Source organism: Cellulomonas fimi (assembly GCF_028527925.1).
In the GTDB taxonomy this organism is placed as follows: domain Bacteria; phylum Actinomycetota; class Actinomycetes; order Actinomycetales; family Cellulomonadaceae; genus Cellulomonas; species Cellulomonas fimi_C.
On the sequence record NZ_JAPESW010000001.1, the window covers coordinates 115,099 to 171,984 of the forward strand.

Annotated in this window: 53 protein-coding genes and 1 tRNA gene (2 of these 54 cut by a window edge); 19 read left to right on the forward strand and 35 right to left on the reverse strand. The window is 74.5% G+C overall.

The genetic code is table 11. The annotated features are described in order from the left end of the window. The 3 genes from phoH2 to OMK64_RS00505 form a co-directional block, all read right to left on the reverse strand. Positions 1-352 carry the 5' portion of an RNA 5'-3' helicase PhoH2 gene (gene phoH2, locus OMK64_RS00495; RefSeq protein ID WP_374694044.1) on the reverse strand. The gene continues 1,037 nt to the left of window position 1, outside the view, so 352 of the gene's 1,389 nt are visible here — the first part of the coding sequence; the start codon lies at positions 350-352; the stop codon falls past the left edge of the window. A 530-nt stretch (positions 353-882) separates the two neighbouring features. After that, complete coding sequence (locus OMK64_RS00500; RefSeq protein WP_272725996.1) at positions 883-1,845, reverse strand: AraC family transcriptional regulator; 963 nt, start codon at positions 1,843-1,845, stop codon at positions 883-885. Positions 1,846-1,975: 130 nt separating this feature from the next. After that, the gene (locus tag OMK64_RS00505; RefSeq protein ID WP_272725997.1) at positions 1,976-2,737 is read right to left on the reverse strand and encodes an isoprenyl transferase; all 762 of its coding nucleotides are present in this window, start codon (positions 2,735-2,737) and stop codon (positions 1,976-1,978) included. 176 nt (positions 2,738-2,913) lie between these two features. Here OMK64_RS00505 and trhA point away from each other — a divergent pair, with 176 nt between their 5' ends. Beyond that, on the forward strand, positions 2,914-3,609 hold the full coding sequence (trhA, locus tag OMK64_RS00510; protein ID WP_272725998.1) for a PAQR family membrane homeostasis protein TrhA: 696 nt from the start codon (positions 2,914-2,916) through the stop codon (positions 3,607-3,609). A 54-nt stretch (positions 3,610-3,663) separates the two neighbouring features. On the opposite strand, the gene OMK64_RS00515 is transcribed toward trhA, so the two are convergent. Genes OMK64_RS00515 through mca form a run of 3 tightly spaced genes read right to left on the reverse strand, consistent with a single transcriptional unit; the run spans position 3,664 to position 5,686 of the window. Beyond that, a complete protein-coding gene (locus OMK64_RS00515; protein ID WP_272725999.1) occupies positions 3,664-4,491 on the reverse strand; it encodes a nitrilase-related carbon-nitrogen hydrolase in 828 nt (275 codons plus the stop codon). Next, complete coding sequence (locus OMK64_RS00520) at positions 4,488-4,805, reverse strand: hypothetical protein (RefSeq protein WP_272726000.1); 318 nt, start codon at positions 4,803-4,805, stop codon at positions 4,488-4,490. Before OMK64_RS00520 ends, OMK64_RS00515 begins: the two co-directional genes overlap by 4 nt. Beyond that, the gene (gene mca / locus OMK64_RS00525; protein ID WP_272726001.1) at positions 4,802-5,686 is read right to left on the reverse strand and encodes a mycothiol conjugate amidase Mca; all 885 of its coding nucleotides are present in this window, start codon (positions 5,684-5,686) and stop codon (positions 4,802-4,804) included. The genes OMK64_RS00520 and mca overlap by 4 nt, the downstream gene beginning before the upstream one ends. A 95-nt stretch (positions 5,687-5,781) precedes the next feature. Here mca and OMK64_RS00530 point away from each other — a divergent pair, with 95 nt between their 5' ends. Both OMK64_RS00530 and greA read left to right on the forward strand, forming a co-directional pair. Continuing rightward, entirely contained in the window at positions 5,782-6,189 is a 408-nt protein-coding gene (locus tag OMK64_RS00530) for a DUF4307 domain-containing protein (protein WP_272726002.1), read from the forward strand. Between the two features lie 244 nt (positions 6,190-6,433). Then, a complete protein-coding gene (greA, locus tag OMK64_RS00535) occupies positions 6,434-6,919 on the forward strand; it encodes a transcription elongation factor GreA (RefSeq protein WP_272726003.1) in 486 nt (161 codons plus the stop codon). Positions 6,920-7,026: 107 nt separating this feature from the next. On the opposite strand, the gene ilvA is transcribed toward greA, so the two are convergent. The 3 genes from ilvA to OMK64_RS00550 are packed head-to-tail and all read right to left on the reverse strand — an operon-like array spanning position 7,027 to position 10,834. After that, complete coding sequence (gene ilvA / locus OMK64_RS00540; RefSeq protein ID WP_272726004.1) at positions 7,027-8,223, reverse strand: threonine ammonia-lyase; 1,197 nt, start codon at positions 8,221-8,223, stop codon at positions 7,027-7,029. Next, positions 8,220-9,605 carry an AI-2E family transporter gene (locus OMK64_RS00545; RefSeq protein WP_374694045.1) on the reverse strand — a complete coding sequence of 462 codons (1,386 nt, stop codon included), beginning with the start codon at positions 9,603-9,605 and terminating at the stop codon, positions 8,220-8,222. The genes ilvA and OMK64_RS00545 overlap by 4 nt, the downstream gene beginning before the upstream one ends. Continuing rightward, a complete protein-coding gene (locus OMK64_RS00550) occupies positions 9,602-10,834 on the reverse strand; it encodes a cystathionine gamma-synthase (protein WP_272726005.1) in 1,233 nt (410 codons plus the stop codon). Before OMK64_RS00550 ends, OMK64_RS00545 begins: the two co-directional genes overlap by 4 nt. A 182-nt stretch (positions 10,835-11,016) precedes the next feature. Here OMK64_RS00550 and msrA point away from each other — a divergent pair, with 182 nt between their 5' ends. Next, positions 11,017-11,685: a peptide-methionine (S)-S-oxide reductase MsrA gene (gene msrA / locus OMK64_RS00555; RefSeq protein WP_272726006.1), complete on the forward strand. Its 669-nt coding sequence runs from the start codon at positions 11,017-11,019 to the stop codon at positions 11,683-11,685. 306 nt (positions 11,686-11,991) lie between these two features. Here the strand turns inward: msrA and OMK64_RS00560 are convergent, their stop codons facing one another. Then, entirely contained in the window at positions 11,992-12,426 is a 435-nt protein-coding gene (locus tag OMK64_RS00560) for an Rdx family protein (RefSeq protein WP_272726007.1), read from the reverse strand. Positions 12,427-12,489: 63 nt separating this feature from the next. Between OMK64_RS00560 and OMK64_RS00565 the strand changes: the two genes are divergently transcribed. Together OMK64_RS00565 and OMK64_RS00570 are read left to right on the forward strand one after the other, a co-directional pair. Continuing rightward, positions 12,490-13,362, forward strand: a complete 873-nt coding sequence (locus OMK64_RS00565) for a CPBP family glutamic-type intramembrane protease (RefSeq protein WP_374694046.1) — start codon at positions 12,490-12,492, stop codon at positions 13,360-13,362. 41 nt (positions 13,363-13,403) lie between these two features. Then, positions 13,404-14,654, forward strand: coding sequence for a D-arabinono-1,4-lactone oxidase (locus OMK64_RS00570; RefSeq protein ID WP_272726008.1), 1,251 nt, complete (start codon positions 13,404-13,406; stop codon positions 14,652-14,654). Between the two features lie 109 nt (positions 14,655-14,763). Here OMK64_RS00570 and OMK64_RS00575 read toward each other — a convergent pair whose 3' ends face one another. Further along, on the reverse strand, positions 14,764-15,171 hold the full coding sequence (locus tag OMK64_RS00575; RefSeq protein WP_124341877.1) for an FKBP-type peptidyl-prolyl cis-trans isomerase: 408 nt from the start codon (positions 15,169-15,171) through the stop codon (positions 14,764-14,766). A 114-nt stretch (positions 15,172-15,285) separates the two neighbouring features. Between OMK64_RS00575 and OMK64_RS00580 the strand changes: the two genes are divergently transcribed. Together OMK64_RS00580 and OMK64_RS00585 are read left to right on the forward strand one after the other, a co-directional pair. Further along, a complete protein-coding gene (locus OMK64_RS00580; protein WP_272726009.1) occupies positions 15,286-16,128 on the forward strand; it encodes an alpha/beta fold hydrolase in 843 nt (280 codons plus the stop codon). Further along, on the forward strand, positions 16,121-16,717 hold the full coding sequence (locus OMK64_RS00585; RefSeq protein WP_272726010.1) for a TetR-like C-terminal domain-containing protein: 597 nt from the start codon (positions 16,121-16,123) through the stop codon (positions 16,715-16,717). The genes OMK64_RS00580 and OMK64_RS00585 overlap by 8 nt, the downstream gene beginning before the upstream one ends. An 89-nt stretch (positions 16,718-16,806) precedes the next feature. Here OMK64_RS00585 and OMK64_RS00590 read toward each other — a convergent pair whose 3' ends face one another. The 4 genes from OMK64_RS00590 to OMK64_RS00605 form a co-directional block, all read right to left on the reverse strand. After that, positions 16,807-18,498: an AMP-binding protein gene (locus OMK64_RS00590; RefSeq protein WP_272726011.1), complete on the reverse strand. Its 1,692-nt coding sequence runs from the start codon at positions 18,496-18,498 to the stop codon at positions 16,807-16,809. A 72-nt stretch (positions 18,499-18,570) separates the two neighbouring features. Further along, positions 18,571-19,602 (reverse strand): acetylxylan esterase, encoded by a 1,032-nt coding sequence (locus OMK64_RS00595; RefSeq protein ID WP_272726012.1) that lies wholly within the window; start codon positions 19,600-19,602, stop codon positions 18,571-18,573. 135 nt (positions 19,603-19,737) lie between these two features. Continuing rightward, on the reverse strand, positions 19,738-21,144 hold the full coding sequence (locus OMK64_RS00600; protein ID WP_272726013.1) for a cystathionine beta-synthase: 1,407 nt from the start codon (positions 21,142-21,144) through the stop codon (positions 19,738-19,740). Between the two features lie 88 nt (positions 21,145-21,232). Further along, on the reverse strand, positions 21,233-22,057 hold the full coding sequence (locus OMK64_RS00605) for a Bax inhibitor-1/YccA family protein (RefSeq protein ID WP_272726014.1): 825 nt from the start codon (positions 22,055-22,057) through the stop codon (positions 21,233-21,235). Between the two features lie 252 nt (positions 22,058-22,309). Here OMK64_RS00605 and OMK64_RS00610 point away from each other — a divergent pair, with 252 nt between their 5' ends. The 3 genes from OMK64_RS00610 to OMK64_RS00620 all read left to right on the forward strand — a co-directional run bounded on the left by OMK64_RS00610 (position 22,310) and on the right by OMK64_RS00620 (position 25,369). Further along, positions 22,310-23,254: an ABC transporter ATP-binding protein gene (locus OMK64_RS00610; RefSeq protein WP_272726015.1), complete on the forward strand. Its 945-nt coding sequence runs from the start codon at positions 22,310-22,312 to the stop codon at positions 23,252-23,254. Next, positions 23,251-24,117, forward strand: a complete 867-nt coding sequence (locus OMK64_RS00615; RefSeq protein ID WP_272726016.1) for an ABC transporter permease subunit — start codon at positions 23,251-23,253, stop codon at positions 24,115-24,117. The genes OMK64_RS00610 and OMK64_RS00615 overlap by 4 nt, the downstream gene beginning before the upstream one ends. A 154-nt stretch (positions 24,118-24,271) precedes the next feature. Then, complete coding sequence (locus OMK64_RS00620; protein WP_272726090.1) at positions 24,272-25,369, forward strand: serine hydrolase domain-containing protein; 1,098 nt, start codon at positions 24,272-24,274, stop codon at positions 25,367-25,369. Between the two features lie 2 nt (positions 25,370-25,371). Here the strand turns inward: OMK64_RS00620 and OMK64_RS00625 are convergent, their stop codons facing one another. Next, on the reverse strand, positions 25,372-26,610 hold the full coding sequence (locus tag OMK64_RS00625; protein ID WP_272726017.1) for an MFS transporter: 1,239 nt from the start codon (positions 26,608-26,610) through the stop codon (positions 25,372-25,374). A 73-nt stretch (positions 26,611-26,683) separates the two neighbouring features. On the opposite strand from OMK64_RS00625, the gene OMK64_RS00630 reads away from it, so the two are divergent. From OMK64_RS00630 to OMK64_RS00645, 4 genes are all read left to right on the forward strand, one after another. Beyond that, entirely contained in the window at positions 26,684-27,139 is a 456-nt protein-coding gene (locus OMK64_RS00630) for a MarR family winged helix-turn-helix transcriptional regulator (protein ID WP_272726018.1), read from the forward strand. Between the two features lie 155 nt (positions 27,140-27,294). Beyond that, entirely contained in the window at positions 27,295-28,161 is an 867-nt protein-coding gene (locus tag OMK64_RS00635; protein WP_272726019.1) for a siderophore-interacting protein, read from the forward strand. Positions 28,162-28,327: 166 nt separating this feature from the next. Beyond that, positions 28,328-28,687 (forward strand): HNH endonuclease, encoded by a 360-nt coding sequence (locus OMK64_RS00640; protein WP_272726020.1) that lies wholly within the window; start codon positions 28,328-28,330, stop codon positions 28,685-28,687. Then, positions 28,684-29,907, forward strand: coding sequence for a saccharopine dehydrogenase family protein (locus tag OMK64_RS00645; RefSeq protein ID WP_272726021.1), 1,224 nt, complete (start codon positions 28,684-28,686; stop codon positions 29,905-29,907). Before OMK64_RS00640 ends, OMK64_RS00645 begins: the two co-directional genes overlap by 4 nt. Before the next feature lie 21 nt (positions 29,908-29,928). Here OMK64_RS00645 and OMK64_RS00650 read toward each other — a convergent pair whose 3' ends face one another. The 4 genes from OMK64_RS00650 to OMK64_RS00665 form a co-directional block, all read right to left on the reverse strand. Beyond that, positions 29,929-30,444 (reverse strand): flavodoxin family protein, encoded by a 516-nt coding sequence (locus OMK64_RS00650; RefSeq protein WP_272726022.1) that lies wholly within the window; start codon positions 30,442-30,444, stop codon positions 29,929-29,931. A gap of 131 nt (positions 30,445-30,575) precedes the next feature. Continuing rightward, positions 30,576-31,133 (reverse strand): GNAT family N-acetyltransferase, encoded by a 558-nt coding sequence (locus tag OMK64_RS00655; protein WP_272726023.1) that lies wholly within the window; start codon positions 31,131-31,133, stop codon positions 30,576-30,578. Positions 31,134-31,188: 55 nt separating this feature from the next. Continuing rightward, on the reverse strand, positions 31,189-31,755 hold the full coding sequence (locus OMK64_RS00660; protein WP_272726024.1) for a hypothetical protein: 567 nt from the start codon (positions 31,753-31,755) through the stop codon (positions 31,189-31,191). A 198-nt stretch (positions 31,756-31,953) separates the two neighbouring features. Further along, positions 31,954-32,027: transfer RNA gene (locus OMK64_RS00665), tRNA-Leu, on the reverse strand. Positions 32,028-32,125: 98 nt separating this feature from the next. Here OMK64_RS00665 and OMK64_RS00670 point away from each other — a divergent pair. Next, a complete protein-coding gene (locus tag OMK64_RS00670; protein ID WP_272726025.1) occupies positions 32,126-32,953 on the forward strand; it encodes an alpha/beta fold hydrolase in 828 nt (275 codons plus the stop codon). 60 nt (positions 32,954-33,013) lie between these two features. Here OMK64_RS00670 and OMK64_RS00675 read toward each other — a convergent pair whose 3' ends face one another. The 13 genes from OMK64_RS00675 to OMK64_RS00735 form a co-directional block, all read right to left on the reverse strand. Then, positions 33,014-34,516, reverse strand: coding sequence for an NAD(P)/FAD-dependent oxidoreductase (locus OMK64_RS00675; protein WP_272726026.1), 1,503 nt, complete (start codon positions 34,514-34,516; stop codon positions 33,014-33,016). A gap of 132 nt (positions 34,517-34,648) precedes the next feature. Beyond that, positions 34,649-36,157 (reverse strand): GH1 family beta-glucosidase, encoded by a 1,509-nt coding sequence (locus OMK64_RS00680; RefSeq protein WP_272726027.1) that lies wholly within the window; start codon positions 36,155-36,157, stop codon positions 34,649-34,651. Between the two features lie 104 nt (positions 36,158-36,261). Beyond that, complete coding sequence (locus tag OMK64_RS00685) at positions 36,262-37,443, reverse strand: hypothetical protein (protein ID WP_272726028.1); 1,182 nt, start codon at positions 37,441-37,443, stop codon at positions 36,262-36,264. Next, positions 37,440-37,796, reverse strand: coding sequence for a PadR family transcriptional regulator (locus tag OMK64_RS00690; RefSeq protein WP_168679737.1), 357 nt, complete (start codon positions 37,794-37,796; stop codon positions 37,440-37,442). The genes OMK64_RS00685 and OMK64_RS00690 overlap by 4 nt, the downstream gene beginning before the upstream one ends. Positions 37,797-37,955: 159 nt before the next feature. Beyond that, complete coding sequence (locus tag OMK64_RS00695; RefSeq protein ID WP_272726029.1) at positions 37,956-38,909, reverse strand: Ppx/GppA phosphatase family protein; 954 nt, start codon at positions 38,907-38,909, stop codon at positions 37,956-37,958. A 58-nt stretch (positions 38,910-38,967) separates the two neighbouring features. After that, positions 38,968-39,471 (reverse strand): DUF501 domain-containing protein, encoded by a 504-nt coding sequence (locus OMK64_RS00700; protein ID WP_272726030.1) that lies wholly within the window; start codon positions 39,469-39,471, stop codon positions 38,968-38,970. Between the two features lie 110 nt (positions 39,472-39,581). Further along, positions 39,582-40,340, reverse strand: a complete 759-nt coding sequence (locus tag OMK64_RS00705) for an FtsB family cell division protein (protein WP_272726031.1) — start codon at positions 40,338-40,340, stop codon at positions 39,582-39,584. Positions 40,341-40,470: 130 nt separating this feature from the next. After that, the gene (gene eno / locus OMK64_RS00710; protein WP_272726032.1) at positions 40,471-41,754 is read right to left on the reverse strand and encodes a phosphopyruvate hydratase; all 1,284 of its coding nucleotides are present in this window, start codon (positions 41,752-41,754) and stop codon (positions 40,471-40,473) included. A gap of 156 nt (positions 41,755-41,910) precedes the next feature. Then, the gene (locus tag OMK64_RS00715; RefSeq protein ID WP_272726033.1) at positions 41,911-43,923 is read right to left on the reverse strand and encodes an endo-1,4-beta-xylanase; all 2,013 of its coding nucleotides are present in this window, start codon (positions 43,921-43,923) and stop codon (positions 41,911-41,913) included. Between the two features lie 133 nt (positions 43,924-44,056). Next, positions 44,057-45,442, reverse strand: a complete 1,386-nt coding sequence (gene pntB / locus OMK64_RS00720; protein WP_272726034.1) for a Re/Si-specific NAD(P)(+) transhydrogenase subunit beta — start codon at positions 45,440-45,442, stop codon at positions 44,057-44,059. Next, positions 45,442-47,004: a Re/Si-specific NAD(P)(+) transhydrogenase subunit alpha gene (locus tag OMK64_RS00725; RefSeq protein WP_272726035.1), complete on the reverse strand. Its 1,563-nt coding sequence runs from the start codon at positions 47,002-47,004 to the stop codon at positions 45,442-45,444. The genes pntB and OMK64_RS00725 overlap by 1 nt, the downstream gene beginning before the upstream one ends. Positions 47,005-47,219: 215 nt before the next feature. Then, a complete protein-coding gene (locus tag OMK64_RS00730; RefSeq protein ID WP_272726036.1) occupies positions 47,220-47,891 on the reverse strand; it encodes a nucleoside triphosphate pyrophosphohydrolase in 672 nt (223 codons plus the stop codon). A gap of 60 nt (positions 47,892-47,951) precedes the next feature. Beyond that, a complete protein-coding gene (locus tag OMK64_RS00735) occupies positions 47,952-48,557 on the reverse strand; it encodes a SurA N-terminal domain-containing protein (protein WP_272726037.1) in 606 nt (201 codons plus the stop codon). Positions 48,558-48,761: 204 nt separating this feature from the next. Here OMK64_RS00735 and OMK64_RS00740 point away from each other — a divergent pair, with 204 nt between their 5' ends. Then, entirely contained in the window at positions 48,762-49,163 is a 402-nt protein-coding gene (locus OMK64_RS00740; protein ID WP_272726038.1) for a hypothetical protein, read from the forward strand. A 51-nt stretch (positions 49,164-49,214) separates the two neighbouring features. On the opposite strand, the gene mfd is transcribed toward OMK64_RS00740, so the two are convergent. Together mfd and OMK64_RS00750 are read right to left on the reverse strand one after the other, a co-directional pair. Beyond that, complete coding sequence (gene mfd, locus OMK64_RS00745; protein ID WP_272726039.1) at positions 49,215-52,892, reverse strand: transcription-repair coupling factor; 3,678 nt, start codon at positions 52,890-52,892, stop codon at positions 49,215-49,217. Positions 52,893-53,091: 199 nt separating this feature from the next. After that, entirely contained in the window at positions 53,092-53,544 is a 453-nt protein-coding gene (locus OMK64_RS00750) for an FAD synthase family protein (protein ID WP_272726040.1), read from the reverse strand. A 413-nt stretch (positions 53,545-53,957) separates the two neighbouring features. On the opposite strand from OMK64_RS00750, the gene OMK64_RS00755 reads away from it, so the two are divergent. Beyond that, positions 53,958-55,754 (forward strand): tyrosine-protein kinase domain-containing protein, encoded by a 1,797-nt coding sequence (locus OMK64_RS00755; RefSeq protein ID WP_272726041.1) that lies wholly within the window; start codon positions 53,958-53,960, stop codon positions 55,752-55,754. A 39-nt stretch (positions 55,755-55,793) separates the two neighbouring features. Continuing rightward, a protein-coding gene (locus OMK64_RS00760; RefSeq protein ID WP_272726042.1) for an O-antigen ligase family protein crosses the window boundary here: on the forward strand, positions 55,794-56,886 show its 5' portion. The gene runs 272 nt beyond the window's last position; the window shows 1,093 of its 1,365 coding nt (coding positions 1-1,093); the start codon lies at positions 55,794-55,796; the stop codon falls past the right edge of the window.

The window sequence follows — 56,886 nt, forward strand, 5'->3', positions numbered from 1 at the left end:
GGAAGCCCGCGGGCAGCGCGCTCGGGTCGGTGTGGTTGAGCTCGACGCAGAGCGTGCCGCCCTGGTCGGTCATGGGCAGCGGGTGGTCGAGCCGGCCGTGCTTGATGCGCAGGTCGTCGAGCATGCGCAGCGCGCTGCGGGCGAAGTAGCCGAGCTCGGCGTGGTGCCGCTTGGCCTCGAGCTCGGTGATGACGACGACGGGGAGGACGACGTCGTGCTCGGCGAAGCGCAGGATCGCCCGCGGGTCGGACAGGAGCACCGAGGTGTCGAGCACGTAGGTGATGCGCCCGGACGTGTCCGGGGCCTCGGTTCCGTGCGACGTGCCCGGGGTGTGCTGTGCGTTGCTGACCACGGCAGGCTCCCTCCGGCGCTCGGTGCGCCGAGACGGACGCTTCACGACGGCAGCCCGCTCGCGCGGGCGGAGGGGGCCGACGATCGGCGGCGGGACGGGGGCGGCCGGCCCGGTGCGTGAGGGCCGGGACCGACCCTCCTCCCGGAGCGGATGCTCCATGGGCTGGCCTCCCGGGGACGGCGGTCGCCGTCCTCTACGCGGAAAGTAACCCGCGCCGCCGACATGTGAGGCACGACACGCGCCCGTGTCACACATCGTTCACCGGGGCGCCACCGCGCGGTCCCGCCCGCGCGGTCGTCGTACCACCCCGACGGGCGCGTCGCGAGGTCCCGTGCGGCCGTGCCACGACCGCGGAACACCCCGCGCACGCACGCGGGCACCCCGCCCACGCGCGGCGGGCACCCCCGTAACGAAGCCGCGCCCCCACGGACGGCACGCGGGGCTGCGTCCGGAGGGGGTTCGCGCGGCGCCGGGCCACGCCGGCGTCCGGCCGGTCGGGACGTCGGCGCACACGGGGTGACGTGGCGGGCTCAGCCGCGCAGCGTGCGGCTGGGCGGGACGCCGTAGACCTGCCGGTACGCGGCCGCGAACCGGTCCGGCTTGACGAACCCCCACCGCAGCGCGACGTCGGCGACCGTGTCGCCCGCCGTGGGGTCGGCTGCCTGGAGGTCGCGGTGCGCACCCTCGAGCCGGGCGCGCCGGAGGTACGCCATGGGCGTGACGCCGAGGTGCCGCTGGAACGCGCTCTGCAGCGCGCGTGCGCTGACGCCGGCGGCGCGCGCGATGTCCGTCACGGTGATCGGCAGCGAGGCGTGGTCGTCGATGAACGCGACGGCACGGCGCACCGTGGACGGCGCGGCGTACCCGGGTCCGCGCACGAGCGCACGGTCGAGGGTCGTGTTCGGGAAGGTGGCCAGGGCGCCGGCGGCGACCAGGTCCGCGAGCGCGGCGGCCGCGATCGGGTGCGCGGCACCCGGTGCCTCGTCGGCGAGCTGCGCGGAGACGAAGTGCGCGAGCCGTGCCCACGCCCGTCCCGCGGCCGGGGACACGGGTTCGAGCCCGGCGAAGCGCACGCGGTGCCCGTCGAGCGGCAGCTTCTCGGACGCCACCCGTTCCACGACCGACCGCCGCAGCCGCATCACCTGCAGCTCGATGCCGTCCCACGTGGCGGTCAGCGGGACGTCGTCGGGGAACCGGAACACGGAGCCGGCCCCGATGCGGACCTCGTCGCCGCGCACGTCGTAGCGCCCGGCACCGACGACGCCGGTCGTGACGAGCAGGTAGTCGACGGGTGCGACCGTGCACTGCACCCCGGTCGAGAGCCGCACGGTGTCCGCGCCCAGGTCACCGGCGTCGGTCGCCCGCAGGTCGCACAGGAAGGTGGGCGCGGCCGTCGCGAGCGTCAGGCGCTGGTGCGGGCAGTACACGTCCTTGAGGACGGAGTACGCGACGTCCGGCTGACGTGTGGAGACGGACAGGACATGGACCGGCATCGACGGCACCCCCCGCGCTGCGCGCCAACGGCCCGCAGCCCCCTGCTCCGGACCTCTCTCCATCGTCGGCGAGATGCCGGGGTCCCGCACCCGGACAGTTGTCCGGGGCACCGGCCTGCGCGGACCCGGCTCAGCGGCCGAGCCGGCGCTCCCGGGCCGCGTAGGACCGCACCGCGCGCAGGAAGTCGACGCGACGGAAGTCAGGCCAGTAGGCCTCGCAGAAGTAGAACTCCGAGTGCACCGACTGCCACAGCAGGAACCCGCCGAGCCGCTGCTCGCCCGACGTGCGGATGACCAGGTCGGGGTCGGGCTGACCCTTGGTGTAGAGGCGCTCGGCGATGTGCTCGACGTCGAACTGCTCGGCGAGCTCGTCGACGCTCGTGCCGGCCTCGGCGTGCTCGCGCAGGAACGAGCGGACGGCGTCGGCGATCTCGTGCCGCCCGCCGTAGCCGACCGCGACGTTGACGTGCAGGCCGTCGACGTGCGCGGTCGCGGTCTCGGCCTCGCGCAGCGCGGCGGCGGTGCTCGCGGGCAGCAGGTCGAGCGACCCGACGGCCTGCAGGCGCCAGCGACCGGCGGCGGCGAGGTCGCGGACGGCGTGCTCGATGATGTCGAGCAGCGGGTCGAGCTCCTCGGCCGGGCGGTTGAGGTTGTCGGTCGACAGCATCCAGAGCGTGACGACCTCGACGCCGACGTCCTCGCTCCAGCCCAGCAGGTCGGCGATCTTGGCGGCGCCCGCCTGGTGCCCGTGCCGCGTGGACTCGCCCATGCTGCGCGCCCAGCGACGGTTGCCGTCGAGGATGACGCCGACGTGGCGGGGCGCCCGGTCGCGCGGCAGCGAGGCGGCGAGTCGCTTCTCGTAGAGCGAGTACACCGGGTGGGGCAGGCGCACGCGGACCTCTCCTTGACGGGCGACGGCGGGAACCCGCTCACGGTACCCGTCCGTCGTGTGCGCGGGAGGCGGATCGGACAGGATGGACGTGACGCCGGGCGCGTCGACAGCGCTACCTACGGTGACGTAACCTACGGGCTCGTAGGTTACGTCGGACGACGGAAGCGAGACCGCCGATGAGCTCCACCTCCGCGCAGCCCTCCGGGCTCCCCGGTGCGGTCGGCCAGGTGGCCGACGCGATCAAGCCCCGGCTCCGCGGGTGGATCCACGCCGGCGTCGCGCCGCTCGTCCTCGCCGCGTCGATCGTGCTGGTCGTCCTGTCCCCCACGCCCGCCGCGAAGTGGTCCACGGCCGTCTTCGGGCTCACCGCGGTCATGCTCTTCGGCACGAGCGCCGTCTACCACCGCGGACGCTGGTCGCCGCGCGTGCAGGGCGTCCTGCGCCGCCTCGACCACACGAACATCTTCCTCATCATCGCGGGCACCTACACGCCCCTCGCGGTGCTCCTGCTGCCCGAGCAGACCGCGCGCGTCCTGCTGATCATCGTGTGGTCCGGCGCGCTCCTCGGCCTGCTCGCCCGCGTCCTGTGGCTCGGCGCACCCCGCTGGGTCTACGTGCCCGTCTACGTCGCGCTCGGGTGGGTCGCCGTCGCGTTCCTGCCGCAGTTCTGGCGGTCCGGCGGGCCCGCGATCGTGTGGCTCGTGGCCGCCGGCGGGCTCGCGTACACCGCGGGCGCCGTCGTCTACGGCCTCAAGCGGCCCAACCCGAGCCCGCGGTGGTTCGGGTTCCACGAGGTGTTCCACACGCTCACCGTCGTCGGGTACACGTGCCACTACATCGCGGTGTCGATGGCGTCGTACGGGTCCGCCTGACCGCGCCCGACCGGTCCGCCCGGGACCCGGGCACCGACCGTCCGCAGCGAGCGGTCAGTCGCGCGGCACCACCGTGTAGCGACGGTTCGCCAGCGAGGGGTTCGTCTCCCGCACCTGCGCGAGCAGCGCACCGTCGACGTCGACCGTGCGCACGCCCGGCGTCTCGTCCAGCTCGAGCCCGACGACGCCGTCGGGACCCACGACGAGGGATCGCCCGGTGACGCCCTTGCCCGCCTGCCCGACCGCCACCACCGCCGCGGTGTTCTCGATCGCCCGCGCGACCGCGAGCGACCGCCAGTGCCACGCCTTGAGCTCGCCCGCCGCCCACGCGGCCGGGTACACGAGCACCTGCGCACCCGCGTCGACCAGCCGCCGCGACGACTCCGGGAACCGCAGGTCGTAGCAGGTGAGCACGCCGAACCGCAGGCCCGCGACGTCGAGCACGAGCGGCGGCGCGTCGGCCGGACCCGGCTCGAGGCGCTCGGACTCGCGCTGGCCGAACGCGTCGTACAGGTGCACCTTGCGGTAGACGCCCGCCAGCTCGCCCGTGCCGTCGACGGCCACGACCGCGTTGACCGCGCGCGCGCCCGTCCCCGGCAGCGTGGTGCCCGCGACCACCGCGACGCCCGTCGCCGCGGCCCGCTCGCGCAGCAGCCGCACGAAGGGTCCGTCGAGCGGCTCGGCGTGCTCCTGCCCGACGCCGTGCGGCTGGAAGCCCGACGCGTACTCGGGCAGGACGAGCAGGTCGGCGCGCGCCCGCTCGGCGGTCGCGAACGCGTCGCGCACCATCTCCCGGTTCGCCGCGTGGTCCTCGCTGACGGCGACCTGCGCGAGCGTGACCCGCACCGCCGGGCGCACCGGCGCCTCGGGGCGCGTGCTCACCGGCCGCCGCCGGCCGTCCCGGGGCCGCGCGGCCCGTCGGACGGGTCGGTCGTGCCGTCCGGGCCGCCCTCGGCGCCCGCGGCCGTCCCGCCCTGGTCGCCGTCGTCGTCCAGCCCGAGCTGCTTCGCGCGCCGGTCGACGATGCGCAGCTGCTTGGTCAGCGACAGGAACAGCCCGATCGCCGCGACGGCGAGCAGGAACGTCACGACGAACCCGATGAACCCCGGCGACCCGCCGCCGGGGGCGGTGAGCTCGACGTCGCTCGGCGACGGGCTCGGCGTCGCCGCGAGGACGCGCGCCACGACCGCGCTCACGCGCCCACCACCCGCTGGATGCCGGCGAAGAGGTCGTCCTCGGGGGTCGTCGTCGGCACGTGCGAGTGCGCGAGCTCGTACTCCTCGGTCGGCCACTGCGCGAGCTCGATCTCGCGCGGGATGGCGAAGAAGAAGCCGTCGGGGTCGATCTGCGTCGCGTGCGCCCGCAGCGCGGCGTCCCGCTGCGGGAAGTACTCGGACACCGGCACGAACGTCGTCGCGGTGCGCTCGGGGATCTCGCGCGCCTGCCGCGAGTCGATCCAGTCGCCGAACGGCGACTCCCGGCCCGCGGCGACGAGCGCGTCGTGCATCGCGCGCATGCGCCTCAGCGAGAACCCGTGGTTGTAGTAGAGCTTGAGCGGCGTCCAGGGCTCGCCGCGGTCGCGGTAGCGCTCCGGGTCGCCCGCCGCGTGGTACGCCTCGTACGCGACGCGGTGGCACATGATGTGGTCGGGGTGCGGGTAGCCGCCCGACGGGTCGTAGGTCGTCATCACGTGCGGCCGGAACTCGCGGACCAGCTCGACGAGCGGCGCGGACGCCACCTCGAGCGGCTGCAGCGCGAAGCACCCGTCGGGCAGCGGCGGCAGCGGGTCACCCTCGGGCAGGCCCGAGTCGACGAAGCCCAGCCAGTGCTGCCGGACGCCGAGCGCCTGCGCGGCCGCGGCCATCTCCGCGGTCCGCACCGCCCGCATGCCCTCGATGCCACCCTCGACCTCGCCGTACGACGGGTTGAGCACGTCGCCGCGCTCACCGCCCGTGCACGTCACGACGAGCACGTCGACGCCGTGCGCCGCGTACATCGCGGTCGTGGCCGCGCCCTTGCTCGACTCGTCGTCGGGGTGGGCGTGCACCGCCATCAGGCGCAGCCGCTCTCCGGTCACGCGAGGCCTCCGTTCGGGACGTGCGGGGGGACGAGGGACAATGATCGCGCACACGACGCGCGCTGCCCCCGCCCGTCCCGTCGCCGAGGAGCCCTGTGAGCCAGTCCCCCGCCGTGCGCCCGCCCGCCGGGCGCTACGGACCCGAGCCTACGTCCCGGTCGACCACGCTCCGGCGCGTCGGGCTCGGCGCGCTCGTGCTGGTCGCGGTCGTGGTGCTCGCGTGGGTCGGCATCGGCGTGGTGCGCGAGCCGGTGCAGTGGAAGGACGTCGGGTTCCGCGTCGACGGGCCGACGTCCACGCAGGTGACGTTCGACGTCACCAAGGCCCCCGACGCGGCGGTCACGTGCCAGGTGCAGGCGCTGTCCGAGTCGTACGCGCAGGTGGGCGTCCGGTCGGTCGAGGTCGGGCCGGCCGACACCGCGACGCAGCGGGTCACCGTCACCGTGCAGACCGCCGAGCTCGCCGTGTCGGGCGTCGTGGCGGGCTGCACGCCCGTCGACTGAGGGGGCCTTCGGACGCGCCCGCGGACCGGGCTGAACAGGGGCGAGCAGAGGCCGGACGGGGCCGTGCGCTATCCTGGTCGTTTCACACGCCGCCCCGGTCCGGCGTGACCGCTGGTCGACGCGACCGAGTGGGAACGGCGTGCACCTCATCACCGTGCCCCACCACGCGCGTCCTGACCTCGGCGCGGTACCCCGGGACGAACCGCCGGTCACCCACCGGCACGCATGCATGGAAGGAGCGATCGTGACCGACACGACTGCGGCCACGTGGCTGACGCAGGAGGCCTACGACCGGCTCTCGGCCGAGCTCGACCGCCTCAAGGGCGAGGGTCGGAGCGAGATCGCGGCGCGGATCGCCGCGGCCCGTGACGAGGGCGACCTCAAGGAGAACGGCGGCTACCACGCCGCGCGCGAGGAGCAGGCGAAGCAGGAGGCCCGCATCCGCGAGCTCGAGGCCAAGCTCCGCAACGTCCAGATCGGCACGCCGCCCGACGACGGCGTCGTCGAGCCCGGCATGGTCGTGACCGCCGAGGTCGCGGGCGACGAGATGGTGTTCCTGCTCGGCTCGCGCGAGATCGCCGGGACCGCGGACATCGACGTGTTCTCGCCGACCTCGCCCCTGGGCGCCGCGATCAACGGCACGAAGGTGGGCGACAAGACGTCGTACACCGCGCCGAACGGGAACGAGATCCCGGTCAAGATCCTCGCCGCGAAGCCCTTCGACGCCTGACCTCACGGTCCTCGACGCGGCGCTCCCCGGTCCTGGGGGGCGCCGCGTCGGCGTTCCCGGGCGGTGTGCACGCAACACGCCGGCCGGGACCCACGGCGCCGGACCCGTCAGTCGCCGTGCACCTGGTAGCCCGTCGCCCGCAGGTGCGCCATGACCTGCGCGCAGTGCTCGGGCCCCTTGGTCTCGACCTGCGCCGACACCGTCACCTGGTCGAACGCGAGGTCCGACCCGGTCCGGGCGTGCGTGAGGTGCATGACGTTGCCGCCCGCACCCGCGATGTCCTGCAGCAGCGACGCCAGCGCACCCGGACGGTCGTCGATGCGCACGCGCAGCGCGAGGAACCGGCCGGCCGACGCGAGTCCGTGCCGCACGACGTGCAGCAGCACCTGAGGGTCGATGTTGCCGCCCGAGAGGATCGCGACGACGGGACCCTCGAACGCTCCCGGGTCGGCCATGAGCGCCGCGACGGCGACGGCCCCGGACGGCTCGACGAGCAGCTTGGCCCGCTCGGCGACGAGCAGCACGGCGCGGGAGATGTCCTCCTCCGAGACGGTCCGCACCTCGAGGTGGTGCCGGTCGAGGACCTCGAACGGCACGGTGCCGGGCAGCCCGACGGCGATGCCGTCGGCCATGGTCCGCAGCTCCGGCGCGGGGACCGGGTGGTGCACGGCGAGCGACGCGGGGTAGGCGGCGGCCCGGGCAGCCTGCACGCCGACCACGCGCACGCCGGGACGCACCTGCGCGAGCGCCTCGACGACGCCCGCGGCGAGCCCGCCCCCGCCGACCGGCACGACGACGGTCGCGACGTCGGGCACCTGCTCGACGATCTCGAGCGCGATCGTGCCCTGCCCGGCGACGACGTCGGGGTGGTCGAACGGGTGGACCAGCACGGCTCCCGTGCGCTCGGCGTGCTCGCGCGCGTGCACGAGCGCCTCGTCGACGGAGGTCCCGACGAGCTCGACGTGCGCGCCGTAGTCGCGCGTCGCGGCGATCTTGGGCAGCGCCGCGTCGACGGGCATGTAGACGTACGCCTCGATGCCGAGGATGCGGGCCGCGAGCGCGACCCCCTGCGCGTGGTTGCCCGCCGACGCCGCGACGACCCCGCGGGCGCGCTCGTCGTCGGTCAGCCGGGCCATGCGCGTGTAGGCGCCGCGGATCTTGAACGAGCCGGCGCGCTGCAGGTTCTCGCACTTGAGCCACACCTCCGCGCCGGCGATCTCGCTCACGGCACGGCTGCGCTGGACGGGCGTCAGCTCGGCGACCCCGTCGAGCAGGCGCGCGGCCGCGGCGACGTCGAGGCTCACCGCTCCCCGCCGTCGCGCGTGCTCCCGCGACCGGGCCGGTCGTCGGCTCCCTGGACGGTCGCGCCCTCGTCCTCACCCGTCGCCTCGCCCGCACCGAGCTGCTCGTCGGTCCGCTGGGTCGCGTCGCGCTCCGACTCGCGCTCGGCGACCTGCGCGACGGCCCGGTCGAGCACGGGATGCCCTCGCCCGCGCACGGGGACGTGGTCCCCCGTCCCGAGCTGCGGGAACTTGTCGTGCCCGTGCAGGTACAGCACCACGGTGTTGAGCACGGCCGCGATCGGCACCGCGAACAACGCACCGATGATGCCCGCGACGAACGAGCCCGCGGCCACCGAGAGCAGCACCGCGACCGGGTGCAACGACACCGCGTGGCCCATGAGGAACGGCTGCAGCACGTGCCCCTCGAGCTGCTGGACGCCCAGGACGATCGCGAGCATGACGAGGGCCGCGCCGGGCCCCTGGGCCACGAGCGCGACCAGCACGGCGATGGACCCGGTGACGACGGCGCCGACGATCGGCACGAACGACCCGAGGAACACGAGGATCGCGAGCGGCAGCGCCAGGGGCACGCCGAGGATCGCCGCACCGACGCCGATGCCGACGGCGTCGACCGCGGCGACCAGGATCTGGGTGCGCGTGTAGGCGCCGAGCGTCACGACGCCGCGCCGGGCGGCCTGGTGCACGTGCTCGCGCGAGCCGCGCGGCAGGAGCCCGACCACCCAGGCCCAGATGGTGCGGCCGTCGAGCAGGAAGAAGAACGTGCAGAACAGCGCGATGAGCGCACCCGCCACGACGTGCCCGACGGTCGTGGCGCCGGACACCACGCCGGACAGCACGCTCGACGACGCGCCCGACGCGGACTCCTGGATGCGGTCGACCCACGTCTGCATGTCCTCGGTGGACAGCTGCAGCGGGCCGGTCGCGAGCCAGTCGAGGATCTTGTCGACGCCCTGCGACGCCTGCGACCACAGGTCGCCGATGCCGCGCACGACGGATCGCCCGGCGAGCCCGAGGAGCGTCCCGACGACCGCGACGAGCGCGACGACGGCGAGCCCCGCGGCCGCCCCGCGCGGCAGCCGCAGCCGGCGGTGCAGCCACCCGACGAGCGGCGTCAGCAGGACGGTGAGCAGCAGCGCGATCGCGACGGGGACCACCACGACCTTGAGCTGCGTGATGAGCCACAGCAGGACCGCGAGCGCCGCACCGATGAGCAGGAGGCGCCACGACCACGACGCGGCGGCGCGCACCGACGGCGGCACGGACTCCGCACCGGCGCGGGCGCGCCGCTCGGCGGCGGGACGCGTCGCGGAGGTGGCCGCGATCGCGGCCGGCGCGGCGCCCACGACCGAGGGCTCCTGCGCGGTCGACTTGTCGAGGGTCACGCGCCACGCCCCGCGGCGAGCGCGCGGTCGAGGTCGGCGACCAGGTCGTCGGCGTCCTCGATACCCACGGACAGCCGGACGAGGTCGTCGGGGACCTCGAGCGCCGTTCCGGCGACCGACCCGTGCGTCATGCGGCCGGGGTGCTCGACGAGCGACTCGACGCCGCCGAGGGACTCGGCGAGCGTGAACACCTCGGTCGCCGCGCACACCGCGAGCGCCGACTCCGCGCTCCCGGTGCGGAACGACACCATGCCGCCCGCGCCGCGCATCTGGCGCGCGGCCAGCTCGTACCCCGGGTGCGACTCGAGGCCCGGGTAGATGACCGACGTGACGGCGTCGTGCCCCGCGAGGAACTCGGCGACGCGCTGCGCGTTGGCGACGTGCCGGTCCATCCGGACGGCGAGCGTGCGCAGGCCGCGGAGCGTGAGCCACGCGTCGAACGGGCCGGCGATCGCGCCCGACGCGTTCTGGTGGAACCGCAGCGCGTCGGCGAGGTGGGTCGTGCCGGTCGGGCCGTCGAGGCCGACGGGGAGCTGCGCGCCGTCCGCGACGACCAGCGCGCCGCCCACGACGTCGGAGTGCCCGCCGATGTACTTGGTCGTCGAGTGCACGACGACGTCGGCGCCGAGCGCGAGCGGCTGCTGCAGGTACGGGGTCGCGAAGGTGTTGTCCACGGCGAGCAGCGCCCCGACGCCGCGCGCGAGCGCCGAGATCGCCGCGATGTCGGCGACGTTGAGCAGCGGGTTCGTCGGCGTCTCGACCCAGACGAGCTTGGTGCGCCCGGGCTGGATCGCCGCCGAGACGGCCCCGGCGTCGGTGAGGTCGACGGGCGTGTGCTCGATCCCCCACGGACCGAACACCCGCGCGATGAGCCGGTACGTGCCGCCGTACGCGTCGTCGGGGACGACGACGTGGTCGCCGGGGCGCAGCGCGGCGCGCAGCAGGGTGTCCTCGGCGGCCAGGCCGGACGCGAACGCGAACCCGGCGGCGCCGAGCTCGAGGTCCGCGAGCGCCGCCTCGAGCGCCGCGCGCGTCGGGTTCGCCGAGCGTGAGTACTCGTAGCCGCCGCGCAGGCCGCCGACGCCGTCCTGCTTGTAGGTGGACACCTGGTAGATCGGCGGGACGACGGCACCCGTCGTCGGATCGGGGTCCTGACCTGCGTGGATGGCGCGGGTCGCGAAGCCGGCGGTGGGTCGGTCGTCGCCGTCGGTGCTGTGTGGGGTGGTCACCGCCCCAGGCTAGGCCGTGGTGACCCGGGACTGCCGCCGGACGCGCGCCCCGTGGGTCGCCGCGGCGGCTCGGTGTCCTCGCCGGCCGGGGCGCGGCCCGGGAACACCGGACGTGCGCGCGCGGTTGTGCTGGCCGGGATGGACCAGGCGAACCGCCGGTCTCCCGGAGAGGACCAGCGACCATGAACTGGCTTTTCGGCTCAGCGCTCCGCTCGACGATGGTGGCCCCGGACCGGGCCCTCGCCGGCCGCGACGGCTACGCGTACACGGTCCCGGAGACGCACACGGTGCTCGGCACCCCGCTCGCGGGCCCGTGGCCCGCGGGCACGCGCGTGCTGTACGTCGCGATGGGCTGTTTCTGGGGCGCCGAGCGCGCCTTCTGGCAGCTGCCCGGCGTCGTCACGACCGCCGTCGGCTACCAGGGCGGCTACACGCCCTTCCCGACCTACGAGGAGACGTGCACCGGCCTGACCGGGCACACCGAGATGGTGCTCGTGGCGTACGACCCGACCGTGCTGTCCGACGACGACGTGCTGCGCACCTTCTGGGAGTCGCACGACCCGACCCAGGGCTACCGCCAGGGCAACGACGTCGGCACCCAGTACCGCTCCGCGATCTACACGACGACGCCCGAGCAGGCGGAGGCGGCGATCCGCACGCGCGACGAGTACCAGCCGCGCCTGACGCGGTCGGGCTTCGGTGACATCACGACGGAGATCCGCACGGCCGACGAGGCCGGGCCGTTCTTCTACGCCGAGGGCTACCACCAGCAGTACCTGGACAAGAACCCCAACGGCTACTGCGGCCTGGGCGGCACCGGCGTCTCCTGCCCCCGCCCGACCGGGGCCTGACCGTCCGACCCTGACGTCCCGCCGCCGTGGGGGCGGGACGTCAGGGCGACGTCTCGGGTGGGCGGACGGCGAGGAGCGCCCCTCTCCCGTGCCGTCCGCCCACCCTGCGGCAGGTCGCGGGCCCCCGTGACCGCCTGACCCGCCGCCTCCGGTGAAGGCCTGCGTCCGCCGCGAACGTAGCCCGCACGGGTGAGCCCGGTCCACGCCTGTCCACGTGGGACCGGACCGCGGTCCAGGACGTCTGCGCAGGTGGGACGGGCTGACAGGGCGGTCAGCGACCCCCTTGCGGCGCCCGTCCGGCGGCCGTCAGAGACCGTCGGAGTGCCCCAGCGGCTTGTCCGGCGCGACGACGTCCCGGACCCGTCGCTTGAGCACGGTGATCTCCGGGAAGCCGCCCTCGACCTTGCGGTCCCACACGACCTGCCCGTCGGCCTCGACCGTGAAGACGCCGCCGTTGCCGGGGCGCAGCGCGACCTCGCCGAGCTCGCGGTGGAACGTCGTGAGCAGCTCCTGGGTGTACCAGGCGGCGCGCAGCAGCCAGCGGCACTGCGTGCAGTAGGTGATGACGACGCGCGGTGACGGTCCGGGCACGGGCGCGGCTGGGGCGTCCGTTGCGGCGGGCTCGGCGGTCGCTACCTCGGACTCGCCGGTCGAGCGGTCGGCGGGTGCGGCCGCGGGCCGGTCGGCAGCGCGGTCGAGGGGCTGGTCGGCGGGTGCGCCGGAGGGCTGGTCGTCGGGCATGCGCACAGCGTTCCACCGGACGAGCGGTCGCGGGGACCACGTCCCGCCCCGCAGACTGCACGGGTGGACGCCGCCCCGATCGACGCCCCTGCCGCCCCGACGACACCGACCGCCCCGCGCCTGTCCTGGGCGCGGCGCGACGTGCTGCGCGTCCTCGCCGCCGCGCTGGTCTGCGGGTCGGCGGTGCTGCTGTTTGCGGTGCACGTGCGGCCGCTGGGCTACGTGCCGCTGGTCGCGGGGATCCTCCTCGCGCTCGTCGTGGACCGGGCGCTGGGCCGCGACCTCGCCGTCGTCGGGCTCGGCATGGCGATCATCACGACGATCTCGCTCGAGGCCGACCTGTCCGACGCGGGGATCGCGCGGTTCGCGGTCGTGCTGTCGGCGGCGGTGCTCGTGCCGTACGTCGTGCACCGGTACGTCTTCCGGCAGGACGCGATCCGCTTCCCCGTCCGGACCGGCCGACGCTGGACGCGCACGCAGGTGGTCTACCTGCTGGTCGTCGTGCTGCTCGCGTACCTGATCCTGCCCTGGTACTTCCTCGGGTCGGGCGCCTACCTCAACTGGCCCGTGGTCGACACGGGGCAGGAGGTCGCGCGGCTGTTCGTCGGGGTCAACGCCGTCGGGATCTGGGACGAGCTGTTCTTCATCTGCACGGTCCTCGCGCTGCTGCGCGTGCACTTCCCGTTCCCCGTCGCGAACGTGCTGCAGGCGGCGGTGTTCGTGTCGTTCCTGTGGGAGCTCGGCTACCGCGAGTGGGGTCCGCTGCTGACGGTCCCGTTCGCGCTGGTGCAGGGCTGGATCTTCCGGAAGACCGCGTCGCTCACCTACGTGGTGTCCGTGCACTTGCTGTTCGACCTCGTCGTGTTCATGGTCCTCGTGCACGCGCACGAGCCGTCGCTGTTCGACGTCTTCGTCACGGCGCCGTCGTCCTGGTGACCGTAGGTTGGGTGGGTTCGACGACGAGAGGACCGCAGCCCGTGACGCTGACGAACTGGGCCGGCAACTACACGTACCGCGCACCGCGGGTGCTCACGCCCCGCACCGTCGCCGAGCTCCAGGAGGTGGTCGCCGGCGAGGACCGGGTGCGCGCCCTGGGCACCCGGCACTGCTTCAACGACCTCGCCGACCGGCCGGCCGCGCTCGTCTCGCTCGAGGGGCTCGAGCCGGAGATCACGCTCGACGAGGACGCGCGCACGGTCACCGTGACGGGCGGGACCCGCTACGGGGCGCTCGCCCGGTTCCTGCACGACGCGGGCTGGGCGGTGCACAACCTCGCGTCGCTCCCGCACATCTCCGTGGCCGGGGCCGTCGCGACGGCGACGCACGGGTCGGGCGACCGCTCGCGCAACCTCGCGACGGCGGTCGCGGCGCTCGACCTCGTCGGGCCGGACGGGTCGCTGCGGCACGTCGCGCGCGGTGACGACGACTTCGCCGGGTCCGTCGTCGCGCTCGGTGCCCTCGGGGTGGCGGCACGCGTGACCCTCGACGTCGAGCCGACGTTCCTCGTCGCGCAGGAGGTGCACGTCGACCTCCCGTGGGACGCCGTGCTGACCGACCTCGTCGCGATCACCTCGAGCGCCGACTCCGTGAGCCTCTTCACCGACTGGACGGGCGACGCGGTGCAGCAGGTGTGGCGCAAGACGCGCGTCGGCGACGACGGGTACGAGCGCCGGACGGAGCTGTTCGGCGCGACGCCTGCCGACGGGCCGCGTCATCCGCTGCCCGGCATCGACCCCGTCAACTGCACGCAGCAGCTCGGTGTCCCCGGCCCGTGGCACGAGCGGCTGCCGCACTTTCGCCTCGAGTTCACGCCGAGCAACGGCGACGAGCTGCAGTCCGAGTACCTCGTGCCGCGCGGGCACGCGGTCGACGCGCTGCAGGCGGTGCGCGGCCTGGCCGACGTCGTGTCGCCGTTGCTGCAGGTCAGCGAGGTCCGCACGATCGCCGCCGACGACCTGTGGCTGTCCACCGCGTACGGCGACGACCGCGTCGGGCTGCACTTCACGTGGAAGCCGCTGCAGCCGCAGGTCGAGGCGGTCCTGCCGACGCTCGAGGAGGCGCTCCTGCCGTTCGACGCCCGCCCGCACTGGGGGAAGCTGTTCGCCGACCCCGGGCGCGACCTCGCGCGGCTGTACCCGCGGTGGGACGACTTCGCGGCCCTGGTCGCGCGGACCGATCCCGACGGCAAGTTCCGCAACGACTTCGTCGCGCGGCACGTGCTGCGCTGACGCTCCCCGGGCAGCACACGGCCCCCGTCGCTCACGGGCGACGGGGGCCGGTGCGTGCAGAGCGGCCGGTGCGCGTCGGCGGCCGGCGCGCGTCAGCCGCGCGTGGTCGTCAGCGGCTGGTGCCGACGATGTCGACGACGAAGACGAGCGTGTCGCCGCCCTTGATGCCGGCCTGCGGCACGCCGCGGTCGCCGTAGCCGAGGTGCGACGGGATCGACAGGAGCACGCGCGAGCCGACCTGCTGGCCGACGAGCCCCTCGTCCCAGCCGGCGATGACCTGGCCGACGCCGATCCCGAACGAGATCGTCGAGCGGCGGTCGTACGAGTTGTCGAAGACGCCTCCCTGCCACGACTGGCCGAGGTAGTGGACCTCGATGTCGTCGCCGGCCTCGACCAGCTCGCCGTCGCCGCGCGACAGCACGACCACCTCGAGCTCGCCGGACGGCTGCGCGTCGGGGAACGTCAGCGTGGGCTTGTCGCCGAACGACCCCGAGACCTCGGGCAGCGCTGCGGACATGACGGAACTCCTTCGGTGGGTGACAGTGCCGGTCCATCGTGCCGCACGTCGCGCGCTCACGCCGTGCGCGAACGCCCTTGCGGCGCGTTGGCTAATGGCATTAGCTTTGCTGCCATGACGACCACACAGCACCTCCAGCGCCCGTTCGGCCGGCTCGCCTTCACCGTCGACGGCCCCACCGACGGCCCTCTCGTCGTGCTCGTCCCGGGCATGGGCGACCTGCGCACGACGTGGGCGCCCGTGCTCCCGGCGCTGCACGCGCACGGCTTCCGGACCGCGTCGCTCGACCTGCGCGGCCACGGCGACACCGACCCGGTCGGCGCCGACGGGCACGGTGTCGAGGGCATCGCCGCCGACGCGCTCGCGCTCGCCGAGCACCTCGGCGCGACGCCGCAGCGTCCGGCGGTCCTCGTCGGCAGCTCGGTCGGCGCCGGGGGCGTCGCGCGCGCCGCCGCCGACCGCCCCGACCTCGTCGCGGGCGTCACGCTCCTCGCCTACGCCGCGAACGACGGCCCCGCGTCGGGCGCCGTCCGCGCTCAGGTCAACCTGCTCCTGCGCCGGCCCTGGGGCCCGCGCGCGTGGGCGTGGTTCTACGGGACGCTCGTCAAGGCGCCGGTCGACGTGCGCGCCCACCTCGCGGACCTGCGCCGCGACCTCGCGCGGCCCGGCCACGTCGAGCAGCTGCGCGCGCTCGCGCTCCGGCTCACCGAGGGCGCCGAGGACACGCGCCTCGCGGACGTCACCGTCCCGGTGCTCGCGATCACCGGGAGCGCGGACCCCGAGTCGACCGATCCCGCCGCTACGCTGCGCGGCGTGGCCGAGACCGCACCCCACGTGACGCCCGTCCTGCTCGACGGCGTCGGGCACTACCCGCAGCACGAGGCCCCCGCGGCCGTGGCCGAGCACCTCGTCGCGCTCGTCGACCGCGTCGCGGGCGGGGCGGACCGGCGTGCCTAGGGCCGGCCTCGACCGATCGGCCGTCGTCGCGCTGGCGCTCGCCGTCCTCGACGAGTCCCCCGGCGGGCTCGGCGACCTGACGCTCGCCGCGGTCGCCGCGCGCGCGGGCGTCGCCGTGCCGAGCCTCTACAAGCACGTCGACGGCCTGCCGGGCCTGCGGCGGGACGTCGCGCGCGCGTGCGTCGAGGACTTCACCGAGACGCTCGACGACGCCTCCCCCGCCGACGCCGAGCCGGAGCAGCGCCTGCGCGCGATGGCCGACGCGCTGCGGGACTACGCGCGCCGGCACCCCGGCCGGTACCGGGCCGTGCAGGTGGGCGGCTGGCCGCAGGACGCCGACGCGACCGCGGTGCAGGTCGCCGCGGCCCGGACGGTGACGCTCATGGCGGAGACGGTCGCCGGGCTCGGCGTCCCCGCCGCGCGGCACGTCGACGCGGTCCGCGCGGTCCGCGCCGCGCTGCACGGGTTCGTCGTGCTCGAGCTCGACGGCGGGTTCGGGATGCCCGACGACGTCGACGTCAGCTACCGCTTCCTCGTCGACGGTCTCGTCCGCGGCCTCCTCGCGACGTCGGACGCGCCCGTCGCCTGAGCGGCCGACCAGCCGAGCGTCGCGCTCACGCCCGGGAGCGCGGCGTCATGCCGGCGCGACACCCTGCCTGCGACTCCTGCACGCCCGGGTCAGGCCGCGCCGCCCGCGAGCACCTGCTCGCGCACGACCCGGCGCAGGACCTTGCCGACCTGCGAGCGCGGCAGCTCCGAGAGCACCACGAGACGCCGCGGCAGCGCGTACCGCGCGAGCCGCTGCTCGCACCACGCCCGGACCGCCGCGAGGTCGACCCCGGACGCGTCGTCGGCCAGCACCACCGCGGCGACGACGGACTCGCCCATCGCACCCCCGGGCACCCCGACGACCGCCACGTCGGCGATGCCCGGCATGCCGCGCAGGTGGTCCTCGACCTGCGACGGGTACACCTTGAAGCCGCCGGTGACGATCATCTCCTTCATGCGGTCCACGAGGACGACGCGGCCGTCGACGACCTGCACGACGTCCCCGGTGCGCAGCCACCCGCCGGGCAGCAGCTGCGCGGCGGTCTCGTCGGGCCGCTGCCAGTACCCCTGGAACACCTGCGGTCCGCGGATCAGGAGCTCGCCGCCGGTCGCCGGGTCGACGTCGCGCGTCGGGTCCTCCTGGTCGACCACGCGCACCTCGGTGCTCGGGAACGGCAGGCCGAGCGTGCCCGGTCGACGCTCGGGCGTCAGCGGGTTGCCGAGCGCGACGGGTGACGTCTCCGTCATGCCGTAGCCCTCGACGACGAGCCCTCCCGTCGCTGCTTCCCACCGGCGCGCGGTCTCGGCGGGCAGGGCCATCGCGCCGGAGATGGCGTGCGTGAACGACGAGAGGTCGGCTCCCGCGGCCTCGGCGGCCGTGACGAGGCGGTCGAGCATGGGCGGCACCGCGGGCAGGAACGTGCCGGGCCGGCGGCGCTGCGCGGCGACGACCGTCGCCGGGTCGAACGACGGGAAGACGACGAGCGTCGCACCGACGCGCACCGCGTACGTGAGGCACAGCGTGAGGCCGAACGCGTGAAAGAACGGCAGCACGCCGTAGACGACCTCGGTGCCGGGCACGACGCCCGTCCAGGCATGACCTTGGACGGCGTTGGCGACGAGGTTGCGGTGGCTGAGCACCGCCGCCTTCGGGGTGCCCGTCGTGCCGCCGGTGTACTGCAGGAGCGCGACGTCGTGCGGCTCGGGCTGCGGCGTCGCGGGGTCGACCGGCCGCGCGTCGGCGACGAGCCGGTGCCACGTCGGGACGTCGGCGGGGACCGGCCCCTGCATGGCCGCGCGCGTGCGGCGCGCCTTGGCGACAGGCAGCCGCAGCGCGAGCCGCTGGCGCCACGGCAGGTCGGCGGCGAGGTCGACGGCGACGACGGTGCGCAGGTCGGTCCCGTCGCGTGCCGCGAGCACGGCCGGGACGGTCTTCTGCCAGACGAGCGCGACGACCGCGCCCGAGTCGGCGAGCTGGTGCGCGAGCTCGTCGGCCGTGTAGGTCGGGTTGTGCTCGACGACGACCGCCCCGATGCGCAGCACAGCCTGGAACGCGACGACGTGCGCGGGGCAGTTGGGCAGCGCGAGCGCGACGCGGTCGCCGGGCCCGACGCCGAGGTCGAGCAGGACCTGCGCGGCGCGCGCGACCTGGTCGGCGAGCTCGCGGTACGTCGTCGTCGCGCCGAGGAAGTCGAGCGCGACACGGTCGGGCCACGTCGTGGCGGCGCGGTCGAGGGCGGCGGTCAGCGGCTCGTCCGGGACGTCGACGTCCCGCGGGACCCCGGGCGGGAGGTCGAACGAGAGAGGGCGCGAACTGTCCATCGCACGACCGTAACCTACGGAACCGTAAGTTACTAGTCCGTAACTTAGGTCTCACCCGCCGGCGGGTCCGGGTCAGAGCGCAGCCGCACCCGCCACCGCACCCTCCGCCACGGACAGCACCGACGGCAGCCACCGGAGCTGGCGCTCGAGCTGGTGCGCCTGGCCGCCCTCGTGCTGGTTGAAGGTGTAGACCTCGATGTCGGTCCGCGGCCGGTCGCCGGTCAGACCCGCGTAGTGGTTGTACGCGGCGAACACCGTCGACGGCGGGCACGTCATGTCCCGCAGCGCGACGGAGAACAGCGCGGGCGCGGTCGCCCGGCGGGCCAGGTGCACGCCGTCGAAGTACGCCAGGGTGCGGAACACGCGCTCCTCGGCGCCGCGGTGCACCGCGAGGTACTGCACGAGCTCGCCGTACGGGAACGCGTCGGTGATGTCGACCGCCCGCCGGTAGTGGCACAGGAACGGCACGTCGGGCATGGCCGCCGCGAGCTCGTCGGACAGGCCCGCCGCCGCGAGCGCGACCCCGCCGCCCTGGCTGATGCCCGCGACCGTGACGCGCTCCCGGTCGACCCCGGGCAGCGCACGCACCGCGTCGACCGCGCGCACCGCGTCCGTCATGAGACGGCGGTAGTAGTGCTGCTCGGGGTCGTGGATGCCGCGCGTCATGACGCCGGGCGACGCCGGACCCGACCCCACGGGGTCCGGCGTGTGGCCGCCGTTGCCCCACGCCGAGCCCTGCCCGCGCGTGTCCATGACGACGTGCACGAAGCCCGCCGTCGCCCACGCGAGCCGCTCGTGCGCGAACCCGCGACCGCCGCCGTAGCCGATGTACTCGACCACCGCGGGCAGGAGCTCGCCCGACTCCGCGCTGCCCGCCGGGCGGGTCACCCACGCACGCACCGGCTGGCCGTCGAAGCCCGCGAAGGTCAGGTCGTCGACGTCGACCAGGCGGAGGCCGGCGTCGGTCCGCGTCACGTCGACCAGCACCTCGTGGCGGCGGGCCTCGGCGAGCGTGGTCGCCCAGAAGTCGTCGAGGTCGGCGGGCTCGTCGAGCTCGGGGAGGTACCGCTCGAGCTCGGGCAGGGGCAGGTCGAACAGGGCCATCGTGCTCCTTCGGCGATGACGTGCGGACGTGCAGCGCGCCGCGCACGGCGCACGTCGGGACGCTACCCCGCCCGCCCCGCGGTCAGGAAACCGCCTCCCCGCACGTCCGTCGACCGCGCGTCGGGTCCCGCGTCGTCAGCGGGCCAGGTAGCCCAGGAGGTCGTGGCGGGTGAGGACGCCGACGGGCGCGCCGTCGTCGACGACCATGAGCGCGTCGGCCTTCTGGAGGGCCTCGCGCGCGTCCTGCACGGACTCCCCCGACCCGATGAGCGGGAACGGCGCCGACATGTGCCGGTCGACCCGGTCGGACAGCGCCGCGGCGCCGGAGAAGACCGCGTCGAGCAGGTCCCGCTCGCTCACGGACCCGGCGACCTCGCCGACCTTGACGGGCGGCTCGGCCCCGACGACGGGCATCTGCGAGACGCCGTACTCGTGCAGGATCTCGATCGCGTCGCGCACGGTCTCCGTCGGGTGCGTGTGCACGAGGTCGGGCAGCGAGCCCGTCTTGGTGCGCAGCACGTCGGCGACGGTCGCGCCCTCGTCGTCGGCGAGGAACCCGTACGACCGCATCCAGGAGTCGTTGAAGATCTTCGACAGGTACCCGCGCCCGCTGTCGGGCAGGATCACGACGATCACGGCCCGCGCCGCGGCCTCGGGGTCGCGCTCCTGGAGGTCGCGGGCGTACCGCAGCGTCGCCTCGACGGCCATCCCGCACGACCCGCCGACGAGCAGCCCCTCCTCGCGCGCGAGGCGGCGCGTCATCGCGAACGAGTCGGCGTCGGACACGGCGATGATCTCGTCCGGGACGCTGGGGTCGTACGCCGCGGGCCAGAAGTCCTCGCCGACGCCCTCGACCAGGTACGGCCGCCCGTCGCCGCCCGAGTAGACCGAGCCGGCGGGGTCGGCGCCGATGACGACGACGCGGCCGCCGTCGGCCTCGGGCCGGTCCGCGGACACGTCGTGGAGGTAGCGGCCGGTGCCCGTGATGGTGCCGCCCGTGCCGACGCCCGTGACGAGGTGCGTGATGCGCCCGTCGGTGTCGGCCCAGATCTCCGGGCCGGTCGACTCGTAGTGGCTCGCCGGGCCGTTCGGGTTCGCGTACTGGTTGGGCTTCCAGGCGCCCTCGATCTCGCGCGTGAGCCGGTCGGAGACCGAGTAGTACGAGTCCGGGTGGTCGGGCGGGACCGCGGTGGGCGTCACGACGACCTCGGCGCCGTACGCGCGCAGCACGTCGCGCTTGTCCTGGCTCACCTTGTCGGGGCAGACGAACACGCAGCGGTAGCCCTTGCGCTGCGCGACGAGCGCGAGCCCGACGCCCGTGTTGCCGGAGGTCGGCTCGACGATCGTCCCGCCCGGGCGGAGCTCACCGCTCGCCTCGGCGGCCTCGACCATCTTGAGCGCGATGCGGTCCTTCACGGACCCGCCGGGGTTCATGTACTCGACCTTCGCCAGGATCGTGGCGGTCAGGCCCGCGGTGACCGACGACAGCCGGACGAGCGGCGTGCCGCCGACCAGCTCGGAGATGTGCTCGGCGTACTTCACCGACACGACGTTACCGGCCGGTAGCGCGAGAGGTGCGCTACCGGCCGGTCAGGTCGTGCGTGCGGTCGTCGCGGGCGACGACCCGGAATCAGTCGCCGCGCAGGATCGCGAGCAGGCGGAGCAGCTCGAGGTAGAGCCACACCAGCGTGACGACCAGGCCGAAGGCGGCCGACCACGCGAGCTTGCGGGGGGCGCCCGCCTCGACGCCGCGCTTGATCGAGTCGAAGTCGACGATGAGGCTCGCGGCCGCGAGACCGACGGCGAGCAGGCCGACGGCCACGCCGATCCAGCCGCTGCGCAGCGGGCCGAACTCGCCGCCGCCCACGTTGAAGAACATGAGGACGACGTTGACCAGCGAGAAGACCAGGTAGCCGACGAGCGCCAGGATCAGCCAGCGCGTGAACTTCGGCGTGACGCGCACGCGGCCCGAGCGGAACAGGAACAGCGACGCGGCGAACACCGCGAACGTCGCGAGCACGGCCTGCACGACCAGGCCCGGCCAGCGCTGCTCGAAGTAGAGGCTGATGCCGCCGAGGAACACACCCTGCGCGACGGCGTACAGCGAGATCAGGACCGGGCTGGGCTCGCGCTTGAACGCGTTGACGAGGCCGAGCACGAGACCGACGACCGCGCCGACGACCCACAGGCCCGGCACGAGCGTCCACGTGATCGCCGCGCTCACCACGAGCATCGCGAACAGGCCCGCCGTCTTGATGATGACGTCGTCGTAGGTGAGGCGGCCGGTGTCGCGCGCCGTGGCGGACGGCGCCTCGTACATCTTGTCGAGCGTCACCGCGTCGATCGTCTGGGTCGCCATGGCGCCGCTGCCGGCGCCCGCCTGGGCGCGCGCGCGGTTGCGCCGGTCGTTCGGGTCCCCGAACACGGGACTGTTGCTGAAGACGGGGTTGCTCATGGCGTCCTCCGGGACGGCTTGGGCAGGCGGTGGGTCATCGGGTCGAGCGGTCGGTCCCGGCGTGAACCGGGCATTCATCGTACGGAACGTCGGTCGTCCCCAGATCGTTCCAAGGAGGGAGCAGGTCCGCGACCCTGATCCGACCTCAGGGTGACCCTGACCTGGATCTCAGGTCTTCCGACTGATGACCGGCCTCGTCGCACGGGCCTAGGGTCGAGCACGGCCACACCGTTCCCGACTTGAGGAAAGACGATGATCGAGGCACAGGGCCTGACCAAGAGATACGGCAGCAAGACCGCGGTGAACGACATCTCGTTCACGGTCCAGCCCGGCAAGGTGACGGGCTTCCTGGGCCCGAACGGCGCGGGTAAGTCGACGACGATGCGCATGATCGTGGGCCTCGACCGCCCCACGCACGGGACGGTCACGGTCAACGGCCGTCCGTACGCGCAGCACCGGTCGCCGCTCACCGAGGTCGGTGCGCTCCTGGAGGCGAAGGCCGTCCACACGGGCCGCTCGGCGCGCAACCACCTGCGGGCGCTCGCGGCGACGCACGGCATCCCCGAGAAGCGCGTCACCGAGGTCATCGGCATGACGGGCCTCGACGGTGTGGCGAAGCGTCGGGTCGGCGGGTTCTCGCTCGGCATGGGGCAGCGCCTCGGCATCGCGGCGGCGCTCCTCGGCGACCCGCGCACGCTCATCCTCGACGAGCCCGTCAACGGCCTCGACCCCGAGGGTGTGCTCTGGGTCCGCAACCTCGTGAAGTACCTCGCCTCCGAGGGGCGCACGGTGTTCCTGTCGTCGCACCTCATGAGCGAGATGGCCCTCACGGCCGACCACCTCGTCGTCATCGGCAAGGGGCGGATCATCGCCGACGGCCCGGTGTCCGACGTCGTCGCCCGTGCGACGCGCTCGACGGTGCGGGTCCGCTCGCCGCAGGCGACGCAGCTCGCCGAGCTCCTGAGCGGGCCGGAGGTCACCGTGACCGCCGTCGAGCCCGGTGTGCTCGAGGTGCTGGGGGCGACGTCCGAGGGCGTCGGCGAGGCCGCGGCCGCCGCGCGCATCGTCCTGCACGAGCTCACGCCCGTCACCGGGTCCCTCGAGGACGCATACATGAGCCTCACGCAGGACGCCGTCGAGTACCACTCCGCCACCGTGCCCGGCACGGCCACGACCGCCCAGGAGCAGTCCGCATGAGCACCGCGACCCTCTCCCCCACCACCCCGGCCAAGCCGGCGACGGCGAGCCCGTACCGGGTGACCTTCGGGCACCTGCTGCGCGCCGAGTGGATCAAGCTCTGGACCGTCCGCTCGACCATCTGGACCCTCGCGATGACGGTCGTCGTGATGGTCGGCCTCGTCGCCGCCGTCGCGGGCGTCATGTCGACCCAGATCGACGACGCCCCCTCGGGCACCGAGGCCATCGACCTCAGCCTCACGCCGTTCCTGCCCGCGGTGCAGATGGCGTCCATCGCGGTCGTCGTGCTCGGCGTGCTCGCGATCTCGGGCGAGTACACGACCGGCATGATCCGGTCGAGCGTCGCCGCGGCGCCGCGCCGCACGCCCGTGCTCTGGTCCAAGCTCGCGGTGCTGACCGCGACGATCCTCGTCGTCGCGGCCGTCGCGGTCGCGCTCGGCTACGCGGTCGCGTACCTGTTCCTCTCGCGCGTCGACCTCGCCCCGCAGCTCTCCGAGCCGCAGGTGCTGCGGGTCCTCGGCGGGTGCGCGCTGTACCTCGCGACGATCGCCGCGTTCGCGTTCGCGATCGGTGCGCTGCTGCGCCACTCGGCCGCGGCGCTCGCGACGATCCTCGCGCTGCTGCTCGTCGTCGAGAACGTCGTCGCGGCGATCCCGTGGGAGCCGCTGCAGTACGTGAGCCCCTTCCTGCCGGCGACGGCGGGGTCGAAGATCACGCAGACCGACATGACGGTCGACATGGTCAACTCGATGTCCGAGCACGGTGCGAACCTCACCGCCTGGCAGGGCTACGGCGTCCTCGTGGCGTGGGTGGCCGTGCTGCTGACGATCGCCGCGGTGCTCATGAAGCGACGCGACGTCTGATTCCCCACGGTGCCGTCGTCGCGTCCTCGAGCGCGACGACGGCACCACCCCGCACGGGCGCACCCCCGACTCTCGAGCCTCGGCCCGACGCAGCGGTGGCGCGCCCGTCGCGTTCCCACCCCGCCCCTCCCCGGAGGTCCCCGCGTTGACCGAGATGATCGCCGTGCCGCAGGCGGAGGGGCCCGTCCCGGCTGCCGTCGTGCTGGCCGTCGTCGTGCTCGCGCTCATGGCCGCGGTGACCGTCCTCGCGGCGAGGGCACGGCGCCCGGTGCTCGCGACCGGGATGACGGGTGACCTCGCGCTGGGGTCCGCGGTGCGCGACGCACTCCCGGGCCTGCGGGCGCACCGCCTGGCGGTCGCGCTCGTGGAGGACGGTCACGTGACGTTCGCGGGGTTCGGCGCGGACGAGCGCACGGTCTTCGAGATCGGCTCGGTGACGAAGGCGCTGACCGGGCTGCTGCTGGCCGACGCCGTCGACCGGGGCGAGGTGACGCTCGACGACCGGCTCGGCGAGCACCTCGACCTCGGCGGCGGTGCCGTGGCGGGCGTGCGGCTGGGCGACGCCGCGGCGCACGCGGGCCGGCTCCCCCGGCTGCCCGCCGACCCGCGCCTCCTGCTGCGGGGCACCCGGGCGTCGCTGACCGGACGCAACCCGTACGACGGCATCGACGTCCCGGCGCTGCTCGCCGCCGCCGCGCGCACACCGCTCGCGACGACGCCGACCCCGCAGTACTCCAACCTCGGCGCGGCGCTCGTCGGGCAGGCCCTCGCGGCGCGCGTGGGGACGACCTACGCGCAGCTGCTGGCCGACCGCGTCACGGGGCCGCTCGGGATGGGGGCGACGACGACGCCCGCCGCGGCCCGCGCCGACGACCCGATGGAGCCCGGGACCAGCCGCCGCGGCCGCCCGCAGGAGCCCTGGACCATGGACGGGTTCGCACCCGCCGGCGGCGTCCGGTCGACGACCGCCGACCTCGCGGTGCTGCTCGCGGCGCTGCTCGACGGGTCGGCGCCGGGCGCGTGGGCGCTGGACCCGCGCGCCGACCTCGACGCGACCGAGCGGGTCGGCCTGTTCTGGCTGACCCGCTCGACGGACGACGGCACGACGACGTGGCACAACGGCATGACGGGCGGGTTCGCGTCGTTCGTCGGCCTCGACCGTGCCGCGCGGCGCGGCGTCGTCGTCCTGTCGGACGTGGCGTCGAGCGTCGACGCGCTCGGCACCCGGCTGCTGGCCCCTGAGCGCGTGTGAGGTCAGACGACCTCGCCGAGCGCCTCCTCGGGCGTGCCCTCGACCGCGCGTGCACCGCGGTCCCACCGGGACCACAGGACGCGCTCGCCGACGCTGCGCGCCATGACGTGGGCCGTGGCGAGGAAGGCGACGACGCCTGCGCCGAGCACCGCGACCCCGACCCAGAACGGCGACGTCGGGCTCGCGTGCTCGGCGAGCAGGCCCGCGACGACGGGCGCGGGTGCGGCGAAGCCCCAGCGGACGAGGTTGAACGCACCGGTCGTGACACGGCGGTCGGGCGAGCCGGTCGCGAGCGCGAGGTCCGTGAGGTTGGCGTTGGCGATGCCCATGGCGACGCCGGCGACGACGAGCACGACGACCGACTGCGCGGTGCCGCGGGACGTGGCGAGACCGACCAGCGCGAGCAGGAGCACGACGACGGCGAGCCCGACGGTCTGCACGGCGCCCAGGCGGTGCGCGAGCCGGTGCCCGACGACGAGGATGCCGACGGCGAGGCCGATGCCCCACGCGGTGAAGACGAGCCCGAGCGGGACGACGTCGAGGCCGAGGAACACGGGCGTGTAGCCGAGCACGACGAAGAACACGAAGTTGTAGGTCGCGGTGACGACGGACAGCGCGACGAACGCCGGCCGGCGGAACGGCGTGAACACCTGGCCGAGGCGCAGCGGCGCGGGCGGCTCGGCGGGGTCCTTGAGCCGCGTCACCGAGAGCGTGAGCGCGACGAGCATGAAGAGGCCGCACAGCAGGAACGGCACGCGCCACGAGATCTGGCCGAGCAGCCCGCCCAGCAGCGGGCCCACGGCGAAGCCCAGCCCGACGCACGTCTCGAAGAGCTCGACGACCCACTCGCGGTCCTGCGCGAGCGACACGAGCAGCACCATCGCGGTCGCGAAGAACATGGCGTTGCCGAGACCCCACAGGCCGCGCAGCGCGGCGAGGGCGCCGATCCCGCCGGTCAGCGACGCGGCGACGGCGGCGACCGCGACGATGCTGACGCCCGTCGCGAGGATCTTCTTGTAGCCGAACTTCCCCGTGAGCAGGACGGCGGGGATCATGCCGAGGGCCATGACGGCGATGTACGCGGTGAAGAGGAGCTCGACCTGCCAGGTCGTGGCTCCCATCGCGGCACCGATCGCGGGCAGGATCGGGTCGACGATCGCGATGCCGGCGATCGCGAAGAACGCGGTGAGGGCGGTGGCGTAGATGGCGGTGCGGTGCGGTTCAGGGTGGCGGGAGGCCATGCGGATCCTCAGGTAGACGAGTGTCGGTGGGATTATCTGTATCATACATCTATCTAGTGAAGGAGCCGCCGTCATGGACGACGCCGTCCCCGACGTCGAGGAGCAGGTCGCCCTCCTCCTCCGCCTCGCCGACCGCAACCGGCGCCGCAGCAGCCGCCTCGAGGGCACCCTCGACCGGTCCGCCTACATCGCGCTGCGCCACCTCACCGTCGCGGGCCCGTCGGGCATCAACGACCTCGCGAACCGCCTCCGGCTCGACGCGTCGACCGTGACGCGGCAGGTCCTCGCGATGGAGGAGGACGGCTACGTCACCCGCGGGCGCGACAGCACCGACGGCCGCCGCGCGGTGGTCGCCGCGACACCCGCCGGCGAGCAGGCGCTCGCCCGCACGCGCGCCGTCCGCGCGGAGGTGTACGACGAGATCCTGCGACGCTGGTCCCCCGAGGACCGCCGCGCGCTCGCCGACGCGCTCATCCGGCTGAACGCCGACCTCGACCACGACCTCGACCGCGCCGCGGAGGACCGCTGACGCCGGGCCGGCGCGGACGCGCGCCGGCGTACGCCCCCGCGGACGCCGACGCCGGCTGCTCGCGCACGCGTCGACGTCGCCGGGGCCGAGCGGCTCGTGGACGCGCGCCGCGGAGCGGTCCGACGGCCCTCGCGCGCGGCGACTACGGTGACCCGGTGACCGACGCGCCCGCTCGTCCCCGTCCCGCCCCGCTCGTCGCCGAGGTGCTGCGCACCGAGCGCCTCTCGCCGTCGTTCGTGCGGGTCGTCGTCGGCGGGCCCGGGCTCGACGCGTTCGAGCCGTCGCCGCACGCCGACTCCTACGTCAAGCTCGTCTTCCTCCCGCCCGCCGCCGACGGGCACCGACCCCGGCGCGACGACGGTCGCCTCGATCTCGACGCCGTGCGCGCCGCGCTCGACCCCGCCGACGCGCCGCGCCTGCGCTCCTACACCGTGCGCGCGTTCGACCCCGCGACGCGCGAGCTCACGCTCGACTTCGTCGTGCACGGCGACGAGGGCGTCGCCGGGCCGTGGGCGGCGACCGCCGAGCGCGGCGACGAGGTGCTGATCATCGGCCCGGGCGGTGCCTGGTCACCCGACCCCGCCGCCGCGTCCCACCTGCTCATCGGCGACGCGAGCGCGCTGCCCGCGATCGCCGTGGCGCTCGAGCGGCTCCCCGCGGACGCCGTCGGGCACGTCGTCGTCGAGGTCCACGACCCCCAGGACGAGCTGCCCCTCGCCGCGCCCGCCGGGGTCCGGGTGCTGTGGGTGCACAGCGGGCTCGGGGTCCCCGGCGTCGCGCTCGTCGAGGCCGTGCTCGCCCTGCCGTCCCTGCCGGCACCCGTGAGCGCGTTCCTGCACGGCGAGGCCGGTGCGGTCCGCGAGCTGCGCCGCCACCTGCGCACCGACCGCGGCGTGACCCGCGACCAGCTCTCCGTGTCCGGGTACTGGCGGCTCGGCACCGACGACGAGGGCTGGCGCGCCGGCAAGCGCGCGTGGCTCGCCGACATCGAGCAGGCGGAGGTCGCGGCGGGTCTTGCCTGAGGCACCCCGCCGGGGAGGCCGTCGCTGTCGCACGCCGTCGGGCCGCGCCGTCGTCCGGCTCCGCCGACGCCGGGCTCCCGTCGCGCCCCGTCGCCGGGCGCGGGATCCGCGCACGGCACGGGATGTCGCACCGCTGCGCGCCGCGGCGGCTCGTAGGGTCGACACGATGGCCACCACCCGCAGCACCCGGCGCGTCCGCGCGGACCGGCGCCGACGCCGACGACTCGCGCAGGTCGACCACGACCTCACCGCGGCCGACTGGACGGCGCTGCGCGACGCGTGGGCGGGCTGCGCGTACTGCGGTGCCACGACGGGCGACCTGCAGCGCGACTGCGTGCTGCCGATCTCGCGCGGCGGGCGCTACACGCTCGGCAACGTCGTCCCCGCGTGCCGCGCGTGCAACGCGAGCAAGTGCAACGCCGAGGTGACCACGTGGATGCGGCGCAAGCGTCTCGACGAGGGCGCGTTCCTGGTCCGCCACGCGCAGGTCGTGGCGCTGCTGACCGCGGTCGTGGCGGAGCCGTGAGCACGGGGCGCGAGCACGACGTCGCCCTGCTGGGCGCCACCGGGTTCGTCGGCAGGCTCGTCGCCCGGCACCTCGCGGAGCACGCGCCGGCGGGGACGCGGGTCGCGCTGGCGGGCCGGTCCGCCGACCGGCTCGCGGAGGTCCGCGACGCGCTGCCCCCGTCGGCGCACGACTGGCCGCTCGTCGTCGCGGACTCCCGCGACGACGCGGCGCTCGCACGCCTCGCGGCGTCGGCGCGGGTCGTCGTCACGACGGTCGGACCGTACGCGCGCCACGGCCTCCCGCTCGTCAAGGCGTGCGCACGTGCCGGGACGCACTACGCCGACCTGACGGGCGAGGCGCCGTTCGTGCGCGCGGCCGCCGACCGCTTCGACGCGACGGCGCGGGCGACCGGTGCGCGTGTCGTGCACGCGTGCGGGTACGACTCGGTCCCGTCCGACCTGGGCGTGCTGCTCCTGCACCGGCACGCGGCGGCGGACGGTGCGGGTCCCCTGCGGGACGTCCGGCTGCTCGCACGCGCTCGCGGCGGGGTCAGCGGCGGCACCGTCGACTCGGTCCTGGGCATCGTCGAGCAGGCGGCACGGTCGTCGGCCGTGCGCCGCCTCCTCGCCGACCCGTACGCCCTCAGCCCCGACCGGCGGGCGGAACCCCCGACGGTCCAGCCGCCCGACGTGCAGCCCGTGCGCGTCCTGCGGGACGGGCGGTGGACCGCCCCGTTCCCGATGGCGTCGTTCAACACGCGCGTCGTGCGGCGCAGCAACGCCCTGCAGGGCTGGGCGTACGGGCGGGACCTGCGGTACGCCGAGGCGATGGGCGTCGGGCGCGGCGTGCGCGGCGGCGTGGCGGCGCTGGGCGTCACCGCGGGCCTCGGCGTCGCCGCCGCCGCGCTCGCCGTGCCGCCGGTGCGCGCGCTCGTGCGTCGTGCGCGCCCCGCGGGCGCCGGGCCGGACGAGGCGACCCGCGCGACCGGCTGGTTCCGCATGGACCTCGCGGCGCGGACCGAGGACGGCCGGCACTACCGCGCCGTCGTCGCCGGCGACGGGGACCCCGGCTACGCCGCCACGGCCGTGATGCTGGGCGAGGCGGCCCTCGCGCTCGCGCTCGATGAGCACCGGCTGCCCGACCGCGCGGGTTCCCTCACGCCGGCGGCCGGGCTGGGCGACGTCCTGGTCGAGCGGCTGCGCGCCGCGGGTCAGACGTACGACGCCGCCTCGCGCTGACCCGGCGCGTCGGTCGTCCCGTCAGCGGACGGTCGAGACGAGGTGGCGGCCCCACTCCCACGCGCGGTCGACCTCGCCGGCGGACGGCCCGCCCGCGGTGCCCACGACGCGGAACGTCTCCGGCGGCGCGACCAGCCGCCCGTGCAGCGCGAGCAGCCGCTCCGCGATGACGGCCGAGGCCGCCCCGCCGTCCGGCGTCCCCCACGCGGTGTCGAACGCCGCGACGGGCAGCTCGCGGACCGCGCGCGCCGACGCGAGCCACCGGTCGAGCCCCGTCAGCGCGGACACGACCTCACCGTGCTCCCGCGCGCTCGCCCGCGTCTCCCCGGTGCTCAGGCCCCGGCGGTGCGTCGGGCCCCCCACGACGAGAAGAAGGACGTCGTCCGGCCACCACGGCGCGCGCTCGCCGTCGCCTACGACGCGCCCGACCTCGACGACGTCGGTCGGCAGCCCGCACGAGGCGATGCCCGCCGCGACGGACTCCGCGACGGCCTGGGTGCCGCCGAACATCGACTCGAACACCACGATCGCTGTCATGTCCCCACGGTCCTCGGCGGACGAGCCGAGCGCCGCGGCCGTTGGTCCCGGGTCGCCCGACGGCACGTCGCCCCGCCTCGGTCGCGGGACCGTGGCGCGGCGTGGCGTGGTGCGGGCGCGGTGTGGTGCGGCTACCAGCACCACCCGACGTGCAGCGGCTCCTCGCGCAGCCGCCGCTCGGCCGCGCGCCCGGCAGGGCTGAGGAACCGCATCATGCGCAGGTCCGTGCTCGCGTGGTCGGCGTCGTCCTCGACCGTGCCGCCGGGGCAGACCGACCAGCCGGCCCGCGCGTAGAACGGCTCGAGGGCGGGCGCGCAGAACAGGCCGGCGACGTCGAAGCCGCCCTCGTCGACCAGGCCGCCCGCCGCCCGCAGCACCGCCGTCGCGTGGCCCTCGCCGCGGTACGGCGGCGACGTGAGGACGCTCGCGACACCGGCGACCCGCAGGCCCGTGCGGTGCACGTCGGCGGGCACGTCCAGCACCACCGCGTGCGACATCACCACCTCGCCGTGCCGGACGACCACGTACCGCGGCGCGACGTCCTCCTCGAACGGCCGCGTGATCCAGCGCAGGCCGGCCGCGAAGAGCGAGGGCCACTCGCTGCGCATGAGGGTCACGGCCTGCCACGTCACCGACTCCGGGACGTCGTCGTCGCCGAACACCTCGACCGTCCGCGGCGCGCTCTCCATGCGCGGACGCTAGGGCCCGCGCAGCGGAAATGGGAAGCCGGGCGCGGCCCCCGGGTCAGTCCGGCGTGCCGGCGGTCGTCGGCGCGTCGGGCGCCGGAGGCGCGGGCTCGGTGACGACGGGCTGCTCGGCGGCGGACGCCGACCAGGCGCCGCGCAGCGTCGCGAACGAGCCGAGCGCGCCGAAGCCGACGGCCCAGGCGAGGTCGCCGCCGTACTCGGGCAGGACCTCGGGCAGGATCGACCAGAACCACGACCAGAACCCGGGCTCGACGAGCGCGTCCCACGTGCTCATGCCGCTGTCCTCGCTCACCGCGACCGCGGCGTCCCACGCGATGCCGCCGACGAACGCCAGCGCGAGCGTCACGACGGTGACGGCCAGCACGACGAGCGCGCCGGGGCGGCTCAGCCGGCCCGCACCGAGGACGTACAGCCGCACGGCGAGGAACGCGACCAGCGCTGCCACCAGCGACGCGATGAACCCGAAGCCCCACAGCACGACCCAGGCGGCGACGCCGACCGGGATGGTCGCGAGCGCGAAGAGGGCGCCGCGTCCGACGTTGCCGTTCGGCGCGACGGCCGGCGGCTGGACGGGCGGGGCGGACGGGACGAAGTCGCTGGACACGCAGGGCCTCCTCGGCTGAGCCCCGGGGGCCCGGGACGGTCGGCGCACAACGTAGTGGCGGCAGCCGCTCGGCCGAGGCGGTTCCGTGTGCCGTCACCCGGAAGGGTGATCGTCGGCCGGGTGCACGACCGTGGGACGGGGCCCGACAGCTCGGGGTCGGAGCCCGGGCCGGGCACCGGTCGGGCCGGGACCGCGTCGTGCCCCCGCCGGGGCTCGAACCCGGACTGGGCCGGGTTTAAGCCGGCTGCCTCTGCCGATTGGGCTACGGGGGCGGCGTGCGACCGGCCGCGCGCTGCGGCCGTCGACGTGCACGCTCATCCTGCCAGCGCCCCGACCGCGGCTGTCGGTGGTCGCGTCTAGGGTCCGGCGCGTGCACATCGAGGAGCGCGGAGCCGGGACACCCGTCGTCATGATCCACGGGTTCGGCGTCGACCACCGGATCATGCTGCCGCTCGACCCGGTGCTCGCCGGGCACGGCCGCTGGCGGCGCCTCTACGTCTCGCTGCCGTGGACCGCCCGGACGCCGCTGGGGAGCATCCGCAGCAGCGAGGACGTCGCGACGGCGCTGCGGGACACGGTCCGGGACCGGCTGGGCGACGAGCCGTTCGCGGTCGTCGGCAGCTCGTACGGCGGGATGATGGCGCGGCGTCTCGCGCACGACCTGCGCGACCAGGTGATCGGGCTCGCGACGGTCGCCGGTCTCTGGGCCGGGGACGTCGACGCGCGCGTGCTGCCGCCGCGGGCCGTCCTGCGTGAGGACCCGGCCGCGCTCGCGGGGGTCGACGCCGCGGTCGTGACCGGCTACCGGGCGATGGCGGTCGTCGAGTCCGCGGCGGGACTCGACGCGTACCGGCGGTTCGTGCAGCCCGGCGAGGACGGCGCCGACCAGGACGCGCTCGCCACGCTGCGGGCGCGGTACCCGTTCGACGTCGAGCCCGAGGACGCGTCGCCCGAGCCGTTCACCGCGCCGACGCTCGTGCTGTGCGGGCGGCAGGACCACGTCGTCGGGTACGCGGACGCGGGGCGTCGCCTCGACCACTACCCGCGTGCGTCGTACGTCGTGCTCGACGCGGCCGGGCACAACGTGCACCTCGACCAGCCGCGGGCGACGGCGGCCGCGCTGGCGGCGTGGCTCGACGAGGTCGAGGTCGAGGAGGCGGCACGATCGGCTCACCGCCGGGAGACTGCCGACGCCTGACGCGACGAGGCCCGGCCCCCTGGGGGACCGGGCCTCGTCGGGCGTCCGTCGTGCGGTGCGTCAGCTCGCGCTCTTCGCGGCCTGACCGCTGCCCGTCGCCTGCTGCTTCTCGGCGGGCGAGCCGGCCTCGGCCTTCTGCGGCGGCAGGGCGGCGGTGTCGACCGCGCGCGGCTTCGGCGGGACGGCGGCGGCACGGAACTCGGCGCGCGGGTCGTGCACCGAGCCCAGCGCGACGACCTCGCGGCGCAGCAGGATCGAGCCGGTCCAGCCGGCCATGATCCGCAGCTTCCGGTTGATCGTCGGCATCGCGTAGACGTGGTACGTGCGGTGCAGGAACCAGGCCAGCACACCGCGGACCTTGATCTTGCCGAACATCTGCGCGACGCCCTTGTACATGCCGAGGGACGCGACGGCGCCGATGTTCTTGTGCTTGTACTCGGTCAGCTCGGCCGACCGGAGCACGCGCGCGAGGTTGTCGCCGAGGTGCTTGCCCTCACGGACGGCGTGCTGCGCGTTCGGCGGGCAGAAGGCGCCCGGGTTGAACAGGTCCGGCACCGCGGCGCAGTCGCCCGCGGCGTACGCGTCCGCGACGACCGTCCCGTCGGCGTCCACGACCTGGAGGAACTCGTTGCAGGTGACGCGGCCCATCTTGTCCAGCGGCAGGTCGGACTGCTGCAGGACGGGGTTCGCCTTGACGCCCGCGGTCCAGATGATCGTCTCGGCGTCGAACTCCTGGCCGTTGGACAGGACGACGTGGCCGTCGACGCACGAGTTGAGGAACGTCGAGAGGAAGATCTCGATGTCGCGCTTGCGCAGCTGCTCGAGCGTGTAGCCGCCGAGCTCCTCGCTGACCTCGGGGAGGATGCGCGGCGAGCCCTCGACGAGCACGAACCGCAGCTCGTCCTGCTCGATCTGGTTGTAGTGGCGCACCGAGTAGCGCGCCATGTCCTCGACCTCGGCGAGCGCCTCGATGCCGGCGAACCCGCCGCCGACGAAGACGAACGTCAGCATCTTCTTGCGGAGCTCGGGGTCCCACGTGCTGGAGGCGACGTCGATGCGGTTCAGCACGTGGTTGCGGACCGCGATGGCCTCCTCCACGTTCTTGAAGCCGATGCCCTGCTCCGCGAGGCCCGGGATGGGCAGCGTGCGGGCGACCGAGCCGAGCCCGACGACCAGGTGGTCGTACGTGATCCAGTACGGCTCGCCCTCCTCGGGCGTGATCTCGACCGTGCGCTCGGCGTGGTGGATCTGCGACACCTTGCCCTGGAGCACGTCGACGCCCTTGAGCGCGCGACGGTGCGGTGCGACGACGTTGCGCGCGTCGATCGAGCCGGCCGCGGCCTCGGGCAGGAACGGCGCGTACGTCATGTAGGGGCGCGGGTCCACGACGACGATCGCGGCCTCGCGCTTGCCGAGCCGCTTGCGCAGACGGCGGGCGGTCGTGAGACCGACCGAGCCGCCGCCGAGGATCACGACGCGCGGGACCTTGCGGGGCTTGCCACGGGGGACGACCGCACCGGCCGCGGGTGCGGCGTCGACCGGGGTCTGGACAGACGTAGCCATATCTCCACGGTATCCGCGACTGTCGAACCACGGCGACCGGTGGACGGTGACGCTGCGCACAGGGGCTGGGAAACGGCTGTGAGCCTGGTCTCAGGCGGCGCGTCGAGGATCCGCGACGCCGCCCGAGGTCGGTCAGGCGGGCGGGACGGCGCGCTGCGCGACGACACCGGCGTACCACCGCGCGCTCGCCTTCGGGGTGCGCTCCTGCGTCGCGAAGTCGACGTGCACGAGCCCCCAGCGCTGGTCCAGGCCCTCGGCCCACTCGAAGTTGTCCAGCAGCGACCACGCGTAGTACGCCTGCACGTCGACGCCGTCGTCCGCGGCCCGCGCGACCTGCTGGAGGTGCGCGCGCAGGAACTCGACACGTTCGGCGTCGTCGGTCGTCCCGTCGGGCGTGCGGTCGGGGATGCCGTTCTCGGTGACGACCAGCGCGGGCGCGGTCGGGTAGTCGTCCCGGACGCGGACGAGCGTCTCGTACATCCCCTCCGGGTGGATCTGCTGCCACGGCGCGTCCGACGTCGGGTACAGCTGCACGTTCTGCCCGCTGCTGTCGACGCCGGTCACGCCGTAGTACTGGATCGCGAGCACGTCGAGCGGCTCGCTGGTCGTCGCGAGGTCGCCGTCCTGCACGAGCGCGTCGAGCACCGCGGGGTCGGCCGGGATCTGGCCGGGCAGGTCGCCGAGCGCGTCGTCGGGGTAGGCGCCGCGCAGCACCGGGTCGAGGAACAGCCGGTTCTCGACGGCGTCGGCGCGCACGGCCGCCTCGTGCGCGCCCTCACCCGCCGGGTAGACGGGCTGGAGGTTGAGCGCGATGCCCACCCGCCCCGACGCGCCCGAGGCACGGAAGGCCCGCACCGCGAGCCCGTGCCCGAGGAGCTGGTGGTGCACGGCGGCGACCATCTGGTCGACGTCCCTGATGCCCGGCGCGTGGTACCCGCTGCCGTAGCCGACGTACGCGGTGGTCTTCGGCTCGTTGATCGTGAGCCACGGGCCGGTGACGTCGGGCAGCGCGTCGAAGACGAGCGCCGCGTAGTCCGCGAACCGGGAGGCCGTGTCGCGCGCCGCCCACCCGCCGCGGTCCTGCAGCGGCTGCGGCAGGTCCCAGTGGTACAGCGTCACCGCGGGCTCGATGCCGCGCTCGAGCAACCGGTCGACGAGGCGGCGGTAGAAGTCGACGCCCGCCGGGTTGACCGGTCCGGAACCCGTCGGCTGGATGCGGGGCCACGCGACCGAGAACCGGTACCCGTCGAGCCCGAGCTCGGCCATGAGGTCGACGTCCTGCTCCCACCGGCGGTAGTGGTCCGCGGCCGGGTCGCCCGTCGCACCGCCGCGGACGTTCCCCGGCTGTGCGGCGAACGTGTCCCAGATCGACCTGCCGCGACCGTCGGCGGTCGTCGAGCCCTCGACCTGGAACGCCGACGTGGCCGCGCCGAGCACGAACCCGTCCGGGAGCCGCATCGGCGACGCGGGCGGGGTCCAGGTCGGCGTCGCGCTCGCGCCCGGCGACGGGGTGCCGGCGTCGGGCGTGCACGCGGCGAGCGCGCCGAGCGCGAGCGCTCCCCCGCCGAGCCGCAGCACGTCGCGGCGGGACACGGGAAGGGCGGACGCCGAGGTCGTCCGTCGCACGGTGCGGTCCGGCACGCCCCGCATGCTCCCACCTGGGGCGACGCGTCGTCGAGGTGCCGTGCGAACACCGGGCCCGGCGGGTCGTGCCCGTGGCGTGCGGTGGGGCGCGCGGCAGGGCGTCAGGGCCCCGACGTGGCGCTCGCGGCCGGACCGGTGGGCTGCGGCGACGGCGTCCCGGCGTCGGCCCCCGCGTCGGCGGCGCCGTCCTCACCGTCGGCGACGACGGTCCCGCCCGACGACGTCGCGCTCTGCGCCGCGGGCACCTCGACGGCGGGCGCCTTCGCGAACGGCAGCGGCGGGAGGTCCGCGCGGACCCCGGCGTTCAGCACCATGCGGCCGCCGTCGTCGTCGTACCCGAACTGCGACGTCGGGCCGCCGCGGAGCGGGTAGACGTTCCACCGGGTGCGACCGTCCTCGGCCGTCGCGCCGACGAACTGCCACGGCTCGTCGACGCCCGGGAGGGTCCACGGCTCCCAGCCCTCGTCGAACGTCGTGCGCACGGGCCGGCCGCGGTCGTCGAAGATCTGCACGTCGGTCAGCGGGTTGCCCTCGGCGTCGTAGACGAACAGGTTGCTCACCTGCATGCCGTCCACGACGACGCCGTCGACCACCTGGTCGCGGAACTCGACGGCGGTGCCGCCCGACGCCGTCGGGTACCAGCGGGCGGTCCGGACGTCGTCCTGCATCGTCGACAGGACGGGCAGGACCGCGACGACCGCGACGGCGTTCGCGACGAGGGGCATCCACCGGGTCCGCCGGGACGCGACCCACGACCCGCGTCCCCACTGGACGCTCGCGACCACGGCGGCGCCGAGCAGCAGCCACGTCCAGGCCGTGTGCGGGACCCACTGGTAGCCGCCGACGACGAGCGCGACGACCAGGACGTACACGACCCACGCGCGCGCGACCCACCAGACGGGCCGCAGGGCCACCGCGAACGACTCGACGGGCGACCACCACGCGTGCTGCCGGAGCGTCGCGAGGACCCGGCGCCCGAGCTCGCGGCCCCGGCGGACCGGCCACGTGAGCGCGTCGCGGACGGGCCGACGCGTGCGCGGGGCCACGGGTGCGTCGAGGCCCGCGGCGGTGCGCAGCTCGGTCGCGTACGCCTCGGGCGTCCCGAGCAGGTCGGCCAGGGTGCGACCGTGGCCGACCCGGCGCTCGTCGTCGAGGGCGTCCTGGAGGTCGAGCTCGAGGTCGTCGGTCAGGTCGTCGACCTGCTCGGCGGTCAGACCCGCGAGATGCTGGCGGACTGCTGCCGCGTACTTCGCGACGTCCGAGGTGACGGCCTGCGTGCTCATCGCGATCCCTTCCGGCCCCGCGCTGCGCCCGGGACGTCCGTGTCCAGCAGCCGGGCCATGGTGCCCGCGAACTCCTGCCAGTCCTTGCGCTGGGCCTCGAGCATCGCCCGGCCCTGGGCGTTGATCCCGTAGTACTTGCGGTGCGGCCCCTCGTCGCTCGGGACGACGTAGGAGGTGAGCGCTCCCGACGAGTACAGCCGGCGCAGCGTGCCGTACACCGACGCGTCGCCGACCTCCTCGATGCCCGCGGCGCGCAGCCGGCGGACGACGTCGTACCCGTACCCGTCCTCGTCGGCGACGACCGCGAGCACCGCGAGGTCGAGCACCCCCTTGAGCAGCTGGGTCGTGTCCATCGGCCGCCTCCGTCCGGTCGCGGCGCCCGTGGCGCGGGGCCGTCATGTCCTGGTGCGGGAGCCTCCCTCCAGGCTCCCGCACGGCGCACACTAGTACACAGTGCGCACTAGTAGGCCGGTTTCCGCGCGTGTCGCACGAGCGGGGGTGCGCGGCGCCGGTCAGGCGGGGACGGCGCTCCAGGCGATGCCATCGAGGATGTCGTGCTCCGACGTCACGACCTCCGTGAGCTCACCGCCGGCCGCCGCGACCTCGTCGCGCACGCGGGTCACCACGTCGTGCCAGACGAGCGCACCCGCGCCGATGACGTCGACCCGACCGGGGTGCATGAAGCCCAGTCCCGCGCGCTCCTCGCGCGTCCGCCCGAGCAGGTCGTCGCACGCCGCGAGCACGGTTCCGACGGGCAGGACGGCCCCGTCGATGCGCTCGGGCCGGTAGCGGTCGAGCCCGAGCGCGTGCGCGGTCACCGTCGTGACCGACCCCGCGAGCCCGACGAGCGTCACGGTCTTGCCGAGCGGCACGACGCCCGCGGCCACGTCGAGCGCGGCGGCGACGTCGGCGCGCGCACCGGCGACCTCGTCGACCGTCGGCGGGTCGGACAGCAGGTGCCGCTCGGTGAGCCGGACGCAGCCGACGTCCATCGAGTACGCCGCCTCCGGCGCCGTGGTGCCGAGCACGAGCTCGGTCGAGCCGCCACCGAGGTCGACCACGAGGAACGGCCCGGGATGCGTCGCTGCGAGGACGCCCGTCGCGCCCCGGAACGACAGCGCGGCCTCCTCCTCGCCGCCGACGACCTCGGGCTCGACGCCGAGCAGCGACCGCACGCCGTCGACGAAGTCCGCACGGTTCTCCGCGTCGCGCGACGCGGACGTCGCGACGAACCGCACCGCCTCGACGCCCAGGTCGTCGCACACGTCCGCGTACCGGCGGGCCGCGTCGAGCGTGCGGGCGAGCGCCTCCGGGGCGATCCGGCCGGTGCGGTCGACGCCCTGGCCGAGCCGCACGACCTCCATGCGCCGGTCCAGGTCGACCAGCGTCCCGGCGCCGGGGTCGACGTCGGCCACCAGGAGCCGGATGGAGTTGGTCCCGCAGTCGATGGCAGCCACACGCGTCACCGGCACATCCTCCCATCCGTCACGCGGCACCTCGCGCCGTCGGAGCCCGGTCGCGCGGTCAGCAGGTGCAGCGGTCCGGGCGCCACTCGTCGCGCACCAGGGCCAGCACCTCGTCGCCGATCGGGTTGACGCCCGGACCGGCCGCGAGCGCGTGCCCCGCCAGCACGTGCAGGCACTTCACGCGGGTCGGCATCCCGCCCGCGGAGATCCCGGCGATCTCCTCGACGTGCCCGAGCTCCTCGCGGTCCGCGAGGTACGCCTCGTGGGCGCGCCGGTAGGCCGCCGCGAGCTCCTCGTCCTCGGCGAGCCGCGCGGTGAGCTCCTTCATGAGCCCTGACGCCTCGAGCGTGCTCACGGCCGCGACCGCGGGCGGGCACGTGAGGTAGTACGTCGTCGGGAACGGCGTGCCGTCGTCGAGCCGGGGTGCCGTGCGCACGACGAGCGGGCGTCCGCACACGCAGCGCGCGGCGATCCCGACGACGCCGCGCGGGGGGCGGCCGAGCTGCTCGGCCAGCACGACGAGGTCCTGGTCGGTCACGGCGGTGGCGGCGGTCGGGGTCACGACGGTCCGATCGGGTCGGGGACGATGTCCGGGCGCCGGCGCGGCGCCCTCGGCACGCATTCTCCCCCGCCGACCACCCGTCGCCGTACCGCGGTGCGTGGCCGCTGCGACTACGGCGTCGGCGCCGGCTGGTCGCCGCCGGCCGGCGTCGTGGGCTGCTCGGTCGTCGCCGGCCGCTCCTGGCTCGGCGCGGTCCCGGCGATCTCGACCGACTGCCAGACGGACGTGTACCAGGGCTGCGTCGCGCTCTCGTCGAGCACGGTCGACGACGGCCCCGGGTCGACGGCAGGCGTGTCCGGCACCGTCTCGGGGTCGAGCACGCGGAACGCCTTCTCCCCCGGCAGCACGAACGACAGGCGCTCGCGCGCCTGCGCGGCGACGTACGCCGGGTCGTCCCACCGGCCCTTCTCGGCCTCGAGGTCGCCGTTGCGCTGCTCGGCCGCGGCGACCTGCGCGCGCAGCTCGGCGAGCTCCTGCTGCTGCTGGAGGTAGGAGTGCAGCGTCGGGTAGACGAGGACGAACGCGAGCAGCAGCACGAGCGAGAAGACGAGGACCCGCACGGTGAAGAGCCGCGGCGGGCGCACCTGCACGCGCTCGGCGCGCGGCGTGCCGCGGGGCGGCGTCGACGCCTGGCCGCGGGACGCGGGTCGGGACGACGCCCCCGGCCGTGCGGACGGACGGGACCCGCTGGGCGGACCACCGACGCGCGGAACCTGACCCGAGCGCGGGGCCACGGGCCGCGTCGCCGCGCGCGCCGACGGCGTCCCCGTCGCGGGCGTGCCCGCCGCGGGCGTCGCGGGTGCCGGCCGGGGCGACGCCGGGCGGCGACCCGGGCCGCTCGGCGGCACGGGACGGCGCGGGGAGGGCATGGCGTCGATTGTGCCCTGCGGCGACGCCACCAGCCCGGACGTGCGACGGGCGGGTCGCCACCGAGGACGCCGGAGGCCGGCCACCCCACGGGGTGGCCGGCCTCCGGTCGTCGAGCGGGACCCGGTCGGGTCAGCCCTGGCGGAACCGCGGGAAGGCGGAACGCCCGGCGTAGCGACCGGCGTCGTCCAGCTCCTCCTCGATGCGGAGCAGCTGGTTGTACTTGTTGATGCGCTCGCCGCGGGCGGGGGCACCGGTCTTGATCTGGCCCGCGTTCGTCGCGACGGACAGGTCGGCGATGGTGGTGTCCTCGGTCTCGCCGGAGCGGTGCGAGGTCATCGTCGTGAAGCCGTTGCGCTGCGCGAGCGTCACCGCGTCGAGCGTCTCGGTGAGCGTGCCGATCTGGTTGAGCTTGACCAGCAGCGAGTTCGCGGCCTTGAGCTCGATGCCCTTGGCCAGACGCTCCGGGTTGGTGACGAACAGGTCGTCGCCGACGATCTGCACGCGGTCGCCGACCTCGGACACGAGCTGGGACCAGGTGCCCCACTCGTCCTCGGACAGCGGGTCCTCGATGGAGACCAGCGGGTAGTCGCGGACGAGCTGCTCGTAGTAGGCGACCATCTCCTCCGGCGTGTGGGCGCGGCCCTCGAACTGGTAGGCGCCGTCCTTGAAGAACTCGGTCGACGCGACGTCCAGCGCGAGCGCGACGTCCGTGCCGGCGGTGAAGCCGGCCTGCTCGATCGCGACGAGGATGAGGTCGAGCGCGGCGCGGTTCGACTCGAGGTTCGGCGCGAAGCCACCCTCGTCGCCGAGGCCCGTCGCGAGGCCCTTCGACTTCAGCACGGACTTGAGCGAGTGGTAGACCTCGGTGCCGGTCCGGAGCGCCTCGCGGAACGTCGTGGCGCCGATCGGGGCGACCATGAACTCCTGGATGTCGACGTTGGAGTCGGCGTGCGACCCACCGTTGAGGATGTTCATCATCGGGACGGGCAGGACGTGCGCGTTGGGGCCGCCGATGTAGCGGAACAGCGGCAGGTCGGCCGAGTCGGCCGCGGCCTTCGCGACGGCGAGCGAGACGCCGAGGATCGCGTTGGCGCCGAGCTTGCCCTTGTTCGGGGTGCCGTCGAGGTCGATGAGCGCGGCGTCGACGAGACGCTGCTCGGTGGCCTCGAAGCCGATGAGCTCGGGGGCGATGTCGTCGATGACCGCGTTGACGGCCTCCTCGACGCCCTTGCCCAGGTAGCGGGACTTGTCACCGTCGCGGCGCTCGACGGCCTCGAACGCACCGGTCGACGCACCCGAGGGCACAGCGGCGCGGGCGATGGTGCCGTCGTCGAGGGCGACCTCGACCTCCACGGTGGGGTTGCCGCGCGAGTCCAGGATCTCGCGGGCGCCGACGGCCTCGATGCTGGCCATGGGTGCTCCTTCGACGAGCGGGTGGGTTTACGACCTCACCCTAGTGGGGTGCACGGAGGACCGTGCTGGGACGTCCGGCCTTGGACACGGCTGCGCCGCGCGGGTAGGGGCGGCCCCCGTCCCCCGCGCGGCGCAACGCCGGTGCTCCGTCTGCGGTCAGCGCACCACGCATGCCGTGCCGTTGAGGCTGGCGGCCGTCGGGTTCGCGGCCGGCGTCGCCGTCGACGAGCCGATGAACCCGAACGTCGTCGACCCGCCGTTCGCGGCGAGCCGGGAGTTCCACGAGAGGTGGGTCGCGGTGACGGTGCTGCCCTGCTGCGTCGCGGTCGTGCTCCACGCCTGGGACAGCCGCTCGCCGGCGCCGAACGTCCAGCGCACCGTCCAGCCGTCGACCGGCGCGGTGCCGTTGTTCACGACCGTCACCTGCCCGACGAACCCGCCCGGCCACGCGCTGGTCACCTGGTAGTCCACGACGCAGGCGCCGCCGGACGTCGGCGTGGGTGTGGGCGTCGGGGTCGTGGGTGTGGGGGTCGGCGTGGTGGGCGTCGTCGGCGTGGGCGTCGGGGTGCCCTCGATGCGCGACGGGTCGACGAGCCCCCAGTAGGCGGGCTTGGCCGTGAGCGTGCCGTCGAAGAGCAGCGGCGCGGCGCCCGACCGCAGCCAGGTGCGGCTGTCGTCGAGCCCCCACAGCGTGACCGACGTGAGCGAGGACGCGTGCTTCTTCAGCATCGCGAACACGTCGCGGTAGTAGTACGCCTGCTCGATCAGCCGTGACCGCGGCGGCGTGGTCCACGACTCCCCCGACGACCGGTACGTCGACACGTCGAGCTCGGTGACGGCCTGCGTCACGGGGAGCGCCTCGAACGCCGTGATCGTCGCGTCCATGTCGGTGATCGAGCGACCGACCTCGACGTGCAGCTGGTGGCCGACGCCGTCGACGGGCACGCCCTGCGCGAGCAGGCTCTTCACGAGCGACAGGTACGGCGCGCGCTTGTTCGAGAACTCGGTGTTGTAGTCGTTGATGAACAGCAGCACCTCGGGGCCGAAGGCGGCGCGCGCGTAGCGGAAGGCGTCGGCGATGTACGACGGGCCCAGCACGCGGTACCACTCGCTGCGGCGCAGGCCGTCGGCCTGGTTCTCGTCGACGACCTCGTTCACCACGTCGAACGCGAAGATCGGGTTGCCCGCGGTCCCGTACTCGCCGTACGTCGTGCGGAAGTGGTCGGCGAGCGTCTGGATGTGGGTCTGCAGCCGCGACCGCAGGAGCGCCTGGTCCTCGGCGCTCGTGGTCAGCGCGGAGCCGTCGGCACGCTGGAAGAACCAGGCCGGCGTCTGCTGGTGCCACAGCAGCGTGTGACCGTAGACGCGCAGGTCGTGCGCGACCGCGAAGTCGACGATCTGGTCGGCGCCCGCGAACGTCCAGGTGTCCTCCGCGGGGTGCGTCGCGTCGGGCTTCATCGCGTTGCCCACCGTGACCTGGCCGAAGTGCCGCAGCAGCAGGTCGGAGCGCGCGCCGAGCGTCTCGGGCGCCTCGACGGCCGCGCCGAGCGGGAAGGACGACGACCACGTCTCCTTCAGGGAGGGCAGCGTCAGGTCCGGCGTCAGGGCCGTGCTCGTGACGAGGACGTCGTCGAGCAGCAGGTCCGTGAGCGAGCCCGTCGTCTCGACGTAGAGCGATGCGGTGGCGAACGGGCCGGGCGTGTAGGCGCCCGCGATCTGCGTCCAGGCGCCCGAGGTCACGCCCTCGGCCGTCGCGATCGTCTCGTAGGACGTACCGCTCGGGTTGTCGCGCTGCGCGGACAGCCGCACGCCCGCGGTGCCCGAGGACCCGGCGGGCAGCCGCACCCACGCGGAGACCGTGTACGTCGTGCCGGGCTCGAACAGCGTCGTGACGTCGCGCGTCGCCCCGTTCCACGACTCCGTCCGGCCGGTCACCTTGAGGCTCTGCGTCCCACGGGGGTGGTCCGTGCCGTCGACCGCGACGGTCGCGGCGCCACGACCGGCCCAGCCGGCGGCGCCCGTCTCGAAGTCGGCGCTCAGCACCGTGACCGTGGCCGCCGCGGCGGGCTGGGCCCGCAGCGCGGCGAGCACGCCGGTGAGGACGAGCGCGAGCGCGGCGACCAGGACGGTCGCCGTGCGCAGGGGCGCTGAGGCACCGGGACGGGCCATGAGCAGGGGGCTCCTTCGCGACAGGCGGCGGGGGCGCGCGTGACGCTACGGAGCGGGCGGGCGAGGGTCCAGGTGCGAAACGTTTTGACGGCACGTCCCCGCAGGTGGACGCGGGGACGTGCCGTCCGGGGGCTCAGACGGCGTGGACGATCTTCTCCGTCTGCTCCTTCGCGTCGCCGAAGAGCATCGCGGTGTTGTCGCGGAAGAACAGCGGGTTCTGCACGCCCGCGTACCCGGTCGCCATCGAGCGCTTGAACACGACGACCTGCTTGGCGTGCCACACCTCGAGCACCGGCATGCCGGCGATCGGCGAGCCGGGGTCGTCGAGCGCCGCCGGGTTGACGGTGTCGTTCGCGCCGATGACGAGCACGACGTCGGTGTCGCCGAAGTCGGCGTTGATCTCGTCCATCTCCAGGACGATGTCGTACGGCACCTTCGCCTCGGCGAGCAGCACGTTCATGTGCCCGGGCAGGCGGCCGGCCACGGGGTGCACGCCGAACCGCACCTCGACGCCGCGGGCCCGCAGCTTCGCGACGAGCTCGGCGACCGGGTACTGCGCCTTCGCGACGGCCATTCCGTAGCCGGGCGTGATGACGACGCGCTTGGCGTCGCGCAGCAGGTCGGCGACGTCCTGCGCGGACATCTCGCGGTGCTCGCCGTAGTCGCGGTCGACCGCGGCGACCGTGCCCTCCTCGGCGCCGAAGCCCCCGAGGATCACGCTGATGAACGACCGGTTCATCGCCTTGCACATGATGTAGCTGAGGATCGCACCGGACGACCCGACGAGGGCGCCGGTGACGATGAGCAGGTCGTTGCTCAGCATGAAGCCCGCGGCAGCCGCGGCCCACCCGGAGTACGAGTTGAGCATCGACACGACCACCGGCATGTCCCCGCCGCCGATGGACGCGACGAGGTGCCAGCCGAGCGCGAGCGCGACGACGGTCATGAGCAGCAGCGGCACGATCGACGGCGCGGCGACGAACCACACCCCGAGCCCCGCCGACGCGACGAGCGCGACCAGGTTGAGCGTGTTCCGCCGCGGCAGCATGAGCGGCGCCGACGCGATCCGCGCCGACAGCTTGAGGTACGCGACGACGGACCCGGTGAACGTCACGGCACCGATGAGGACACCGAGGAACACCTCGATGAGGTGCACGGGGTCGGCGGGCTCGGTGAGGTACGAGTTGAACCCGACGAGCACCGCGGCGAGGCCGACGAAGCTGTGCAGGATCGCGATGAGCTCGGGCATCTGCGTCATCTCGACGCGTCGCGCCTGCCACGTGCCGACGACGAGACCGACCAGCAGCACGGCCGCGATGAGCGTGGCGGTGACCGCGACCTGCCGCTCGCTGCCGTCGAGGGACAGCGCGACCGTGGCGGCGAGCGCGAGGCCCATGCCGACCATCCCCGAGAGGTTGCCGCGCCGCGCGGTCTCCTGCCGGGACAGCCCGGCCAGGGACAGGATGAACAGGACCGCGGCGACGAGGTAGAGCGCCTGCGCGACCGACGTGAGCGACATCAGGCGTCCTTCCGGAACATGCGGATCATGCGGTTCGCCACGAGGAAGCCGCCGAAGATGTTGATGCTCGCGACGGCCGCGGCGACGCAGGCCAGCACCGTGACGAGCCAGTCGTCGGACCCGATCTGCAGCAGGGCGCCGACGAGGATGATCCCCGAGATCGCGTTCGTCTGGGCCATGAGCGGCGTGTGCAGCGAGTGGCTGACGTTCGAGATGACGTAGTAGCCGACGAACACCGCGAGCACGAACACCGTGAAGTGGCCGAGGAACGCCGCCGGTGCGAACGAGATGGCGAGCGCCACGAGCACCGCCGCGAGCGCGAAGGTCACCGTGCGGCGTTGCTTGCGACGCTCGGCGAGCGCGTGCGCGGCGGCCTCGGCGGCGGCGATCTCCTCGAGGCTCGGCGCGGCGTCGGCGGGTGGCGGCATCGCGGCCGAGACGGCGACGGGCGGCGGCGGCCACAGCACCTCGCCGTCGCGCGTCACGGTCATGCCGCGCTGCACCGGGTCGTCGAGGTCCAGCGTCGGGACGCCGTCCTTGCCGGGCGTGAGGAGCTGGAGCAGGTGCACGACGTTGGTGCCGAACAGCTGCGACGTGTGCTGCGGCAACCGCCCCGCGAGGTCGGTCCAGCCGAGGATGACGACGCCGTTGTCCGTGACGACGCGCTCCCCCGGCACGGTGAGCTCGCAGTTCCCGCCGCCCGACGCCGCGAGGTCGACGATCACGCTGCCCGCCCGCATGCCGGCCACCATCGCCGCGGTGATCGTCCGCGGCGCGGTGCCGCGCACGAGCGCCGTGGTGATGACGACGTCGGCGGCGGCCGTCTCGGCGGCGTACACGGCGGCCGTCGCGGCCTCCTGGTCCTGCGTCAGCGCCGACGCGTACCCGTCCGCGCTCACCTGCTGCTGCGCGGACTCGGCGCGGACGAACGTCGCGCCCATCGACTCGATCTGCTCGCCGACCTCGGGCCGCACGTCGAACGCGCGCACCTGCGCTCCGAGGCTGTCGGCGGCGCCGATCGCCGCGAGTCCCGCGACGCCGGCGCCGATGACGAAGACCTTCGCCGGCGGCGTCTTGCCCGCGGCCGTGACCTGCCCCGCGAACATGCCGCCGTACTCCTGCGCGGCCTCGACGACCGCCCGGTAGCCCGCGACGTTCGACAGCGTGGAGAGCACGTCGAGGCTCTGCGCGCGGGAGATGCGCGGCACCGCGTCGAGCGAGAGGGCCGTGACTCCGCGCGCGGTGAGCGCGTCCACGAGGTCGGCCCGGCCCCCGGGGTTGAGCATCGCGACGAGCACCGCGTCGGGTCGCAGCGCGGCGACCTGCGCGGTGTCGGGCGCGCCGACCGCCGTGACGACGTCCGCCCCCCACGCCTCGGCGGCGTCGACGATCGTCGCCCCCGCGGCTTCGTAGGCGGCGTCGTCGAACGTCGCCGCGGCCCCGGCACCGTGCTCGACGAGCACGTCGTAGCCGAGCGCGCGCAGCTGCGCGACGGTCTTGGGCGTCGCGGCCACCAGCCGCTCGCCGGGTCGCGTCTCGCGCGGCACCCCGATGGTCGTCACACGTACCTCCGTCGGCTCAGGCGGCCCGCGCGGGCCGCCACGGGGAAGAGTATCCGGGAAAGCGCCTTCCGACGAGAGACCTTGGTCCGGGAAGGACCGCGATCCTTCTGCCAGCATGGACCGGCTGTGCAGGTCGGACCACGAGCGTGGACCCGGCCGCGCGTGGCACACGTGCGGACCCGGCCGCGCCGGGCACCCGCAGCGCGCGCGCCGCGCTACAGACCGGCAGCCCGGTGATCCTGCTCCCACGCCGCGGTCGTGCGACGCAGCTCGCCCTCGGCGTCGAGACCGGCCGCGCGCGCCTCGGCGACCAGCGCGAGCAGCCGGTCGCCCAGCGGGGCGTCGGGGCCGGCAGCCGGCACGGACACGTCGTGGCCCGCACGCTCCGCACGCGCGACGAGCTTCTGCGCGCGCGCGAGGGCTCCGAGACCGAGCGGCACGCCGTCGAACGCGGACGCCCGCTGCTTCTCCGCGCGCTTGGCGCGGTCCCACGCGACGTGCTGGCCCTCCTCGTCGTGCACGGCCTCGGCGTCGCCGAACACGTGCGGGTGCCGCCGGACCAGCTTCGCGACGAGGTCCGCCGCGACGTCCTGCACGTCGAACGGGTCGTCGGCGTCCTCCTGGGCGATCCGGGCGTGGAACACCACCTGGAGCAGCAGGTCCCCGAGCTCCTCGCGCAGCCCGGCACGGTCGTCGGCCTCGACGGCCTCGGCGAGCTCGGCGGCCTCCTCGAGCGCGTACGGGACCAGCGAACGGTGCGTCTGCTGCGCGTCCCACGGGCACCCGCCCGGCGACCGCAGCCGGTCCATGACCGCGACGAGCTCCGCGAGCGCGTCGCCACGCCCGCCGGGGCCCGAGTCGGTCGCCCGCTCGCCGTCGTCGCTCACGCGTGCCCCCCGGTCTCGTCGTCGGTCGCGCCACCCGGCACGCCGGTCAGCACGGGCCCGTCAGGACGCCGACGGGCTGGGCTCGGGTGCGGGCTCGGTGCCGTCGCCCTGGCCGTCGGCGGTCTGCGGCACGACGATCCACGGCCGGGCCGTCGGCGCGACGATCGTGTTGACGTCGTCCGTCGTGCCGAACCGCGGGTTCACCTCGACGTCGAGCTCCGCGATGCGGTCCTGGGCCTCGCCGAGCACCTCCTGCGCGTCCTCGAGGCCCTGCAGGCGCGTGTACGCGAGCGAGTAGCGGGCGACGTCGAGCGACGGCTGCGAGAACGTCGTGTCGGCCTCGGGGTCGCGCTGCGTCGCGACGGACTCGAGCAGCTCGGCGGCCTCCTCGTCGGAGACGCCGACGCCGTTCTCCTCGGCGATCGCCACGACCGTCGGCTCGTGGACGAGCACGGTGAGCACGTTCGACGGCGACACGTCCTGCAGGTACGGCCGCAGCTCGTCGGACGCGACCCGCACGTCGGACGTCGGGATCGTCCTCCCGTCGACCACCGCCGCCGCGCCGGGCTGCCCCGCGCACCCGGCGAGCACGCCCGCGGCCACGCCGCCGGCGACCAGCACGCCGACCCGTCGCACGCCCGTACCCGCACGCCACTGCACCGCCACCTGGGACCTCCCGCGTCGTCGCTCGTCGATCGGCGTCATCGTAGGCCCCGGGAGCGCGGTCCTCGGCCCCCGAGCGGGCAGGGCACCAGGTCACCGCCACCTCGGCCGTCCGGGTGACACCGGACGAACCCTCCCGAATGCGGTCGGACGCGGCTCTACGGTCGGTGCACCGGTGACAGCCGGATGCCGACTGGAGGAGCAGACATGGGGATCTCGAGCATGACGTCCACGACCGGCCGGGCGGTGCGGCGCAGGGTGACCGGCGTGCTGGTCGCGGGTGCGCTGGTCCTGGGTGGCAGCGTCGCGACGGCGACCTCGGCGTCGGCCGCCAACGCGTGGACGTCCTGCATCACGCCCTACCAGAGCGCGTGGAACTCGACGTCCGGCAAGGTCTCCGACCTGATCTTCCACATCGGGTTCGCGAACTGCGCCGCGAAGCTGGCCAACCAGGCGTGGAATGCCGGTGACGTCGACCTGTACGCGCACTACTACGGGGTCTGGCGCACCCACTACGCGGCCGCCTCGGTCGTGGGTGGCCAGGTCGCGATCGACGCGTGGGCGAAGCTGTCCCGGTTCGGCATCAAGAAGGGTCTGTCGACCCTCTGACGACGACCGGCCCGCGCGGTACGAGCTCGCTGCGCGGGCCGGTCGTGGCGCCTACCGGCCGCCCGTCCCGACCGACGCGGCGGCGGACACGTCGCCGAGGACCACGGCGTCGAGGAACTGGCGCGCCCACGCGAGCAGCTCCCGGCCGTGCAGCGGCCGGCCGCCGATGCGGGCAGTCGTCGGGAACGGCACCAGGACCGTGCGAGTCGCCGGCTTGAGCACCGACCCGGGGTAGAGCCGCTTGAGCCGGAGCTGCGCGGACTCGGGCAGCTCGACGGGCGCGAACCGCACGAACTTGCCCTGCGCGGTGACGTCGGTGAGCCCGGCGGACCGCACCTTCTGGCGGAACTCGGCGACCTCGAACAGGTTGTCGACGGCCGCGGGCACCGCGCCGTACCGGTCGGCGAGCTCGGCCCGCACCTCGCCCAGCGCGGTCGCGTCGGCGGCCGCCGCGATCTTCTTGTACGCCTCGAGCCGCAGCCGCTCGTGCGCGATGTAGTCGTGCGGGATGTGCGCGTCGACGGGCAGCTCGATCGTGACGTCGGGCAGCTCCTCCGGCTGGTCTCCGCGGAACGACGCGACGGCCTCGCCGACCATGCGGATGTACAGGTCGAAGCCCACGCCCTCGATGTGCCCGGACTGCTCGCCGCCCAGCAGGTTGCCCGCGCCGCGGATCTCGAGGTCCTTCATCGCGACGGCCATGCCCGCGCCGAGGTCGGTGTTCGCGGCGATCGTCTGAAGGCGGTCGTGCGCGGTCTCCGTGAGCGGCTTCTCCGGCGGGTAGAGGAAGTACGCGTACGCGCGCTCGCGCCCGCGGCCGACGCGCCCGCGGAGCTGGTGCAGCTGCGACAGGCCCAGCAGGTCGGACCGCTCGAGGATCAGCGTGTTCGCGTTGGAGATGTCGAGGCCCGTCTCGACGATCGTCGTGCAGACGAGGACGTCGAACCTCTTCTCCCAGAAGTCGACGATGACGCGCTCGAGCTGGTGCTCGTTCATCTTCCCGTGGGCGACGGCGACGCGGGCCTCCGGCACGAGCTCGGTGATCCGGGACGCCGCGCGCTCGATCGACTCGACCTTGTTGTGCACGTAGAACACCTGGCCCTCGCGCAGCAGCTCGCGGCGCACGGCGGCGGCGATCTGCTTCTCGTCGTACGCGCCGACGAACGTGAGGACGGGGTGCCGCTCCTCGGGCGGGGTCGCGAGCGTCGACATCTCGCGGATGCCCGTGACCGCCATCTCGAGCGTGCGCGGGATCGGCGTCGCGCTCATCGCGAGCACGTCGACGTTGGTCCGCAGCGCCTTGAGCGTCTCCTTGTGCTCGACGCCGAACCGCTGCTCCTCGTCGATGATGACGAGGCCCAGGTCCTTGAACCGCACCTCGCCCGTGATGAGGCGGTGCGTACCGATGACGATGTCGACCGACCCGTCGGACAGGCCCGCGACGACCTCCTTCGACTCCTTGTCCGTCTGGAACCGCGACAGCGCCTTCACCGTCACCGGGAACGCGGAGTACCGCTCGGAGAACGTGTCGAGGTGCTGCTGGACGAGCAGCGTGGTCGGGACGAGGACCGCGACCTGCTTGCCGTCCTGCACGGCCTTGAACGCCGCGCGCACGGCGATCTCCGTCTTGCCGTAGCCGACGTCGCCGCACACCAGCCGGTCCATGGGGATCGGCTTCTCCATGTCGGCCTTGACCTCGTCGATCGTCGCGAGCTGGTCGGGCGTCTCGACGTACGCGAACGCGTCCTCGAGCTCGCGCTGCCACGGCGTGTCCGCGCCGAACGCGTGCCCCGGCGTCGCCATCCGGGCGCTGTAGAGCCGGATGAGCTCCGCCGCGATCTCCTTGACCGCCTTGCGCGCCCGGCCCTTCGTCTTGGCCCAGTCGCCGCCACCCATCTTGTTGAGCGTCGGCGCCTCGCCGCCCACGTACTTCGTGACCTGATCGAGCTGGTCGCTCGGCACGAACAGCCGGTCGCCCGGCTGGCCACGCTTGCTCGAGGCGTACTCGATGACCAGGTACTCACGCGTCGCCGCGTTGGCGCCGGTCCCGATCGTGCGCTGCACGAGCTCGACGAACCGGCCGACGCCGTGCTGCTCGTGCACCACGAAGTCGCCGGGCCGCAGCTGGAGCGGGTCGACGACGTTGCGGCGCCGGCTCGGCATGCGCCGCATGTCGCGCGTGCTGCTGCCCGCGCGCCCCGTGAGATCGGCCTCGGAGAACAGCGCGAGGCGCAACGGCTCGGCGACGAAGCCCGGACCCGCCGGCGCGGGCACGACGAGGACGACGCCGCCCTCGGGCCGGTCGTCGACCGACGTGACCAGCCGCGCCGGGACGTCGGACGCCTTGAGCTGCTCGACCATGCGCTGCGCGGGCCCGTGCCCCTCGGTCGCGAGCACCAGGTGCCAGCCCTGCTGCTGCAGCGTGCGCACGTCGGCGACGGCACGCGCGACCTCGCCGCGGTAGCGCTCGACGTCACGCGCGGCGACGACGACCGTGTGCCCGTCGGCGGCGACGTCGTCCGGCAGAGCCGGGGCTGCCGCGGGTGCGTCGCCCGCGTCCGCGCCGGGCGCACCCGCCGCGACCGTCGCGTCGGCGTCCAGCGTGAACGGGCTGAGCGTCCACCAGCCGAGCCCGCGCACGGCCGACAGCGCGCGCACCTCGGCGAACGACGCGAACGACGCCGCCGACAGGTCGAGCGGGGTCGCCGCGCCCGCCGCAGCCGACGTCCACGCCGCCGCCAGGAACTCCTCGGTCGTCGCGACCAGGTCGTGCGCGCGGCGCCGCACGCGCTCGGGGTCGGCGACGACGAGCAGCGCGTCGTCCGGCACGAGGTCGAGCACCGGCACCATGCGCTCGACGAGCGCCGGGGCGAGCGACTCCATGCCCTCGACCGCGATGCCCTGCGCGAGCTTGTCCAGCATGTCGACCGCGCCGGGCAGCCGCTCCGCGAGCGCCGCGGCCCGCTCGCGCACCGCGTCCGTCAGCAGGATCTCCCGGCACGGCGGGGCCCACAGCCCGTGCTGCGCGACCTCGAGCGAGCGCTGGTCCGCGACCGAGAACCAGCGGATCTCCTCGACGTCCTCGCCCCACAGCTCGATGCGCAGCGGGTGGTCGTCGGTCGGCGGGAAGACGTCGAGGATGCCGCCGCGCACCGCGAACTCGCCGCGCTTCTCGACCATGTCGACGCGCTGGTACGCCGCGGCGACGAGCCGCTCGGTGAGGTCGTCCAGGTCCACGCGGTCGCCGACCGAGACCGCGACGGGCTCGAGCTCGCCGAGCCCCTCGACGACCGGCTGCAGCAGCGCCCGCACCGGCAGCACGAGCACGCGCACCGGCCCGGTGGGGCCGTCCGCGGTCGGGTGCGCCAGCCGGCGGAAGACGGCCAAGCGGCGCGCAACCGTGTCCGACCGCGGCGACAGGCGCTCGTGCGGCAGCGTCTCCCACGCGGGCAGCACGGCCACCGCGTCGTCCGGGAGGTAGCAGCGCAGCGCAGCCGCGAGCTCGTCCGCGTCGCGGCCCGTCGCGGTCACGACGACGAGCGGCCGCCCCTTCGCACCCGGTCCCGACGCGTCGGCCGTCGCGTGGGCGCCCGCGAGCGCGGCCAGCAGCGGGGGCCGCACACCCGCCGGACCGACGACGTCGAGCTCGCCGCGTGCGGGGACGAGCGAGACGGCCTCCGCGAGCGCGGGGTCGTCGAGGAGCGCGGGCAGCAGGCCGGTGAGGTCCATGGTTCCTTCGCGGAGGGCTCGACGGAGCGCTGGTGGCCCGGTCCGGGCACAGCACGAACGCCCCGGATCCACGTGGATCCGGGGTGCAGCACGAGTCTACGAGCCCGCGCCGACACCGCCTGGGCGACGTCGAGCAGGACCGCCCGCGGGCGGGGTCGAGCAGTGCAGCCCGCCGGCGGTGCCGGACGGGGGCGTCGGGTCAGCCGACCTCGGACGCGACGAGCTCCTCCGGGCCGTCGATCGCCGCGAGCGCGCGCCGCAGCGCGGTGCTCGAGGTGTGCACGGTGTACGGGAAGTAGATGACGTCGACGCCGACCGCCGCGAAGTCGCGCTCCAGCCGGTCGCCCTTGGGCGTGCCGCGCCAGTCGTCGCCCTTGAAGATGACGTCGAACCCGACGCTGCGCCAGGTCTCGACCTTGTCGGGCTGCACCTCGGCGACGACCTCGTCGACGTACGAGATGTGCCGCAGGATCTCCATGCGCTCCGCGAGCGGGATGATCGGCCGGCGACCCTTGGTGAGCTCGAGCACCTCGTCCGCGACGACGCCCGCGATGAGGTAGTCGCAGCGCCGCTTCGCGTGCCGGAGGATGTTGAGGTGTCCCACGTGGAACAGGTCGTACGCGCCGGGCGCGTACCCCACGATGCGTGCCATGCCACACCCTCCTGCTGACGAGACGGACCATGGGCCCGCGCCGTCGAGGACCTCCCAGCCGCGGGTCGCGCGACTGCAACCCGACCAGGTGACTGTAGAGGGAACCACCCCAACCCGGACATAGTGCGCGGCCCACGTCACCCTCCCGAGACGTTTTTCACCCACTTGTCCAGTTCGTCGCCACGATCGGGCCCCGCGCGACGCGGCGATCGGGTGGACCTGCGGCGTCGCGGTGGGCCGACCGGGCGAAAACGGCGAGGTTTCACATTTCGCCCACACCGCCACGGCTCTTTCCGGGGCAGGATCGTCGACAATCAAGAGCACTGACCGACGGTGGGGGGCAGCTCGGGCGACGGTGATCCCCGGTGGACGTCCTGCGCAGGGAGGTGCACCGGAACGAGAGGGGATCGGGCATGGAGCCTGCGGAGTACCTCGCAGCGCTGCGCAAGCACTGGCTGCTCATCGGCGTGCTCGCGGCGCTCGGCTTCGCGGCCGGCTACGCCTACTCGACCACGCTCCCGTCGAGCTACCGCGCGACGTCGAGCGTCTACGTCACCGCGACCGGCACGAGCTCGCCCGGCGAGCTGGTGCAGGGCTCGACGTACGCGCTCAACCGCATCGAGAACTACGCCCAGCTCGCGACCAAGCCGTACGTGCTCGACCCCGTCATCGAGAAGCTCGGGCTGGACACGACGGGCCGCTCGCTCGCGAAGTCGGTGAACGTGTCGGCGCTGCTCAACGCCACGATGCTCGAGATCTCCGTCGTCTCCGGCGACCCCGAGCGCTCGGCGGACATCGCGAACGCGGTCGCCCAGCAGCTCGCGGTCGCCGTCGAGGACCTCGAGGGCGACTCGGCGGACGGCGAGCCGAACGTCCAGATCACGCTGGTCGGCGAGGCCGCGCCGCCGTCGTACGCGTTCGCGCCGAACACCAAGCTCAACGCCGCGACGGGGATGGCGCTCGGCCTCATCGCGGGCGTCGTCATCGCACTCGCGCGCACGCTGCTCGACACGCGCATCCGCTCCATGAAGGACCTGCGCCGCGTCACCGACACACCCGTGCTGTCGTCCGTGCGGTGGGACCGCAAGAACCGCAAGAGCCCGCTGCTCATGCGCCGCGACCCGTTCGGCGACCAGGCCGAGGCGTTCCGGCGCCTGCGCACCAACCTGCGGTTCCTCACGATCGCGGGCCCGAGCCGGTCGATCGTCGTGACGTCGTCGCTGCCGACCGAGGGCAAGTCGACCGCCGCGATCAACCTCGCGATCGCGATGGCGGAGGGCAACCAGCGCATCCTGCTCATCGACGCTGACCTGCGCCGCCCGTCGGTGCACCGGTACCTCGGCATCGAAGGTGCGGTCGGCCTCACGACGGTGCTCATCGGCGAGGCCACCGCCGAGGAGGTCATCCAGCCGTGGGGCGAGGGCTCCCTCGACGTGCTGCCCGCCGGGCAGATCCCGCCGAACCCGAGCGAGCTGCTCGACTCCCCCGCGATGGGCCGGCTCCTGCAGCGCCTCGCGCTGCGCTACGACGTCATCCTGCTCGACTCGGCGCCGTTGCTGCCGGTCACCGACGCGGCCGTGCTGTCGCGGCTGACCGACGGCGCGCTCGTCGTCGTCGGCTGCCGGACCGTGCACCGTCCCCAGCTCTCGGACGCGCTCGCGTCGCTCAGCGCGGTCGACGCGCGCGTGCTCGGGCTGCTGCTCAACCAGGTGTCCGCCAAGGCGTCCGGCGCCGTCTACACGTACGGGTCGACGCCGCAGTCCACCGCGAAGGCGTGGTCCCTCGGAGGACAGCGTGGCGGACGTCGTCGCGTCGGGCGCCGCGGGACCCCCGAGACGGCCGCGACCGACGGATCCGCCGCGGTCCTCGCACCCACGACGGCGGCCGTAGCCGCCCCCGGGGCGACGGCCGGACAGGGCGCGGTCCCCACCGCCGCGCCGGCGCACCCCGGCGAGGCCGCACCCGAGCGTGACGGCGTGCCCGCAGCTCTCGGCACGGCAGGCACCACCGCACCCACGGCGCCCACCGCGTCCCGGCCGGCGCCCGTCGCCGCCGGCGGAGCGCCCGACGGTACGGACGGCTCGAGCCCCGCGGCGCGGTCCGGCGAGGCGCTGCTGCCCGGACGCGAGCTCACCGGGCTCGACGACCTGGAGCTGTCGACGCCGCGCCTCATGGCGCAGGAGCGCGGCGCGCACGCCTCCTGGCTGTGAGCCCGTCGTGAGGAGCCTCGCCGGGAAGGACCGTGCCGCGTGAGCACGCGCACCGCGCCCGCCGCCCCCGCCGCGCACCCGGGCGTCGCCCCCGCGCGGGCGGTGGGGACGTCGACGCGGACGCACGCGCACGCGCCCGGACCGCTGCCGGTGCCGCGGCGCTCGACGCGGTACGTGGCGATGGCGGCCGTCGCGATGGTCGCGCTGAACTACCAGGTCATCGACGCGTTCACGACGGCGATCGTCGTGCCGCTCGCGCTCGTGCCCGTCTGGTGGTCGGCGCCGAAGCGGTTCGTCGGCGCGCGAGGGCTGCTGCTGCTCGGCGCGCTCGCGCTCGCGTCGGGCGTGTGGCTGACCGCCGTGTCCTCGGGGTCGCACGCGATCAGCCCGGTCGTGCTGCGCGCGAACCTGCTGCTGGTCGTCGGCGGGTTCTGCGCGATCGGCCTGCTGCTGTGGGCCCGGACCGTGCTGCCCCTGCGGACGGTCGCGCTGTCGGCCGCCGCGGGCCTCGTCCTGCGCATCGGCCTCGAGCCGATCAACCCGGCCAACCCGTGGAAGTACAACTTCTCCTACGCGGTGACGGTCCTCGCGCTCGGGCTCGTCGTGCGCAAGCGGCCGCGACCCGTCGAGATCGTCCTGCTGCTCGCGCTCGCCGCGGTCTGCATGCTCAACGACTCCCGGTCGGCGTTCGCGACGCTCGTGCTCGCCGCGCTGCTCGTCGCCTACCAGCTGCGCCCGACGACGCTCGGCCGGCGGTCGAGCGCGCTCGCCACCATCGCGCTGTTCGCGGGCATCGCGGCCTGCGTCTACTCCGTCGGCACGACGCTCATCCTCGAGGGGTACCTCGGCGCGGAGACGCAGCAGCGGTCGCAGGAGCAGGTGCAGACGTCCGGCTCCATCCTGCTGGGCGGCCGGCCCGAGTGGGGCGCCAGCCTCGCGCTCATGGAGTCCCGGCCGATGGGCTACGGCGTCGGCGTGCAGGCGAACCTCGACGACATCCTTGTCGCGAAGTCCGGCATGGCCGCGCTCAACTACGACCCGGACAACGGCTACGTCGAGAACTACATGTTCGGCAGCGAGATCAAGCTGCACGCGGTGATCGCGGACCTCTGGTCGAACTTCGGCATCCCCG

What these genes read in the sequence shown, in the direction of transcription:
- OMK64_RS00500 (WP_272725996.1), bottom strand. Translation starts at nt 1,845, where the DNA reads ATGCCGGTCCATGTCCTGTCCGTCTCCACACGTCAGCCGGACGTCGCG.
- trhA (WP_272725998.1), top strand. Translation starts at nt 2,914, where the DNA reads ATGAGCTCCACCTCCGCGCAGCCCTCCGGGCTCCCCGGTGCGGTCGGC.
- msrA (WP_272726006.1), top strand. Translation starts at nt 11,017, where the DNA reads ATGAACTGGCTTTTCGGCTCAGCGCTCCGCTCGACGATGGTGGCCCCG.
- OMK64_RS00560 (WP_272726007.1), bottom strand. Translation starts at nt 12,426, where the DNA reads ATGCCCGACGACCAGCCCTCCGGCGCACCCGCCGACCAGCCCCTCGAC.
- OMK64_RS00575 (WP_124341877.1), bottom strand. Translation starts at nt 15,171, where the DNA reads ATGTCCGCAGCGCTGCCCGAGGTCTCGGGGTCGTTCGGCGACAAGCCC.
- OMK64_RS00580 (WP_272726009.1), top strand. Translation starts at nt 15,286, where the DNA reads ATGACGACCACACAGCACCTCCAGCGCCCGTTCGGCCGGCTCGCCTTC.
- OMK64_RS00590 (WP_272726011.1), bottom strand. Translation starts at nt 18,498, where the DNA reads ATGGACAGTTCGCGCCCTCTCTCGTTCGACCTCCCGCCCGGGGTCCCG.
- OMK64_RS00595 (WP_272726012.1), bottom strand. Translation starts at nt 19,602, where the DNA reads ATGGCCCTGTTCGACCTGCCCCTGCCCGAGCTCGAGCGGTACCTCCCC.
- OMK64_RS00605 (WP_272726014.1), bottom strand. Translation starts at nt 22,057, where the DNA reads ATGAGCAACCCCGTCTTCAGCAACAGTCCCGTGTTCGGGGACCCGAAC.
- OMK64_RS00610 (WP_272726015.1), top strand. Translation starts at nt 22,310, where the DNA reads ATGATCGAGGCACAGGGCCTGACCAAGAGATACGGCAGCAAGACCGCG.
- OMK64_RS00615 (WP_272726016.1), top strand. Translation starts at nt 23,251, where the DNA reads ATGAGCACCGCGACCCTCTCCCCCACCACCCCGGCCAAGCCGGCGACG.
- OMK64_RS00620 (WP_272726090.1), top strand. Translation starts at nt 24,272, where the DNA reads ATGATCGCCGTGCCGCAGGCGGAGGGGCCCGTCCCGGCTGCCGTCGTG.
- OMK64_RS00625 (WP_272726017.1), bottom strand. Translation starts at nt 26,610, where the DNA reads ATGGCCTCCCGCCACCCTGAACCGCACCGCACCGCCATCTACGCCACC.
- OMK64_RS00630 (WP_272726018.1), top strand. Translation starts at nt 26,684, where the DNA reads ATGGACGACGCCGTCCCCGACGTCGAGGAGCAGGTCGCCCTCCTCCTC.
- OMK64_RS00640 (WP_272726020.1), top strand. Translation starts at nt 28,328, where the DNA reads ATGGCCACCACCCGCAGCACCCGGCGCGTCCGCGCGGACCGGCGCCGA.
- OMK64_RS00650 (WP_272726022.1), bottom strand. Translation starts at nt 30,444, where the DNA reads ATGACAGCGATCGTGGTGTTCGAGTCGATGTTCGGCGGCACCCAGGCC.
- OMK64_RS00655 (WP_272726023.1), bottom strand. Translation starts at nt 31,133, where the DNA reads ATGGAGAGCGCGCCGCGGACGGTCGAGGTGTTCGGCGACGACGACGTC.
- OMK64_RS00675 (WP_272726026.1), bottom strand. Translation starts at nt 34,516, where the DNA reads ATGGCTACGTCTGTCCAGACCCCGGTCGACGCCGCACCCGCGGCCGGT.
- OMK64_RS00685 (WP_272726028.1), bottom strand. Translation starts at nt 37,443, where the DNA reads ATGAGCACGCAGGCCGTCACCTCGGACGTCGCGAAGTACGCGGCAGCA.
- OMK64_RS00690 (WP_168679737.1), bottom strand. Translation starts at nt 37,796, where the DNA reads ATGGACACGACCCAGCTGCTCAAGGGGGTGCTCGACCTCGCGGTGCTC.
- OMK64_RS00705 (WP_272726031.1), bottom strand. Translation starts at nt 40,340, where the DNA reads ATGCCCTCCCCGCGCCGTCCCGTGCCGCCGAGCGGCCCGGGTCGCCGC.
- eno (WP_272726032.1), bottom strand. Translation starts at nt 41,754, where the DNA reads ATGGCCAGCATCGAGGCCGTCGGCGCCCGCGAGATCCTGGACTCGCGC.
- OMK64_RS00715 (WP_272726033.1), bottom strand. Translation starts at nt 43,923, where the DNA reads ATGGCCCGTCCCGGTGCCTCAGCGCCCCTGCGCACGGCGACCGTCCTG.
- pntB (WP_272726034.1), bottom strand. Translation starts at nt 45,442, where the DNA reads ATGTCGCTCACGTCGGTCGCGCAGGCGCTCTACCTCGTCGCCGCGGTC.
- OMK64_RS00740 (WP_272726038.1), top strand. Translation starts at nt 48,762, where the DNA reads ATGGGGATCTCGAGCATGACGTCCACGACCGGCCGGGCGGTGCGGCGC.
- mfd (WP_272726039.1), bottom strand. Translation starts at nt 52,892, where the DNA reads ATGGACCTCACCGGCCTGCTGCCCGCGCTCCTCGACGACCCCGCGCTC.
- OMK64_RS00750 (WP_272726040.1), bottom strand. Translation starts at nt 53,544, where the DNA reads ATGGCACGCATCGTGGGGTACGCGCCCGGCGCGTACGACCTGTTCCAC.
- OMK64_RS00755 (WP_272726041.1), top strand. Translation starts at nt 53,958, where the DNA reads ATGGAGCCTGCGGAGTACCTCGCAGCGCTGCGCAAGCACTGGCTGCTC.